At 69.2% G+C, this 56,939-nt stretch carries 48 protein-coding genes, 1 tRNA gene and 1 pseudogene (1 of these 50 running past the window's edge); 35 read left to right on the forward strand and 15 right to left on the reverse strand.

The genetic code is table 11. From position 1 onward, the window contains the following. Positions 1-87, forward strand: a pseudogene (locus MTDSW087_RS19985) (IS5-like element ISMex42 family transposase); the annotation flags it as partial. Between the two features lie 606 nt (positions 88-693). Then, the gene (locus tag MTDSW087_RS19990; protein WP_186383926.1) at positions 694-2,076 is read left to right on the forward strand and encodes an MFS transporter; all 1,383 of its coding nucleotides are present in this window, start codon (positions 694-696) and stop codon (positions 2,074-2,076) included. Between the two features lie 224 nt (positions 2,077-2,300). On the opposite strand, the gene MTDSW087_RS19995 is transcribed toward MTDSW087_RS19990, so the two are convergent. The 3 genes from MTDSW087_RS19995 to MTDSW087_RS20005 all read right to left on the reverse strand — a co-directional run bounded on the left by MTDSW087_RS19995 (position 2,301) and on the right by MTDSW087_RS20005 (position 5,945). Beyond that, positions 2,301-3,689, reverse strand: a complete 1,389-nt coding sequence (locus tag MTDSW087_RS19995; RefSeq protein ID WP_144766666.1) for an MFS transporter — start codon at positions 3,687-3,689, stop codon at positions 2,301-2,303. A gap of 83 nt (positions 3,690-3,772) precedes the next feature. Beyond that, positions 3,773-5,293, reverse strand: coding sequence for an aldehyde dehydrogenase (locus tag MTDSW087_RS20000; protein WP_373321917.1), 1,521 nt, complete (start codon positions 5,291-5,293; stop codon positions 3,773-3,775). Positions 5,294-5,312: 19 nt separating this feature from the next. Beyond that, the gene (locus MTDSW087_RS20005) at positions 5,313-5,945 is read right to left on the reverse strand and encodes a GntR family transcriptional regulator (protein WP_144766668.1); all 633 of its coding nucleotides are present in this window, start codon (positions 5,943-5,945) and stop codon (positions 5,313-5,315) included. 114 nt (positions 5,946-6,059) lie between these two features. Here MTDSW087_RS20005 and MTDSW087_RS20010 point away from each other — a divergent pair, with 114 nt between their 5' ends. Beyond that, entirely contained in the window at positions 6,060-6,878 is an 819-nt protein-coding gene (locus tag MTDSW087_RS20010) for an alpha/beta fold hydrolase (RefSeq protein WP_144766669.1), read from the forward strand. Between the two features lie 236 nt (positions 6,879-7,114). On the opposite strand, the gene MTDSW087_RS20015 is transcribed toward MTDSW087_RS20010, so the two are convergent. Beyond that, positions 7,115-7,546: a hypothetical protein gene (locus MTDSW087_RS20015; RefSeq protein ID WP_144766670.1), complete on the reverse strand. Its 432-nt coding sequence runs from the start codon at positions 7,544-7,546 to the stop codon at positions 7,115-7,117. Between the two features lie 201 nt (positions 7,547-7,747). Here MTDSW087_RS20015 and recD2 point away from each other — a divergent pair, with 201 nt between their 5' ends. Further along, positions 7,748-9,946, forward strand: a complete 2,199-nt coding sequence (gene recD2 / locus MTDSW087_RS20020; protein ID WP_373321918.1) for an SF1B family DNA helicase RecD2 — start codon at positions 7,748-7,750, stop codon at positions 9,944-9,946. Between the two features lie 62 nt (positions 9,947-10,008). Here recD2 and MTDSW087_RS20025 read toward each other — a convergent pair whose 3' ends face one another. After that, a complete protein-coding gene (locus tag MTDSW087_RS20025; protein ID WP_144766671.1) occupies positions 10,009-10,404 on the reverse strand; it encodes a hypothetical protein in 396 nt (131 codons plus the stop codon). A gap of 344 nt (positions 10,405-10,748) precedes the next feature. On the opposite strand from MTDSW087_RS20025, the gene MTDSW087_RS20030 reads away from it, so the two are divergent. The 3 genes from MTDSW087_RS20030 to MTDSW087_RS20040 all read left to right on the forward strand — a co-directional run bounded on the left by MTDSW087_RS20030 (position 10,749) and on the right by MTDSW087_RS20040 (position 14,791). After that, on the forward strand, positions 10,749-11,504 hold the full coding sequence (locus tag MTDSW087_RS20030; protein ID WP_144766672.1) for a DUF72 domain-containing protein: 756 nt from the start codon (positions 10,749-10,751) through the stop codon (positions 11,502-11,504). A 317-nt stretch (positions 11,505-11,821) separates the two neighbouring features. Continuing rightward, positions 11,822-13,306 carry an MDR family MFS transporter gene (locus MTDSW087_RS20035; protein WP_238178787.1) on the forward strand — a complete coding sequence of 495 codons (1,485 nt, stop codon included), beginning with the start codon at positions 11,822-11,824 and terminating at the stop codon, positions 13,304-13,306. 501 nt (positions 13,307-13,807) lie between these two features. After that, positions 13,808-14,791, forward strand: a complete 984-nt coding sequence (locus MTDSW087_RS20040; protein ID WP_186383928.1) for an integrase — start codon at positions 13,808-13,810, stop codon at positions 14,789-14,791. A 572-nt stretch (positions 14,792-15,363) separates the two neighbouring features. Here MTDSW087_RS20040 and MTDSW087_RS20045 read toward each other — a convergent pair. Then, positions 15,364-15,918 carry a hypothetical protein gene (locus tag MTDSW087_RS20045; protein ID WP_144766673.1) on the reverse strand — a complete coding sequence of 185 codons (555 nt, stop codon included), beginning with the start codon at positions 15,916-15,918 and terminating at the stop codon, positions 15,364-15,366. 385 nt (positions 15,919-16,303) lie between these two features. Then, positions 16,304-16,543, reverse strand: coding sequence for a hypothetical protein (locus MTDSW087_RS20050; protein ID WP_144766674.1), 240 nt, complete (start codon positions 16,541-16,543; stop codon positions 16,304-16,306). Between the two features lie 330 nt (positions 16,544-16,873). Between MTDSW087_RS20050 and MTDSW087_RS20055 the strand changes: the two genes are divergently transcribed. The 4 genes from MTDSW087_RS20055 (at position 16,874) to MTDSW087_RS20070 (ending at position 18,549) form a co-directional block, all read left to right on the forward strand. Continuing rightward, positions 16,874-17,506, forward strand: coding sequence for a DsbA family oxidoreductase (locus MTDSW087_RS20055; RefSeq protein ID WP_144766675.1), 633 nt, complete (start codon positions 16,874-16,876; stop codon positions 17,504-17,506). A 210-nt stretch (positions 17,507-17,716) separates the two neighbouring features. Further along, positions 17,717-17,793 (forward strand) — tRNA-Arg (locus MTDSW087_RS20060). A gap of 178 nt (positions 17,794-17,971) precedes the next feature. Then, the gene (locus tag MTDSW087_RS20065) at positions 17,972-18,214 is read left to right on the forward strand and encodes a hypothetical protein (protein WP_144766676.1); all 243 of its coding nucleotides are present in this window, start codon (positions 17,972-17,974) and stop codon (positions 18,212-18,214) included. A gap of 2 nt (positions 18,215-18,216) precedes the next feature. Continuing rightward, positions 18,217-18,549, forward strand: coding sequence for a hypothetical protein (locus MTDSW087_RS20070; protein WP_144766677.1), 333 nt, complete (start codon positions 18,217-18,219; stop codon positions 18,547-18,549). Positions 18,550-18,963: 414 nt separating this feature from the next. Here the strand turns inward: MTDSW087_RS20070 and MTDSW087_RS20075 are convergent, their stop codons facing one another. Next, a complete protein-coding gene (locus tag MTDSW087_RS20075; protein WP_144766678.1) occupies positions 18,964-19,566 on the reverse strand; it encodes a hypothetical protein in 603 nt (200 codons plus the stop codon). 457 nt (positions 19,567-20,023) lie between these two features. Between MTDSW087_RS20075 and MTDSW087_RS20080 the strand changes: the two genes are divergently transcribed. The 4 genes from MTDSW087_RS20080 (at position 20,024) to MTDSW087_RS20095 (ending at position 22,298) form a co-directional block, all read left to right on the forward strand. Continuing rightward, positions 20,024-20,317 (forward strand): hypothetical protein, encoded by a 294-nt coding sequence (locus tag MTDSW087_RS20080; RefSeq protein WP_144766679.1) that lies wholly within the window; start codon positions 20,024-20,026, stop codon positions 20,315-20,317. An 82-nt stretch (positions 20,318-20,399) separates the two neighbouring features. After that, positions 20,400-20,921, forward strand: a complete 522-nt coding sequence (locus MTDSW087_RS20085; protein WP_144766680.1) for a hypothetical protein — start codon at positions 20,400-20,402, stop codon at positions 20,919-20,921. Between the two features lie 153 nt (positions 20,922-21,074). Beyond that, entirely contained in the window at positions 21,075-21,641 is a 567-nt protein-coding gene (locus tag MTDSW087_RS20090) for a sigma-70 family RNA polymerase sigma factor (protein ID WP_144766681.1), read from the forward strand. A gap of 3 nt (positions 21,642-21,644) precedes the next feature. Beyond that, positions 21,645-22,298, forward strand: a complete 654-nt coding sequence (locus tag MTDSW087_RS20095) for an NrsF family protein (RefSeq protein ID WP_144766682.1) — start codon at positions 21,645-21,647, stop codon at positions 22,296-22,298. 4 nt (positions 22,299-22,302) lie between these two features. Here MTDSW087_RS20095 and MTDSW087_RS20100 read toward each other — a convergent pair whose 3' ends face one another. Then, complete coding sequence (locus tag MTDSW087_RS20100) at positions 22,303-22,818, reverse strand: YcgN family cysteine cluster protein (protein ID WP_144766683.1); 516 nt, start codon at positions 22,816-22,818, stop codon at positions 22,303-22,305. A gap of 287 nt (positions 22,819-23,105) precedes the next feature. Between MTDSW087_RS20100 and MTDSW087_RS20105 the strand changes: the two genes are divergently transcribed. The 6 genes from MTDSW087_RS20105 to MTDSW087_RS20130 all read left to right on the forward strand — a co-directional run bounded on the left by MTDSW087_RS20105 (position 23,106) and on the right by MTDSW087_RS20130 (position 28,587). Then, positions 23,106-25,343, forward strand: a complete 2,238-nt coding sequence (locus MTDSW087_RS20105; RefSeq protein WP_144766684.1) for a transglycosylase domain-containing protein — start codon at positions 23,106-23,108, stop codon at positions 25,341-25,343. Positions 25,344-25,401: 58 nt separating this feature from the next. Then, the gene (locus MTDSW087_RS20110; RefSeq protein WP_238178795.1) at positions 25,402-26,040 is read left to right on the forward strand and encodes a DUF1214 domain-containing protein; all 639 of its coding nucleotides are present in this window, start codon (positions 25,402-25,404) and stop codon (positions 26,038-26,040) included. Next, positions 26,037-26,636 carry a DUF1254 domain-containing protein gene (locus tag MTDSW087_RS20115; RefSeq protein ID WP_144766720.1) on the forward strand — a complete coding sequence of 200 codons (600 nt, stop codon included), beginning with the start codon at positions 26,037-26,039 and terminating at the stop codon, positions 26,634-26,636. Before MTDSW087_RS20110 ends, MTDSW087_RS20115 begins: the two co-directional genes overlap by 4 nt. A gap of 107 nt (positions 26,637-26,743) precedes the next feature. Continuing rightward, complete coding sequence (locus MTDSW087_RS20120) at positions 26,744-27,157, forward strand: cupin domain-containing protein (protein ID WP_144766685.1); 414 nt, start codon at positions 26,744-26,746, stop codon at positions 27,155-27,157. 104 nt (positions 27,158-27,261) lie between these two features. Further along, a complete protein-coding gene (locus MTDSW087_RS20125; RefSeq protein ID WP_144766686.1) occupies positions 27,262-28,317 on the forward strand; it encodes a cysteine synthase A in 1,056 nt (351 codons plus the stop codon). A 114-nt stretch (positions 28,318-28,431) separates the two neighbouring features. After that, complete coding sequence (locus tag MTDSW087_RS20130) at positions 28,432-28,587, forward strand: DUF3309 domain-containing protein (RefSeq protein WP_142582539.1); 156 nt, start codon at positions 28,432-28,434, stop codon at positions 28,585-28,587. Between the two features lie 72 nt (positions 28,588-28,659). Here MTDSW087_RS20130 and MTDSW087_RS20135 read toward each other — a convergent pair whose 3' ends face one another. Further along, complete coding sequence (locus MTDSW087_RS20135; protein ID WP_144766687.1) at positions 28,660-30,093, reverse strand: S1 family serine peptidase; 1,434 nt, start codon at positions 30,091-30,093, stop codon at positions 28,660-28,662. A gap of 198 nt (positions 30,094-30,291) precedes the next feature. On the opposite strand from MTDSW087_RS20135, the gene MTDSW087_RS20140 reads away from it, so the two are divergent. The 3 genes from MTDSW087_RS20140 (at position 30,292) to MTDSW087_RS20150 (ending at position 38,973) form a co-directional block, all read left to right on the forward strand. Beyond that, complete coding sequence (locus MTDSW087_RS20140) at positions 30,292-35,601, forward strand: alpha-2-macroglobulin family protein (RefSeq protein ID WP_144766688.1); 5,310 nt, start codon at positions 30,292-30,294, stop codon at positions 35,599-35,601. Between the two features lie 4 nt (positions 35,602-35,605). Next, entirely contained in the window at positions 35,606-37,711 is a 2,106-nt protein-coding gene (gene pbpC, locus MTDSW087_RS20145) for a penicillin-binding protein 1C (RefSeq protein WP_144766689.1), read from the forward strand. Positions 37,712-37,929: 218 nt separating this feature from the next. Continuing rightward, complete coding sequence (locus tag MTDSW087_RS20150; protein ID WP_144766690.1) at positions 37,930-38,973, forward strand: cytochrome-c peroxidase; 1,044 nt, start codon at positions 37,930-37,932, stop codon at positions 38,971-38,973. A 169-nt stretch (positions 38,974-39,142) separates the two neighbouring features. Here MTDSW087_RS20150 and MTDSW087_RS30315 read toward each other — a convergent pair whose 3' ends face one another. Beyond that, the gene (locus MTDSW087_RS30315; RefSeq protein WP_186383929.1) at positions 39,143-39,304 is read right to left on the reverse strand and encodes a hypothetical protein; all 162 of its coding nucleotides are present in this window, start codon (positions 39,302-39,304) and stop codon (positions 39,143-39,145) included. A gap of 239 nt (positions 39,305-39,543) precedes the next feature. Between MTDSW087_RS30315 and MTDSW087_RS20155 the strand changes: the two genes are divergently transcribed. After that, positions 39,544-40,602 carry a hypothetical protein gene (locus MTDSW087_RS20155; protein ID WP_238178792.1) on the forward strand — a complete coding sequence of 353 codons (1,059 nt, stop codon included), beginning with the start codon at positions 39,544-39,546 and terminating at the stop codon, positions 40,600-40,602. A 68-nt stretch (positions 40,603-40,670) separates the two neighbouring features. On the opposite strand, the gene MTDSW087_RS20160 is transcribed toward MTDSW087_RS20155, so the two are convergent. Then, entirely contained in the window at positions 40,671-41,381 is a 711-nt protein-coding gene (locus MTDSW087_RS20160) for a MarC family protein (protein WP_144766691.1), read from the reverse strand. Positions 41,382-41,546: 165 nt separating this feature from the next. After that, entirely contained in the window at positions 41,547-42,281 is a 735-nt protein-coding gene (locus MTDSW087_RS20165; protein WP_144766692.1) for a methyltransferase domain-containing protein, read from the reverse strand. A gap of 181 nt (positions 42,282-42,462) precedes the next feature. Between MTDSW087_RS20165 and gloB the strand changes: the two genes are divergently transcribed. The 10 genes from gloB to lpdA all read left to right on the forward strand — a co-directional run bounded on the left by gloB (position 42,463) and on the right by lpdA (position 54,851). Continuing rightward, complete coding sequence (gloB, locus tag MTDSW087_RS20170) at positions 42,463-43,233, forward strand: hydroxyacylglutathione hydrolase (protein WP_238178793.1); 771 nt, start codon at positions 42,463-42,465, stop codon at positions 43,231-43,233. Between the two features lie 321 nt (positions 43,234-43,554). Continuing rightward, positions 43,555-44,163: a TetR family transcriptional regulator gene (locus MTDSW087_RS20175; RefSeq protein WP_306421678.1), complete on the forward strand. Its 609-nt coding sequence runs from the start codon at positions 43,555-43,557 to the stop codon at positions 44,161-44,163. A gap of 439 nt (positions 44,164-44,602) precedes the next feature. Then, positions 44,603-45,565, forward strand: coding sequence for a malate dehydrogenase (gene mdh / locus MTDSW087_RS20180; protein WP_144766695.1), 963 nt, complete (start codon positions 44,603-44,605; stop codon positions 45,563-45,565). 98 nt (positions 45,566-45,663) lie between these two features. Next, a complete protein-coding gene (gene sucC, locus MTDSW087_RS20185) occupies positions 45,664-46,860 on the forward strand; it encodes an ADP-forming succinate--CoA ligase subunit beta (RefSeq protein ID WP_144766696.1) in 1,197 nt (398 codons plus the stop codon). 4 nt (positions 46,861-46,864) lie between these two features. Continuing rightward, positions 46,865-47,749, forward strand: a complete 885-nt coding sequence (gene sucD / locus MTDSW087_RS20190) for a succinate--CoA ligase subunit alpha (protein WP_144766697.1) — start codon at positions 46,865-46,867, stop codon at positions 47,747-47,749. 212 nt (positions 47,750-47,961) lie between these two features. Continuing rightward, complete coding sequence (locus MTDSW087_RS20195; RefSeq protein ID WP_144766698.1) at positions 47,962-50,946, forward strand: 2-oxoglutarate dehydrogenase E1 component; 2,985 nt, start codon at positions 47,962-47,964, stop codon at positions 50,944-50,946. 19 nt (positions 50,947-50,965) lie between these two features. Further along, complete coding sequence (locus tag MTDSW087_RS20200) at positions 50,966-51,265, forward strand: YciI family protein (RefSeq protein ID WP_144766699.1); 300 nt, start codon at positions 50,966-50,968, stop codon at positions 51,263-51,265. Between the two features lie 50 nt (positions 51,266-51,315). Then, positions 51,316-52,599, forward strand: a complete 1,284-nt coding sequence (gene odhB / locus MTDSW087_RS20205; protein ID WP_144766700.1) for a 2-oxoglutarate dehydrogenase complex dihydrolipoyllysine-residue succinyltransferase — start codon at positions 51,316-51,318, stop codon at positions 52,597-52,599. Positions 52,600-52,620: 21 nt separating this feature from the next. After that, positions 52,621-53,376, forward strand: a complete 756-nt coding sequence (locus MTDSW087_RS20210; protein ID WP_144766701.1) for an SDR family oxidoreductase — start codon at positions 52,621-52,623, stop codon at positions 53,374-53,376. Between the two features lie 71 nt (positions 53,377-53,447). After that, positions 53,448-54,851 carry a dihydrolipoyl dehydrogenase gene (lpdA, locus tag MTDSW087_RS20215; RefSeq protein WP_144766702.1) on the forward strand — a complete coding sequence of 468 codons (1,404 nt, stop codon included), beginning with the start codon at positions 53,448-53,450 and terminating at the stop codon, positions 54,849-54,851. A 108-nt stretch (positions 54,852-54,959) separates the two neighbouring features. Here the strand turns inward: lpdA and MTDSW087_RS20220 are convergent, their stop codons facing one another. After that, positions 54,960-55,808 carry a response regulator gene (locus MTDSW087_RS20220; RefSeq protein ID WP_144766703.1) on the reverse strand — a complete coding sequence of 283 codons (849 nt, stop codon included), beginning with the start codon at positions 55,806-55,808 and terminating at the stop codon, positions 54,960-54,962. A 136-nt stretch (positions 55,809-55,944) separates the two neighbouring features. Further along, positions 55,945-56,939, reverse strand: the 3' portion of a protein-coding gene (locus MTDSW087_RS20225) for a tyrosine recombinase XerC (RefSeq protein ID WP_144766704.1). 10 nt of this gene lie beyond the right edge of the window; the window shows 995 of its 1,005 coding nt (coding positions 11-1,005); its start codon lies off the right edge, out of view; it ends in the stop codon at positions 55,945-55,947.

Raw genomic sequence — 56,939 nt, forward strand, 5'->3', positions numbered from 1 at the left:
CGCGCCGTCGCCACCCGCTACGAGAAGACCGCCGTCAGCTTCACCAGCGTCCTCTGCCTCGCGGCCACGCTCGATTGGATCAAGTGACGACAGGCCCTAGCATCGCCTTCGGCAGCGTTATGTCGCCAACCGTGTATGAAGACGATGATGGTCAGGTTCTCATGGCGCTTTCTGTCGAGATACCGCGCCAAAGCTCCCTGTGCTTCCGGATCGTGATACCAGCCCTGATCGTCAAACTCGATGATGGCAAGGTCGTAGCCATCATATGTATCGATTGTTGGTCCCCTCCAGCGCGGTGCGTTGGGCTCCCAGCCAACGTCGATTAAATTCGAAAGGATGGACATGCTATGTCCTTTTCGGAATTAGATACCTTGTGCGCTTTGGCGCGAATCCCTGGCCACGCAGATTGCCGCCAGAAATTCTTAACATCAAGGATATCGATTCCTCATTCTCACCACCACTGTCACCAAGCTTAGCCGCAAACCAGATTGTAGATACTTCGTAAATTGCCCTAAGATGAGCATATGCAGTTTTATTTCGATGGCCGGTGATCAGCATGACTGAACCCGTCTACGCAATGAGTGCTGCTGAGGCGCGATTCTGCCCGTGCAGTGGGCTGGGAGCATCAGGGTTTATAACACGCCGAGCATGATCCGGCGCTATCCTTTAGCCACCAGGCTCTGGAGCACCCGCGTGAGCGCGACGACTGATTCTCCGTATCCCCGCATTCGTTTGGCCTGCTGCCTCGGCATGCTTGCTGTAGGCATCAACGGGACAGCTATCATGGCGGCCCTCCCAACCATGCGCGCGGATCTCACCCTCGACCCAGAAGAGGTGACCTGGGCGGTGAATAGCTACCTGCTCGCCTCTGCCGCCTGCATCATCTTGGGAGGCAAAGCTTCAGACCGAGTTGGGGCACGGCTCGTCGCGTTAGCCGGCTTGCTCCTCTTTGGCGTCGCCTCGGCCGCGATCGCCGCGGCGACGGGGCCTGATCTCCTGCTGGCTGGGCGCGCGGTCCAGGGACTTGGGGCGGCCCTCGCGGTGCCCGCAACTCTCGCCTGCATTGGGCAGGCGGCAGACCCCTCGCGTCATGCCGCAGCCCTGAGCGCCTGGGCGGGTGCACTCATGTTGGGATTCAGCCTCGGGCCTCTCGTCGGCGGCACGCTCACGCACGTGATCGGCTGGCGTAGCGTGTTCGGCTGCACCGCCGTCGCCCTCATCGCCGCTGCAGTCGGACTTCTGACCGCCCCTGCGGAGGAGGCAAGGGCGTTGCCGCGATCGTCGCAAATCGATGGAGGCGGCTTCGTTCTCCTCGCGACCCTGATGGTGTCGGCCGTTCTCACGCTAAACGGCCTCCCGCGCGCGGGACAGGCGCCGCTGCACGTCGCATTCCCACTCGCCGCAACGGTCACAGCCGCCGTCCTGTTCGTGCGCAGAGAGCGACGCACTGCAGAGCCCTTCGTGAACCTCCCTCAAATTCTTCGTTCTGCGCTCTTCCTTCGGGCAGCCGGGATTGGAGCGGTGGCAATGTTCTCCATCCTATCAATGCTTCTCTATTTCAACATCGACGCTCAGAGCGCCACAGGGCTCGGACTGACGCCGGTCGGTGCGGGGATAATGCTCTTGCCTTTGAGCCTTGGCCTGCTCGCCCTGGCGCGGCTTGCGCCCCGGCTGGTGAGCCGGATCGGTCCAGCCGGCGCGCTCTCGGGCGGCCTTGTCGTCGTCGCATTTGCCTGCGGGTTAATCGCCGCAGCGGCGCATCACCGCGCGGAGGAGCTTCTCAGCGTCGGTCTGTTCCTGTTCGGAGCCGGCCTCGCCGTTCCCTACGCCACCGCCCCGCGCCTTGCTCTCATGGCACTGCCGCCCGAGGCTGCGGGCCAGAGCTCAGGCTTGATAAATGCCTGCACATTCTTGGGTGGCAGTTTGGGCGTAACCGGAGGAGCGATAGTCTATCCGCTTGCAGGATTATTCGGCGTGATGGGTCTTGTAGCGGCCGTAGCACTCGTTGGCGCTGTCTTGGCCCGCGGCCTGACGCATGCTGCTACACCCGGATCACCATTCACGGCGCCCGCATGAAGTGGACCCAACCGACGCTCATCGCGCCGCGTATGCTGCTCCGATCGATGCTTGCTGCCTTTGTAGTCTGATCCATAAGGCAGAACTTGAAGATCCCCGCACTATGCCTGAATTGTCTCCTGAAGCCGGCACTGCCCGCCACGACCATACGTCTTGAATGATGCGAGGCGGTTACCGGTCCTGGACCAGTGCCCGCCTCGCTGTGGGATTGATCGAAGTGGCCGCTATGCCAGGCCGCGCTGAGTGGAAGCGGTCCGTTCGGCACGCAACTCGGGCTCCAGAGGCAGCTCGATCTCCTCGAGGCTCTGTTGGCGCGGCTCGACGCCAAGAGTCAGCACGGTAACGATCTGGAGGATGAGCAGGCCGATCATCAGCACCATTACGCCGCCGATCCCATATTCCTGGAAGAGGGACACGACGATGAAGGGCGTGATGATGGTTGCTCCGCGACCGAAGGTGTTGCACAGGCCCGAGGCCCGCAGACGAACCTCCGTGGGGAACAGCTCCGGGATATAGATGCCGAACAGGAGCGCCACGAGCACGTAGATCGGCACCGTGAGGCCGAAGCCGACGAGCGGCAGCAGCCAGGGATCGCTGGTTAGCGGATAGAGGATCCCAAATAGGATGGCCGCTGCCGATGCACCAACGATCGTCGGCTTGCGGCCCCAGCGATCTGCGGTCAGCGCGCCGATAGCGCTACCAATCGGAGCGCCCAACCCCATCAGCAGCGAGTAGCCGAAGGATGTCGCGACGCTCAAGCCCTGCTTGATGAAGAAGGTCGGCAGCCAAGTCACAAAGCCGTAGAGCAGCGTGTTGATGACGATCAGGCAGATACAGCCGACAATCATGCGTCCGAGCAGCGGTGGCCGAAACAGCGTGGTGAAGGCGATCTTCGGAACCGGAGACGTGATCGGGGTCGGAGGCGGTAGGACACCGCCGCGCGCCGCCTCGTCTTCGATCTTGCGCAGCAACGTCTCGGCCTCTTCGGTCCGCCCAACCGCCTCGAGCCAGCGCGGCGATTCCGGCAGGTTCTTGCGCAGATACCAGACACCCAACGCCCCGAGGCCGCCGAGCACGAACATCGCGCGCCAACCGAAGATCGGGATCACGAGGTAGCCGACGAGCGAGGCGACGGGCAGGCCGGTCACCACGAACACCGCCATAAGGCCAAGCCAGCGTCCGCGCGAGCGGGCCGGCACGAACTCGGTCATGGTCGAGTAACCGACAACGTTCTCCGCCCCGAGCCCGAGCCCCATGATGAAGCGCAGGACAATGAGCGTCGCCATGTTGGGTGCGAAGGCCGCGGCGATGGATGCGAGACCGAAGACGAGAAGGTTGGCCTGATAGGTGAAGCGCCGGCCGAAGCGGTCCCCGAGAAAGCCCGTCAGGAACGAGCCGCCCATCATCCCGACGAAGGTCGCCGAGACGAAAATCGCGTTCTCCGGCAAGGTCGAGAAGCCGCTCTTCAGCGTTGAGCCGAGGACCGTGGCCGCGATGTAGATGTCGAAGCCGTCGAAGAACATCCCGATGCCGATCAGCCACATGATCCTGTAGTGGAACGGGCCGATCGGAAGCCGGTCGAGCCGGCCTCCCGCATTGACGGTCGGCGTCATGGCGTTTCCTCCGCGAAATGAGAATCCGAAGCGGAGAGCGCCCGTCTGACGCGGGCTTTCAGCCCTCCCTCAAGGTCATATCATCAGTTGAGCCGGCGCTGGCCCGCGGTGTCGCGATACCAGTCGAAGGGAGAGTCGTGCGTCGCGACCATGATGCTCTTGACGTTGAAGTGGTCGTCGAAGCTCTCGAGACCGCATTCGCGCCCGAGACCGCTGTCGTCCACGCCGCCCCAGGGGGAGGCAGGGTCGAGCCGGTGGTGATCGTTGACCCAGACGATCCCCGCTTTCACCGAGGCCGCGACCCGGTGCGCGCGGGCGACGTCGCGGGTGCGCACGGCCGCCGCGAGACCGAAGGGCGAGTCGTTGGCAAGCCGCAGCGCCTCGGCCTCGTCCTGGAACGGCGTGACGCTGGTGAAGGGCCCGAAGACTTCCTCTTGGAAAATGCGCATGTCGGAGCGGACGTCGGCGAAGACAGTCGGCTCGACGAAGTAGCCCTCCTCGCCGCCCGCGATCCGCACCGCCTGGCCGCCCGCCACTGCCCGCGCGCCCTCGTCGCGGCCGTAGCCGGCATAGGCGAGCACGCGATCGCGCTGCTTTGCCGAGATCACCGGGCCGAGTTGGGTCGCCGGATCGAAGGGGTCGCCGATGCGGATGCTCTTGGCCTTAGCGGCGAGCTTTTCCACGAAGGCGTCGTAGATCGAGGCCTGGACGAGGTGGCGGCTTGCGCAGACGCAAGTCTGGCCCGCGCCAATGAAGGCGCCGAAGGCGGCGTAGTTCACCGCCTGATCGAGATCAAAGTCGTCGAAGACCATGACCGGAGTCTTGCCGCCGAGCTCCATCGTCTGGTGGGCGAAGACCTTGGCCGCCGCGCTGCCCGCGATCCGCCCCGCCTCGGTGCCGCCGGTGAGGACGAGCTTGTTGATGTCGCGGTGCTCGGCGAGATGCCGCCCCGTGGTCGGGCCGAGACCCAGCACGATGTTGAACACGCCGGCTGGCAGCCCGGCCTCGGTGAAGATCTGCGCGAGCTTGAGGGTAGTCAGCGGCGTGTATTCGGATGGCTTGACGACCGTGGTGCAGCCGGTGGCGAGCACCACCGCCAGCGACTTGCAGAGGATCATCAGTGGATGATTGAAGGGCGTGCAGTTCGCCACCACGCCGATCGGCGTGCGCCGCGTATAGTTGAGATAGGCTCCCTCGACCGGGATCACGGCGTCGCGGCGCGCGAGGGCAAGACCGGCAGCGTAGCGGAAGAAATCGGGCAGGCGCGAGAGTTGCGCGCGCGTCTCGTTGATCGGGCGGCCGTTGTTGAGCGTCTCGAGCCGGTAGAGCGTGTCGAGGTTGGCCTCGAAGGCGTCGGCGAGGCGGTTGACCAGCCGCGCGCGGGACCGGTTGTCCATCCCGCCCCACTCTCTCGCCTCGAAGGCCGCGCGGGCGCTGCGCATGGCGCGATCGACGTCGGCTTCAGTCGAGTTCGGGATGCGCGCGATGACGGCGCCGGTGGCCGGGTTGCGCACGTCGATCAGGGTGCCGTCGCCAGCCTCGATCTCGCGGCCATCGACGAAGTTGCCGCGCGTCTCGACGGCAAGATCCGGTCTCGTGACCATGTTCATGGCGTCCTCTCCCTCACCGGATGATGGCGCTGCGTTCCAGCGCCGGGATGATGCGGCGCTGCGCCTGCGCGACGTGCTCGCGCACGAGGCGCCGGGCCGTGCGGGCATCGCGTCGCTGCATGGCGTCGATGATCTCGGCATGCTCGGCGATGAGTTGGGCTGGCTCTCGGCCCTTGATGGCAGCGAGGCTGACCCGCACAAGGCGGTCGGCCTGCTCGATCAGATCCCGCGCCGTCGCGGCCATGCGGCGATTGCCAGAGGCCTGCGCCAGGGCAGTGTGGAAGGCCCGGTTGTAGTCGATGAAGTCGGTGCCCGCGTCTAAGGTGCGAAAGGCGTCGAGCGCTGCGAGCGCCTCGGCCGACCCCGCCTCGGCGGCGTCGCCTGCGCAAGCCGGCTCGATCACGAGGCGAAACTGCAGCAGATCGCGCGCATCAGCGATCGAAATTGGGTTCACCTGATATCCCTGACGGGCGTGAACCGTGACTAGGCGCTCTCGCTCTAAGCGAAGGAGCGCCTCACGCACTGGCTGCCTGCTGACCGCGTAGCGCTCGGCGAGTTCTTGCTCTCGCACCTCCGCACCTGGCGGCATGCGACAGGCAAGGATCTCGGAGCGAATGGCGTGGTAGATATTGTCGCGAAGGAGCACGGCTCTGACCCGATCAGGTTGCCTCAACATCGCAGTCGTGAAATATCACGTCAACGGGTTTTTGCAGGCAACACGCGCAAGCGGGCGGCCTGCCTCACGCGAGGGGAGGAGAAGATGCGAATCACGTTCGCTGGTGGACGGATCGCGGCGGAAGCTCTGGGATCGGGCCAACCGCTGCTGCTGTTCCACTCGCTACTTGCTGACAGGACGAGCTTCGACCGGATCACGGCGCCGCTCGCCGAGCGCTTTCAGGTGATCGTTCCGGACCTGCCGGGCTTCGGCGCATCGGAGGTGGTCGCCGGCGGCCTCGAGGCCGTCGCGGATCGCATGGCGGAAGCCGTGTGCGACCTGCAGGGCTCACATCGGCCCATGGTGTTGGGGAATGGCTTCGGCGGCTTCGTGGCGCTTCAGATGGTCATCCGGCATCCCGGGCTCGTGCGCCGTCTGATCCTCGCCGATTGCGGCGCCTGTTTCTCGGAGCCGGGCCGCCAAGCCTTCCGGACCATGGCCGCCGTATCGGCCGCGAAGGGCCTCGACGCCCTCTCCGAAACGGCGATGCGCCGGCTGTTCGCCCCGGACTTCCAGGCGGCGAACCCTGCGTTGATGCGGGAGCGGCTCGCAGCCTTCCTCCGCACCGACCCCGCAGTCTTTCGTGCGGCATGCGAGGCGCTGGGCGGTCTCGATTTGAGACCCGATCTCGCGAAAGTTGATGTCCCGGTCCTGGTGCTTGTCGGTGAGCAGGACGAGGCAACGCCGCCCGCGATGTCACAGGAGCTCGCAGCTGGTCTCCCAGATGCCCAGCTCACGGTCCTGCCCGGCTGTGCACATGTTCCACAGTTGCAGTCGCCACAGGAATTTCTCAGCGCTGTGTTTCCATTCTTGGTTGGCGAGCCTGGAACGCGAGCCTCGCCCCGAATTCATGCAGTAGCCTGAAGCTTTTAGCGCTAAGTCTCCACTACAAAGCAGGACCGCTTCAATCCGTGCAATCCGTTTCTGCCGAATGACGCAGCTGCGCGAGCCGCGAATTAAAGCTCGTCCGCGCTAGCTCAACTGATCTCGCAAGCTCATCAAGCCACTTTACCCTCGGTGACACTAGAGAAAGTTTGGGCTGACGCATTCGGGCGCGTGACCCTCGACAATGCCGAAACCAACCTCTGCGCGCGCTGATGTCAAAGCTGCCGGTTCGCGAAGAAATTTCGATCGGTCAGGGACGCCACCAGAACCGCGAGCAGACCTCCATGCAGGGTTACGGCTGCGACGCCGAAACTATGAAGGGCCAGCAGCAGCATCGATCCGCCGACAGCGAGCGGCGGTCCGCTAATGTAGGCCATGGTGCGCCACCCGTCGCACGGTCGGCCCAGGCGCCACCAGGAAGCTGTCAGTGCGATTGCAGCCAAGGCGAGCTTGATCGCAGCCATGAAGCGCAGCACTCGGGCCAGGTCCGCGTCGAGGCCCATCTGTGGCGTGCCGAAGCCCCACGTTGCCGCCGCTACGACCGCGAGCGCGGTTGCGGACGCAAGGGCCGATCTCGGCCCCAGTCCAGCAAGCCGCCGAGCGGGGCTCGAGCGGACGAGACCGGTGGATATCGCTTCAGCCTGCATGCCTGATCCTCAGCACATATCAAGAAGCACTGTGGCCGGTTAGAAGCAAACCCGTAAGCCTGAACGAGCGTGACTTTGAAGCGACGAGCGCGACACCTCGGAGAGACGTAGCGCGTGACAGACCTCCTAAATCGAGTCAGCTAAGACACCGGCGACATGGGTCGTCTGCAACGTGCGTCTCATCTGGATCCTATGCCCGTCGTGGCTACCCTGCAAACAGTCTCCTCATCGGGCCCGCAGAAAGAGACGCTTGCCGGCACGATCGAGCGCGTGACCTTTCACAACACCGAGACCGGCTTCTGTGTGCTGAAGGTGCAGGCCCGCGGGAAGCGCGACCTTGTGCCTGTCATAGGTCATGCACCAGCCATCGGCGCAGGTGAGTGGATCACCGCAACAGGCATCTGGATCACCGATCGGCAGCACGGCCTTCAGTTCAAGGCTGATACACTGAAGGTCACGCCACCGACGGGTGTCGAGGGCATCGAGAAGTATCTCGCCTCCGGCCATATGCGCGGCATCGGGCCAGCCATGGCCAAACGCATCGTCGCAGCCTTCGGCGAGGCCACCTTCGAGATCATCGAGACTGAGCCGGACCGCTTGAAGGAGGTCGCGGGTATCGGGCCCATGCGCGCTGCTCGTATCGTCGCTGGCTGGGCCGAGCAGAAGGCCGTGCGCGAGATCATGCTGTTCCTGCACGCCCACGGTGTCGGCACAGCCCGCGCAGTGCGCATCTTTAAGACCTACGGCCATGAGGCGATCGCCGTCATGACCGAGGATCCCTACCGGCTCGCCCGTGACATCCGCGGCATCGGCTTCAAGACAGCCGACGCCATCGCGATGAAGCTCGGGCTGACCAAGGAGGCGCCGCAACGGCTGCGGGCGGGCATCTCGTTCGCGTTGCAGACCGCCACAGACGAGGGGCACTGCGCCCTGCCGGTAGCCGCTCTCGTCAAGCTCGCGACCGAACTTCTCGGCGTCGAGTCTCCGCTGATCCGGTCCGCGCTCCTCGACGTGCTTGAGACGGGCGAGGTCGTGCAGGACATCGTCGGCGACAAAGCCTGCATCTTCCTCGCCGGCCTGCATGCGGCCGAGCGCGTTATCGCCGAGCGCCTGCGCCGCCGCAGTCAGGGCAAGCCCCCCTGGCCCGAGATCGACCTCGGCAAGGCGATGCCCTGGATCGAGGGGAAGACCGGCAAGACGCTCTCACCATCACAAGCCGATGCTGTGCGTCTGGTGCTCGGCGCGAAGCTCGCGGTGATCACGGGTGGCCCTGGTGTGGGCAAGACGAGCACGCTCGACACGATCCTACGCATCCTTCGCGCCAAGGGCACGCGCGTGCTGCTGGCTGCACCGACCGGCCGCGCGGCCAAACGCATGAGCGAGCAGACTGGTCTTGAGGCCAAGACCATTCACCGCCTACTCGAGATCGACCCGAAGCACGGCGGCTTCTCGCGCAACGAGGAGAACCCGCTCGCCTGTGATCTGCTCGTCGTGGACGAGACCTCGATGGTCGACGTGCCGCTGATGAACGCGCTGACAAAGGCGGTGCCAGAACATGCTGGCCTCTTGCTTGTTGGCGACGTCGACCAGTTGCCCTCTGTCGGCCCTGGCCAAGTGCTGGCCGACATCATCGCTTCAGACTGCGTGCAGGTAGCACGTCTCACCGAGGTATTTCGGCAGGCAGCCGAGAGCCGCATCGTCGTCAACGCTCACCGCATCAACGCGGGCAAGATGCCCGAGGGCGCGCAACGGGGCCGTGAAAGCGATTTTCACCTGATCGAGATAGACGAGCCGGAAGCGGGCGTCGCCAAGCTGATCGAGGTGGTGACCAAGCGCATCCCAGCTCGGTTCGGGCTTGATCCGGTTCGCGATGTGCAGGTTCTGACACCAATGCAGCGCGGAGTGCTCGGCGCGCGCAACCTCAACCACGAGCTTCAGGCCGTTCTGAACCCGAACCCGCCAACCTCGATCGAGCGGTTCGGCTGGCGCTTCTCGCCGGGCGACCGGGTAATGGAGAGCCAGAACGACTACGACCGCGAGGTCTTCAACGGCGACCTCGGCACGGTGGCGCGCATCGACGAGGACGAGGGCACGGTGATCGTCACATTCGAGGGTCGCGAGGTCGTCTACCCGTTCGGCGAGCTCGACACGCTGGTGCCTGCCTATGCCACGACGATCCACAAGTCGCAGGGCTCCGAGTATCCGGCAGTGGTTATCCCGCTGACCACGGGCCACTGGACGATGTTGGCGCGCAATCTGCTCTACACGGCGGTCACGCGGGGCAAGCGGCTCGTCGTGCTGATCGGGCAGCGCAAGGCCATCGGCATCGCGGTGCGGGGTGGAAACATGAAGTCACGATGGACAAGGTTACGAGAATGGCTTGAATCCGGTAAATATTGACGAGGTGCTCAATAATCCTGCCGAGTATAAAAATACTCGGCAGGATTTGGAAGGCAAAATATTCAATTATCCATTCTATTTAGCTCCTCAAATATTAAATCCAGATCGCGATAAATCATATCTCTCCACTGATCAGCGGTTGGGGCCATTGCGTAGGCGAGGCAGTCCGGGTAACGCTTCAACCTGCGAAGGCGCTTGTCTGGCCGAACCCGGAAAACTGCGAAGTATCCATCTATCACAAGCCTAACGTAGTGCCTGTCCTTTCCGCATCGATCTGCATTTTCGACCACATAGATGTTCGAGTTTTTTAAATCCGGACAGCATAGTTCTGGGACATATTCCGCATCGCGGCGGTCCATTTGCTTCAAATATGATATAGAGGCCTTTATCTTGAGATCTGTTATTTCTTCTCTTTCAAGATAGATAAAACTGGGAGATTTTCTTGACATATTGGACATAACAACTCCAGCGCTGGCTACAAGTTGATTTATAGGCAGGCGATGGGCGGCATGCGCGTTAGATGTGCCAGAATGTCGCAATCGGAGGAGAAGCTCGTTACCTGTGTCGCCAGGCCGCCGTCCGAGGTTCTCGCAAAGTGTGCGCTAATCGGCTCGCACTGGCGCCTTGCGCCGCGCAACGCCTCGATCGTGATCAGTGATCGTGATGCGGGCTACATGATTGGCCCGGCAAGCGCGGAAGTGCGCGCCCGGCTCGTGACTGCCACCATAACCTGCCGCGCATCCGTCGATGTCGACCGGGACCAGGTGGGGAACAGCGAGGCGGCAAGGCTGACTGATAAGGCATGGGTTTGCTAAGCCTCACTGCTGTCGGGACGGCAGGCTGGAACGTGCCGAAGGCTCACGCCGATCGGTTTCAGGAATCCGGCAGTCATCTCGAACGCTACGCACAGCGCTTCAACGCGGTGGAGATCAACACCTCGTTCTACCGGCCGCATCGTGTCACGACCTATGAGCGCTGGGCCGCGACAGTGCCGGAGCCATTCCGCTTTGCCGTGAAGATCCCGCGCTCAATTACCCATGAGCGGCGCCTCGATAGCGTGGACGAGCCGCTCACGAGATTCCTTGGTGAAGTTGCTGGGCTCGGGCCGAAGCTGGGACCACTTCTGCTGCAACTGCCGCCAAGCCTTCCTTTTCACACCGCGACGGCTGGCGCGTTCCTGCAGCGTCTCAGAGAGGCCTTTTCGGGAAGCATCGTCTGCGAGCCGCGGCATCCGACGTGGTTTGCACCTGGCGTCGACACGCTTCTGGCCGACCTGCAGATTGCCCGGGTCGCGGCGGATCCGGCGCCGGTGCCTCAGGCGAGCAACCCGGGCGGCTGGCGGGGCCTGGCATATTATCGGCTGCACGGATCTCCACGGATCTACTACTCCGCCTACACGGCGCCTGTGCTCGATGTGTTGGCGGCGCGTCTCGCAGCCGAAGCGCGGGACGGGCTGCAGATCTGGTGCATCTTTGACAACACGGCAGCGTTCGCGGCCACAGGCGACGCGCTCTCAACGCTAGAACGCCTGAGGCAAGATGCCGGGACGCGAATGTGAAGCGGGTGCTGCTGGCAGGCCCGCGCATCGGTAATGCTAGTGCCTCCTCGATCCTGGCGCGCGGCGTGCCGCCGAGCCCGTGCCGCAGGATGCAGGGGCTTCAGTTGCACGAGCAGCGAGACGGCTGGCCCAATCGGTGAACCCATGAGTGTCGGACGGCGCCGCCTCAAGACGGCGCGAGCGCGAACGCCTTCGTCTCGCCCCAATGAGAACCTGTGTGGCGTGACTGGAACTGCTGCGGCGCACCGTCATCCGTTTTCGATAGAGAGCGACACGGGCTTTACCAAAGCATTCCTCCTCGCCAATGCAAACCGGACGTGAACGCACCCCAACGTGGCGCCGCGCAGGTGCGCCTCAGCAGCGCCGAGATCCGCTCGATCATCATCGGCCTCGTCGCCGCGATGCTGCTCGCTGCTCTCGACCAGACCATCGTCGCGACAGCCATGCCGACGATCGGACTCGAACTCGGCGATGCCGCAAACCTGCCTTGGATCGTCACAGCCTACCTGCTCGCCTCGACAGCCGTCACGCCTCTCTACGGGAAGCTCTCCGACATCCACGGCCGGCGCATCATGCTGCTGGTCGCCATCGCGATCTTCAGTCTCGGATCCCTGCTCTGCGCGCTGGCGCCGACGATGGTGGAGCTCGCGCTGGCACGCGGACTTCAGGGCATCGGTGGAGGTGGCCTGATAGCGCTCGCCCAGACGATCCTCGCCGACATCCTCTCGCCCAAGGAGCGGGCCCGCTACAAGGTCTACATCGCGGGGGTGTTCGCCCTGGCCTCGGTGGCCGGCCCCCTGCTCGGCGGAGTGTTCGCCCAGCACCTGCACTGGTCGGCGATCTTCTGGATCAACCTGCCGATCGGCCTCCTCGCCTTCGCCCTCACGAACGACAAGCTCAGGCTCCTACCTCGCAATGAGCGGCGGCACAGCGTCGATTATCCGGGAGCGGGTCTGCTGATCCTCAGCTCGACGAGCCTGATGCTGGCTCTGAGCTGGGGCGGCGTGCGCTATCCCTGGGGGGCGGCCCCGGTTCTCGGGCTCGCCGCCTTCGGCCTCCTCGTCGGCGTCGGCTTTGTGGCTCGGCTGCTGACTGCCCCCGAACCGCTGATCCCGACGAGTGTGCTGCGCGACCAAGTCGTCTACTCCGCAACCCTGGCCGCCTGCTTCGCGATGGGCACGCTGATCGGGTTGAGCATCTACGTTCCGATCTTTCTCGAAGGGGTCGTTGGCTTGAGCGCCAGCCAGTCGGGCGCGGCCATGGTGCCGCTGATGGTTGGGACGGTCGCGGGCGCCACGCTGTCGAGCCGGTCGATGCTGCACTTTCAGCACTACAAGCGCATTCCGCTCGCGGCTCTGGCGCTGAGCGTTGTGGTTTGCGCTCTGCTAGCCTTCGGCAGCCGGGAAATGCCGCTCTGGCTGCTCGAGATCCTGTTCGTGCTGCTCTCAATGGGGATCGGCACAGTGCTGCCGCTGTCAACGATCGTGGTCCAGAACGCCGTCGCGCCGCACCAGCTCGGCATCGCGACTGCATCGATGAATTTCTTCCGCTCGCTCGGTGGCGCGATCATCGTGGCGATCTTCGGCACTCTCGTCCTGGGTGGCGTGGGCAGCAACGACGGCGCGGGCACCGCTCACGATATGGCGGTGCTGCTTCAGGGGGCCGATGCCGGCCAGCTCGGGCTCACCTTCCGTCTCGTGTTCATCGCCGCGTGCCTCGGCCTCGTCCTGGCCGCGGGCTGCCTCAGCCTCATGGAGGAGCGTCCCCTGCATGGTCCTGGCGCGGACAAACGCAGCGCCTAGGGGCAAGCTGCGCAGCACACAGGGCGAAGTCCCAGAACGACCAGCAGGTCTCGAAGGGCATGCTTTCTGGGCCCAGGACCATTCGCATCACGTCCTTGGATAACCGCGAATAGGGGCGCAGCTACGGAAAGGCTGTTTCGCCGAAGATCCGCTCTGCTCTCGCCGCATCCGCGGTTTTCGCCTTGGGTGTCGGCAATGAACGGCAAGTTTGCATATTCCGTCATCGCGGTATGCCTGCCGGAAGGTATTGAATTTCCTCCCGTATGTCTCTGAGGAGAGCCCGCCAGGACCCTCAGCTAGATGCTCCGCGCAGGTAGAGGTAGCTCAACTTCCGCCGGATGCGGCAATCGACTAAGGAAACAAAAGCTCAAAGGAAGCACAAAGAAACCAGGTCAGATTTTTAGTTCTTGCCTCCTCAGCACCCTCAGGAAAAAGCCCTTCACCGCCCACGACCGATGTCCTTTCATTGGGGGACCGGGGCAACAGGGCGCAAGAACGACGATGGCATCGATCCGGAAGCTACGGGGCCGCTGGCAGGCAGCCGTGCGCCGCAAAGGCATGGCACCGCGCTCGAAGAGCTTCGACACCAAGGGCGAGGCCGAGCGGTGGGCACGCAACCTCGAGGCCGAGCTCGATCGCTGCGGGACACTGCCCGACACGCGCTTGGCCGAGAACACTACGCTGGCGCAGATCCTGACGCGCTATCGAAGCGAGGTCTCGCCGACAAAGCGCAGCCATGTCTCTGAGGTCTCGCGCCTCAGCGCCATCCTGCGCCGGCCGATCTGCTACCGCACTCTCGCTCTCCTCTCGACTGCTGATCTGGCAGCGTATCGCGATGAACGCCTAAAGAAAGTCGCCCCAGCCACGGTGATCCGAGAACTGAACACGATCTCGCACGCCATCGACACCGCACGCCGGGAGTGGGGCATCTACATGGCTCAGAATCCGTGCAAGCTCGTTCGCCGCCCCTCTCCGCCGAAGGGGCGCACACGCCGACTAGAGGGCAACGAGGAGCAGCTCCTACTCGCTGCTGCTGATGCCGGTCGCGTGCGCTATTTGAGGCCCTTGATCGAACTCGCCATCGAGACCGGCATGCGCAGGGGCGAGTTGCTGGCGCTACGCTGGGAGCACGTGGACCTGACCCAACGCGTCGCGCACCTGTCCATGACCAAAAACGGCACCAGTCGCGACGTGCCCTTGTCGGGCCGTGCCGTGGAGACGCTCAGGCGCTTACAGGCAGCCGAGACCAAGACGGTGTTCACGGCAGCGCCGAACGCAGTGCGGCTCGCCTGGGAGCGACTGGTGCGCCGTGTAGGCCTTCAGGATCTGCACCTACACGACCTGCGCCATGAGGCTGTCTCGCGTTTGTTCGAGAAGGGTTTCAACACGGTCGAGGTCGCCTCGATCTCGGGCCACCGAGAGCTGCGCATGTTGCAGCGTTACACGCACCTCCGCGCCGCTGACTTAGCAGAGCGCCTTCGTTGATCACGAACAACCTGTCGCGCCTGCTCCTTGGCCTGCCGGTTTCCGCGAGTCGCAGAAAATCGCATTAGCGAGCCGCTGGCGGCTTTCGGAGGTCTAGCCTAGTTGGCAAGCTTCGCAGGTATCCGTGACCTCTGGCGGCCCATCTGAGTCGATTTCCGGGCGCCTTCCGCACTGGGGCTGCCGGGCTTCCTGGTGACGCGGCGGAATTCATCGACGCAGCCCGCTCTTCCCGGTAAATGTGACGCCTACCACGACCGGCACCCGGAGGCTCCCTTATGTATGAGGGTGCCCTCCCTCTTCGTGATAAGCTCTACCCACCCGGAGCAGGCAGCCGGAACAGAGATATAGAGGGTCCGTCAAAGTCGCGTGATCATTCCGGCAGATATATGGGATCTACTTATATAAAAGGATATAAATATATATAGGGAAAAGTGATCACGCGTAGGCGACGGGCCCTCGTCGGTGATCAGCTTCCGGCCTGGGAGCGAAGCCATTTTCAGTCAATGACTTAGCTTGATGAGCGAGCGCCGGTTGCCGTCATGGGCCCGAGAGGGTCCGTCGCCTCGGCGTGATCACCCGACCTGACCGGCGGCGAGCGGCATTTCGGCTTGATCGTCGAGAGTGGACTGCCGGCTCCAAGGTCCGCCTTCATCCTCAAGCCCAAGAAGGAGCTTGAGCCGATCCCGAGCCTTCCGGCGGTCCCAAGTCTCGGTTGATTCCCGGGTCATGCGCCTCGCGAACTCGGTAGGCCGGGGATCAGCTCCGTCGAGCTCTGTGCGCATCTTCACGAGGAAGAGCCGGCTTACGAGGTAGTCGGCAGCGCGCGCCCGATACTGCCGCTGCCGGGATCCCTCGGTCTCGAGCCACCGCTTGAACGCTTCCACCTCAGCTGCCTCGAGCTCCGCGCTGATGCACGGCATATCAAGATCGGCGAGTATGATCTGCAGTTCCGCCCTCTCGGCCTCCTTCTTGTTCCGCTCGCGATCGCGATAGTTCTTCTGGTCGACGCGGCGCTTCACCTTGCGCCTCACCTTCGATGCCGCGCGCTTGTTCTCGGCACGTGCGTCCCGGCTCGCTCTCTCAGCAGCCTCGTAGCGCTCACTATCCGCCTTCTTCTTCTGTGCCAATTTCTCCTTGTAGCTGCGAATAACTTCCAGCAGCTGCTTGGGTTTTGATTTTGCTTCCCTTTCTACTGCCGGATCCATAGGCGGGAAAGGTGGACTAGCTTCACCCGTCAGGCTCCCGCCTACACAAGTATTGTCCATTTTGGGCAGAGACATTGCTTAACCTTAGTGTCAATCCAGCACAACAACCGCTCGCGAGGAGTAATTTCCGTCGGAGAGAACCCACCACAGCCGGGGTGGGCTCACCGATGCAGCTCTCGTATACGCTGTTATAGCGACCAGGTGACGGGCATGCGCGTAGAAGGTCATGCACCGCGGGCCGGCTTGACCACTGTTGTGGGACTCGTCTCAGATCGTCCTACAACGGCACCAGCTGAGACGCCTCTTGTCAGGTCCCCTCTGGCTTGGGCGCCCCGTCCAGAACCTTATCAACGATCAGCGGAACGTGGTGAGCGTTGCGGACCAGGAAGCAGCGCGCACGCTCGAGAACACCTTCTGCATCAGGATCTTTGAACTCGCCTGGCTCGAACTGCGCCATCTCGGCATGCAGGTTCGTGGCGAGGATGGCTGCAAGCTCGGTGATGAGGTCGCACGGATCGCTGTGCTCGTCGGATGATCCACCGGCCATGGGCTGCTCTCCCCTCTGCACGCCCTACGAGAATGGTCTCGGTGCGATCCTGCACCATGAGCCGACCGCTTGCCATGGTTCGCCGCACCATTGGATCGCCGCGGGCTGGCAACATGCGGGTGCGACCGCCGCGCGAGCTGGCCGTCTCGGCCAAGCTGCTACGATGGCCACTGGCTGGCGCCAAGTTCTCTGGCTGCTCTGGGCAGCCGAGGGCTGCCAAGCCTGTCTGTGGCGCTCTGTGCGCGTTCTACGGGCCTTCCATGCCATGGCGGGGGAGGCGTAGCGCCTCAGGCTGCCGACAGCCATGTGGTGCACGAGAAGGAGCACTCCATGCCGCTGACCATCTCCGTGTTCTCTGACGTGATCTGCCCCTGGTGCTACCTCGGCAAACGCCGCCTTGAGCACGCCCTTGATCAGCTCGGACTGCACGAGATCACCAAGGTCGAGTGGCTCCCCTTCGAGCTCAACCCCGACATGCCGGCCGAGGGCATCAAGCGCTCCGTCTACCGCGCACGAAAGTTCGGGGCGGAGCGCAGCGCTGAACTCGACGCGCAGATGACTGAGCTGGGGCGTGAGGTCGGGATCAGCTTCGCCTTCGACCGCATGCGGCGCACGCCCAACACGCGAAAGGCTCACGTGCTGATCGCGGCCGCCCGCCAGCAGGGCGGGGGAGGAGCACTCATGGAGGCGCTGTTCCGGGCCTACTTCGAGGAAGGCCGCGACATTGGCGATGAGGCGGTCCTCTTGGACGTTGCCGATGGAGCGGGTCTCGACCGGCAGGCGGCATTGGCAGCCCTGAATAGCGATGAGTTGCGCGCACTCATCATGAGCGTCGAGGCCCAGGCAGCCGAGATGCAGATCAGCGGCGTGCCCTTCTTCATCGTCGACCAGCAGTGGGCTGTCTCGGGAGCTCAGTCAGCTGAGCAGTGGGTCAAAGCTCTACGGCCGGCGGCCCTCGCGTAAAAGCACACTTCAACCACGCCGCGCGCCGTCCGCATCCGGGGCGCAGCAGCGGTGCACCCGCAACCTCCCGCCGGCACCGCGCGCAACCCGGCACGATTCGACCGTGTGACCTTTGCCTGCGGAGGGCTGCGCGAGGATCCCTTCGAGCCCAATCTCTTCCGCATGCCCGTTGCGCGGTCGATGCCGTTCGGCTAATCACAGGGCGGCTCAGCACCCGTAGCTCAGCTGGATAGAGCGTTGCCCTCCGAAGGCAAAGGTCACACGTTCGAATCGTGTCGGGTGCGCCAATTTTCTCAATGATTTAGCTCTATCCTGGCCTCGTTCGGAATGGGTCTGCGGAAGCAGCAGGCAGGCCCGCGACGAATCGTGCGGTCTGATGACGCATGCCGGCTGACCGCCAAGGATGGACACCTCGGCAGGACCGGCTGAGCGCCGAACGCACCCTTTCAGAGGAAAAGCCGCACGATGCCGATCAAGGCGCTCAACGACCGCAAGAAGCTTTCCAGCGAGTTCAACGAGGCCAACGACGCCTTCATCGACGCGGTGCTCGGCGCGCTGCAGGCCGGCGAGATCCCGCTCGATCTGGCCCGCGCCTATCTCGCGCACCCGGTCGCCATGATGCATGCGGACGGGGCTCAGGCGGTGGCCAACTATTTCGAGCGAATCCTGTCGCAGCAGCCCAGGATCGACTGGACGCCGGGCGCCTGATCGTGACGCCGGCCCTGGCCTCCGAGATGCTGGCGGATCGCCTCAACGGGATCGAGGCGGCGCTCGTGCAGGCCCGGCTCGGTCAGCCATCGGCGGTGCAGGCGCTGCGGGATCACCTGCTCGACATCCTGACGCTGGTCGAGCGCGATCCCGGCCTGGATGCCGCGGCCGACGACCTGCATCGGGCAGCGCTCGCGATAGCCGAGACCGGACAGGCGGATTCAGGCACGCGCGCGCGGCATGAACGTCTTCTCGGCGATGCCCGCGGCCGGCTGCTGCAGCGGCTCGAGGCGGCGGGCTTCGAGCTTGTACATTCCAGCGAGCCGAAGCGCTGATCCCGGCCGCGAGACCGACCCACGATCTCTGACGTGAGCGGGGGTTGAGGTCTCATCGTCAGGGTGAGAGTGCCATGCCTGATACCGCGTCCGGTTGATCGGACCGGACGCGGTCTCGGTCAAGCCCGCGCGGCGCCTGAGCGAGGGCGACATCCGCCATCCCGGGGGGATCACCCGGATGTCGTATGAGACATGCAAGGTCAGCCTCGTCTCTTCCAGAGGCACTGGCCTGGAAGAAAATTCACCTCTCACATTCATCATTACTGTTCTTAATAGTCTTATTTCTTGCGCCAAACGTCTGACGATTCAGATCCGCACAGAACGATCAAGATATCTCTGATAGATCGAATTTTCCGAAATTTATTTATTCCTTCCATGCGTTACATTTCAAAACAACGACGGCGCGAAGACCGTTCACGGCCACGCCTTCTGCAGATTGGAAACGGTTTTCGCGATGATCGTGCACGGCGGCATGGGCTTGCCGAGACCGCCCCAAGGCTGGATCTTGTCGGCACCTGCGCTGTTTCCTTGCACGAATTCACCGGGATAGCAGAACACATCCTCCAGCGTGTGCTCATCGTTGCTCAGTCCGGCGGCGTGAATGAACTCATGCACCAGGATGAAGCGGCGCGCGTCGGGGCCAACCTCACGTGACTTCTTGTTCGCATCGTCGATCCGCGGCGTGGCCGGAACGAATATGAAGGAACGATCGATCAAGCCCGTATCCTGCTCCGTCACGGGAACCGTAAGCCCGTGCAGCCCGTCCCCGGAAAAGGCCTTGGAATATGAGGCGCCGCGATAGCTGAAAGATGCCTGTTTTGCCACGGCGTCGACGATGATCTGAGCGCTGCCTTCTTCCTTGGCTTCGGTCAGCGACACCTTCACACCATTGTTCGACATCAGATCGTTGAAGATCTTGATGGCGTCGCGGAGCACGGTGGTCCAGGCTCCGCCGGCGAAGCCGCCCTTTGCAAACACAGAGAGTGGGCTGGGATGGTTCCAAGATTTGACGGTCATGATGCCCTCCACTCGGAACATGGAAGCAAGGCAATCATCCTTGCCCGCTATTCCGCTCAGGGCAAGCACAAGATCATGCGACCGCCGACATAAGCTTGGCAGCCTGCGGCAAACTCAGCATCCTGGCTGATCTCGGACGCCTTGCCAAGGCCTCGGGTCGCGGCGGTCGCCACGCCATCAAGCACAGCCGCACGCGAATCCAGGCTGAAGGGTCTCGGAATGCGGCGACGCGCTCGGGCCAGGCCGCGGTCCCCATCCGGCTGAGATGACGACCAGTCGGCCGACCGGCATCCTCCGCCGCCGATTCCGGTCCGACCGGACGCGGTCTCAGACGGGCAGCGCTTCGTCAGGCTGCCGACGAGGAGACCGGGCCCAGGCCGCGCAGAGGCCCTGCACTTTACGACAGGGTCAGCGTAGCCGTACCATCACGCGCTCGTGAACCACGAAAGGAGGGACCATGAAGACGCTCGCCCTTACGGCTCTCGCAGCCGCTGTCGCAGGCACCGTCCTCATCGCACCGGCGGCCGAGGCACGTCCCGGCTACCGCGGCGGCCATGGCTATCACGGCGGCTATGGATACCGCGGCGGCTATCGTCACTACGGCTACCGGCGCGGTCCGGGAGTGGGTGGCGCCCTGGCCGCGGGCGCCGCGCTCGGCATCATCGGGGGCGCCATCGCGGCGTCACAGGCGCCGCGCTACTACGCCCCGGCCCCGGCCTACGGCTATTACGATCCCTATTACGGCTACTGAGATCGGCGATCTCACGATGCCACCCATCGGGGCACCCAACGGTGCCCCGTTTTTCTTGGTTTTCGGCTCTCCACGGAAGCACATGACCGTCCGCGCGACTTCGACCTGCCGCTGGGCGGCTGCCCTCTCGGCCCTGATGACCGTCCTCGCGGTCCCGGCCGGCGCGCAGACGGATGCCGGCCCCTACGGCTTCTCGGTCCAGGTGTCCCTCTCGCCCAAGGCGCTCAAGAAGCTGACGGACATCTCCGAGAGCGTGACCGTGCGATCCTTCTACTACGGCACGATGGAACGGAAGCCGACGCGCGCCGACATCAAGCGCGCGCGGGCCGAAGGGCGCGAGCCCGATCAGATCGAGATCACGGGAGACACCGCGACCCTTCCTGCCGCCGGCGGCACCGCCGCGATGGCCGGGCGCGGCGTCCCCGGTGCGGATGTGGCCGCGATCGGGAAGAATCCGGTCAAGGTGAACATCAACGTCTTCTCCGCCCGGAAGGCCGCGCCGGACAACCTGCTCGATTGCGACCTCTTCGACGATGCGGTCGCCGTCGCGCGGGCCAAGCCGATCGCCATCACGTGCCGGTTGATCGGCGAGGCGCCGGAGTAACCGCCGCGCCGCGCCGGCGAATGGCGGATGGTGCGGCGCGTGCCGTGCCGGCAACCGCGATCCGCCATGCTTCTCACCCTCGCCCCCGGTCCGCACTTCCCCCTTCGCGTGAGGGCGTTAGAATCCGGTGCCCAGGGACGCGGCGGAGCGGCGATGGCGCTTGAGGAGAAGCTCGCCGGCGCGATGCGGGCGGCGCAGGGCGGCGATGCCGCGGCCTACCGCGCGCTGCTGCGCGACTGCCTGCCGGTGATCGCCGCGAGCCTGCGCGCGCAGGGCCTGCGCGGCGAGGCGGTGGACGATGCGGTCCAAGACACCCTGATCACCCTGCACCGGGCCCGGGCGAGCTACGATCCGGCCCGGCCGTTCCTGCCCTGGCTGCGCGCCATCGCGCAGCGCCGGGCGATCGACGCGCTCCGCCGGACCGGCCGGCGGCCGCGCGAGGTGCACGACCCCGTCGCCTACGAGGCCGAGATCGACGACCTTCCGCCGCCCGGGCAGGCCATCGAGGCGCGGGAGCGCGCGGCGGAGCTCGCTCGCGCCGTCGCCGCCCTGCCCGCCGGCCAGCGCCAGGCGGTGGAGGAGCTCGCCCTGCGCGAGCGCTCCCTCGACGAGGTCTCGGCCGCGACCGGGCGCAGCAAGGTCGCCCTGAAGGTGAACCTGCACCGGGCCATCAAGGCCCTGCGGGCGAGCCTCGCGGGCGGCTCCGACAGGGGGGCGTGAGCGATGGCCGTCCACCGCACCCGCCCCGTCGACGACCTCGTCGGCGACCTCGTCCGGGACCTGCGCCCGGTCCGCCCCCTGCCGCCGCCCGGCCTGCGGGCGCTCGCCTGGCTCGGCGCCGCTTGCCTGATCGGCTTCGCCCTCGCGGCGCTCGCCGAGATTCCGGACCTGCGCGAGCGCCTCGCCACGCCGGACCTGCGGATGGCGGCGGCCGGCGCCCTGCTCACCGCGGTCACGGCGGCCTATGCCGCCTTCGCCACCAGCGTGCCGGGGCGGCCCGCCGCCTGGGCGCTGCTGCCCCTGCCCGCCGCCGCCCTCTGGATCGGCGCGAGCGGCCTCGGCTGCCTGAAGGCCTATCTCGCGCCGGTCGCCGAGGCCCACGCGCAGACGGGCCTCGGCTGCTTCGGCTTCCTGACCGCCGTGTCGCTGCCGCTCTCCGCGCTGCTGGTGCTGATGCTGCGCCGGGCCTGCCCGCTGCGGCCGAACCTCACCGCGGCGCTCGGCGGCCTCGCGACGGCGGCCGCGGCCGCGACGCTGCTCGTGCCCTTCCATCCGGAGGAGGCGACGGCCACCGACATCGCGATCCACGGGGCGACGGTGATCGCGGTGATCGCCCTCAACGGGCTCGCGGGCGGGCGGCTGCTCGCCCGGGGCTGATCCCTCAGCACTCCTCGTCCTCGGGCATCAGCCCCGGCCAGTCGACGATGCGCTCGGGATACTCCTCGTCCGCGAACTCCTCCTCGTTCCCGGAGAGGCGGCCCCGCACCGAGATGCCGGCCTCGTGCACGCTGGCGGCGCGGCCCGAGACCAGGGGGTGCCAGGCGAAGAGCGGCTCGCCGTCGCGGACCAGGCGGTAGGCGCAGGTCGGGGGCAGCCAGGGAATGGTCCGCACCGCCTCCGGGGTCAGCCGCACGCAATCGGGCACCCGCTTCTGGCGCCGGGCGTAGTCGCGGCAGCGGCAGCCGATCCCGTCGAGCAGCGTGCAGCCGATATCGGTGTGGTGGACCTCGCCGGTATCCTCGTCCTCCAGCTTGATCAGGCAGCAGCGCCCGCAGCCGTCGCACAGGCTCTCCCATTCCTCCGGCGTCATCGCGTCGAGGGACTTGGTGCGCCAGAACGGCTCGGACGGAACGGCGGCGACCGCGCCGGGGCGGCGCGGGGCCTTCGGGCTTCCCATCGGGAATGCCTCTCGGATCGGGGAGCGGGATGCCCTCCTCTGCCGCAAGGCGGGGGCGGGAGCAAGCGGAGCGGGCCCCGCCACCGCTGCGCCCCATTCGCGCGGCAAGGTTAACGCTGCGTTCTGCGGCGGCCCCGCACCCGGAACCCCGCCTCGCGCGTTCCGTCTCCGGGACCCGTCCGCACGATCCGGTCGACGCCCGGCCTCGCGGACGGGCGCGGGGCTTGGTAAGAAGGGTCGGCTCCCGTCGCTGCCGCGTGGTGCCCGAGAAGCCGGATCCCAGAATCGTGCGTCTGCCGAACCTCAAAGCGATCCGGACCCGCATCCAGCACGCCGCGCTCGGCTTCGATGCCTGGGTGAACGCCGCCCTCTACGACAGCGGCCGCTCGACCGGCGAGGGCTACGGGCGCTTCCAGGCCGTGATGCACCGCTTCTCGGTGCGGGGCTGGAAGCGCGCGGCGATCGACCTCACCAGCGAGGGCGTCACCATCGGCACGGGCGGCCTCCTGCTGATGCTGGCGCTCGCCCAGCCCGCCTTCAACCTGACCAGCGAGAACTGGCTGAAGCAGCAGGACCTCGCCGTCACCTTCCTCGACCGCTACGGCGTCGAGGTCGGCCGCCGCGGCATCAAGCACGACGACTCGCTGAAGCTCGACGAGTTTCCCGACATCATGATCAAGGCGCTGGTCTCCACCGAGGACCGGCGCTTCTACGAGCACTGGGGCATCGACCCGATCGGGACGATGCGCGCCCTGGTGAACAACTCGCGCGGCGGCGGCAACGTCCAGGGCGGCTCCTCGATCACGCAGCAGCTCGCCAAGAACCTGTTCCTGACGAACGAGCGCTCCCTCGAGAGAAAGGTCAACGAGGCCTTCCTCGCCCTCTGGCTCGAGTTCCACCTCAGCAAGAACGAGATCCTGAAGCTCTATCTCGACCGCGCCTATATGGGCGGCGGCACCTTCGGTGCGGTGGCGGCGGCGGATTACTATTTCGGCAAGCCGCTCAAGGACATCAGCCTCGCCGAGGCCGCCATGCTGGCCGGCCTGTTCAAGGCGCCGACGAAATACGCGCCCCACGTCAACCTGCCCGCCGCCCGCTCCCGCGCCGTGGACGTGCTGCACAACATGGTGGAGGCGGGCTTCGTCACCGAGGGCCAGATCCAGACGGCCCTGCGCAACCCGGCGACGCCGGTGACGCGCACCCGCGACATCACGGCCGACTACTACCTCGACTGGGCCTTCGGCGAGATCAAGACGATGGCCGATGCGGGCAAGTTCCGCAGCGACCGCGTGCTCACCGTGAAGACGCCGCTCGACGTGGCGATCCAGAAGCGGGCGGACGAGGTGGTGGCCAACGTGCTGCGCAAGTCCGGCGACGCCTACGACGTGGACGAGGCGGCGATGGTCATCCTCGATCCCGACGGGGCGCTGCGCGCCATGGTCGGCGGCTCCGATTACGGCGAGAGCCAGTTCAACCGCGCCACCGACGCGCTGCGCCAGCCCGGCTCGTCGTTCAAGCCCTACGTCTACGCCGCCGCCCTGTCCTCGGGCCTGTTCCGGCCGGACACCACGGTGGTCGATTCCCCCGTCTGCATCGGCAACTGGTGCCCGCAGAACTACGGCCGCTCCTATTCGGGCCGCCAGCCCATGTGGCTCGCGGTGGCGAAGTCGATCAACACCATCCCGATCAAGGTCTCGATCGCGCTCGGCAAGGGGATGGGCATCAGCCACGAGGCCCGGGCCGCCAAGGCGGGCCGCCAGAAGATCATCGAGACGGCGCATGCCATGGGCATCACCACGCCGCTGACCGACTCGGTCTCGCTGCCGATCGGCTCGGCCGAGGTCACGGTGATCGACCAGGCGGCGGCCTACGCGGTCTTCGCCAACGGCGGCAAGCGCGCCAAGCCCTACGCCGCCATGGAGGTGAAGAACTCCTCCGGCGAGGTGATCTACCGGCACGCCGACGAGAAGCCCGAGCAGGTGCTCTCGACCCAGGTCGTGGCCGACATGAACTACATGCTCAACAAGGTGGTCGAGGAGGGCACGGCCCGCCGCGTCCAGATCGAGGGCGTGAAGATCGCCGGCAAGACCGGCACCACGAACGGCTACAAGGACGCATGGTTCGTGGGCTATACGGGCAACTACGTCGCCGCCGTCTGGTACGGCAACGACGACAGCACCTCCACCAACAAGATGACCGGCGGCTCCCTGCCCGCCCAGACCTGGCACGACGTGATGGAGCCTGCCCACCAGGGCATCGAGCTGAAGCCCCTGCCCGGCCTGAAGACGCCGCAGGCCGGCGCGCAGGCGGCGGCGCCGAGCGCCCCGACCAACCCGGCGGCGAGCACCTACGGCAAGCTCTCGCGGCGCTCCTTCGAGGTGATCAGCGGGGTCAACGGCCTGTTCCGCGCGATCGAGCCGGCCGCGAAGCCGGGCTCGCGCGTCGAGGCCGAGAGCCTGCGTGACCTCGCCGGCGGCGTGGCCGAGCGCGGACGCCCGGCCGGCGCCCGCGTCGAGACCCGGTGAGGTGTCCGTGACCCTGCGGACGGCGGAGACCGAGGTGGAGGCGGCGCGCCCTCCGACCTTGCGAATCCTGCGATCGGCGCTGCGATCGGCGCTGCGATCGACTTGGCGGCGCGGCTCCGGCGTCGGCCTCGCCCTCTACGCGCTCGCGCTCGGCGGCGTGCTCGGGCTCGCCAGCGCGGATTGGGCGACGCGGGGCGGCTACCCGTTCGGCGGCGTGACGGTCGGCGCCTGGACGCTGTGGCCGCGGGCCGGCTCGACCGCGGCCGACCCCTATACCCGCGCCGTCAACGCCCGGCGCGGCGAGATCCCGCTCGCCGTCGGCGAGGGCCTGCTGATGACGGCTGCGGCCGACGATGCCGGCCGGACGCTCGACGCCGCCTGCACCTACAGCATCACCGGGGCGACCCCGCCGGCCCGGGCCTGGACCCTGACGGTGACCGGCCGCGGCGCGGTCGATCCCGCCCGGCCCGTGATCCGCGAGAGCTTCACCTCCACGGAGGTCCTGCGCGAGCGGGACGGCCGCTTCGCGATCACGCTGGGTCCCGAGGCCGAGCCCGGCAACTGGCTGCCGAGCCCCCGCGCCGAGGGCCCCTTGCGCCTCGCGCTGCGCCTCTACGACACCCCGGTCGCGGCGAGCGCCGGCTCCCTGGACCGGGATTCCGTCCCGGCGATCACGCGGGTGGCGTGCCGCTCATGACGTTCCGCTTCGCCTACGCCACCGCCTGCGGCCTCGTCCTGGCCGGGCTCGTGCACATCGCCACGGTGCTGGCGATCCCGCGCCTCTCGGAATCGGACGCGCTCTCCCGCGCCGGCAGCAGCGAGAGCCTCGACCATCCGCTGCCGATCTACACCCTCGCCACCGGCGAGAACCCGGCCCCGGCCGAGGCGTGGCTGCCGGCGCCCGACCCCTCGGTCGCGGTCGGCGTCTGCGCCTACGACCTCGACGACGGCCCGACCCGCGTCTCGGCCCGCACCGGGCCGCTGGCGCTCTCGCTCGCCGTGCACGGCCGCCGCGGCGCCTTCTACGCCGTGACCGACCAGGCGGCGGTGCGCGGCGCCCTCGACCTCGTGGTGCTCACCCGCGCCCAGTACGACGCGGCGCTCGCCAACGACGACGAGAACGAGCCGAGCCGCGACGTGCGCATCGTCGCCCCCGAGCGCCAGGGCTTCGTGGTGGTGCGGGTGATCGCCGGCCTGCCGAGCCAGCGCCCGGCCGCCAACGCGGCGGTGCAGGCGGTCTCCTGCACCATCGACAGCACGGACGAGGACGCGCCGGCCAAGCCGAACGGCTGAGCGCCTGCCTCTCACCCGGGAACGAGTCACGGGAAGCTGACTTCCGCCGCATCCTGGCGCATCCTAACCTGTATCCGATCCGGGAAACGGAGCACGGGGAGGTCGGCATGCTGACGCGACGCTGGTTCGGAGCCTGCCTGATCTGCGCGGGCGTCGACGGCTTCGCCGCCACGGAGGCGGCGGCGCAGGGCGCGCCCGCGGGCCAGGTCAAGCGCAAGCTCCTGAAGCGGACCGAGGCCGGAACGGGCAACCTCGTCACCCTGCTGATGGAGGTCGAGGTCCCGGCGGGCGTCGAGGTTCCGCGCCACACCCATCCGGGGATCGAATCGGCCTTCGTGCTGGAGGGCGAGGCCGAGCTCTACGTGCAGGGGCAGGAGGCGGTGCCGGTGCGGCCGGGCGAGGGCTTCCAGATCCCGCCGGAGGTGCCGCACGGGGTGCGCAAGGTGGAGAAGCCCCTGCGCCTCGCCATCACCTACGTGGTCGACAAGGACAAGCCGCTCGTCGCCCTCGCGCCGGCCTGAGGAGATCCGGCTTCTCCGCGAGGCCGCCCTCCGGAGCGGTCCGGTCATGCTTGGCCCGAAATCCCGGCACCCCTTTCTCCGGGCGATGCGCTATGAGGGATGCCATGAGCCGCGCCGCCCCCGATCTCTCCCCCCGCCCCGACGTCCTCGCCGCCATCGGCAACACGCCGCTGATCCGGCTCCGCCGCGCCTCCGAGGAGACGGGCTGCACCATCCTCGGCAAGGCGGAGTTCCTCAATCCCGGCCTCTCGGTGAAGGACCGCGCCGCGCTCTCCATCGTGCAGGATGCCGAGGCGCGCGGGCTGATCCGGCCGGGCGGCACCATCGTCGAGGGCACGGCGGGGAATACCGGCATCGGCCTCGCCCTGGTCGCCTCGGTGCGCGGCTACCGCACCGTGATCGTCATCCCCGAGACCCAGTCCGAGGAGAAGAAGCAGACGCTGCGGCTCGCGGGCGCCCGCCTCGTCGAGGTGCCGGCCGTGCCCTTCGCCAACCCGAACAACTACGTGCACGTGGCCCGCCGCCTCGCCGAGCGGCTCGCGGCGACGGAGGCCGCCGGCGCCTTCTTCGCCGACCAGTTCGACAACGTCGCCAACCGCCAGGCCCATGTGGAGGGGACGGGCCCCGAGATCTACGAGGCGACGGGCGGCGCGGTCGACGGCTTCGTCTGCGCGGCCGGCACCGGGGGCACGCTCGCCGGCGTCGCCGAGGCGCTGCGGACGCGCAAGGCCGGGGTGCGGATCGCCCTCTCCGACCCCGAGGGCTCGGCCCTCTACGCCCACTACACGACCGGGACGCTCAAGGCGGAAGGCTCCTCGATCACCGAGGGGATCGGCCAGGGCCGCATCACCGCCAACCTCGCCGGCTTCACCCCCGACCATGCCTACCGCATCCCCGATACCGAGGCGCTCGAGATCGTCTTCCGGCTGATGCGCGAGGAGGGGCTCTCCCTCGGCGGCTCGTCGGGCATCAACGTGGCGGGGGCGATCCGCCTCGCCCGGGAGCTCGGGCCCGGCCACACCATCGCGACCATCCTCTGCGACGGCGCCGCTCGCTACGCCTCGAAGCTGTTCAACCCGGCCTTCCTGGCCGAGCGCGGCCTGCCCCAGCCCGACTGGCTCGGCGCCAGCCCGGACCCGCTGCCCGACTGGCGGGCCTGAGCCTGAAAACACAGGTGGTATAGCGGATTAAAATCGATCTTCGGTTGAACGGTCCGGCCGATTTCGGCGTTGCACGGTCAAGCTCGCGCCCCGCGCGACGACCGGAGAACCCCGATGTCCCTCGTCACCATCCTGCTCATCATCCTGATCATCCTCGCCTTCGGTGGCGGCGGGTTCTACGGCGGCGGCGCCTATCGCGGCCCCGGCTTCGGCCTGGGCGGCATCCTGCTCATCATCCTGATCGTGCTGCTGGTGAGGGGTGGGATCTGACGCTCGCCTGACATTGCCGGTTCGACGCGATCACACGCGCCGAACCGGCATCCATTTCGGCTCGAGAGCGCTCTAGCGGGCGCAGCTCACCGCCACCACGGCCGGCCGGACCGCGCCGGCCACCGCCCCGAGGCTCATCGCGCCGCCCTTGCCCGCATCGCGCGGCGCGATCCCGGCCGCGCCGAGGACATCCGCGACAGCCGCGCCCGCGGCGAGCGGCACCGCCAGCGGCGGCACCACGCCCGCGACCAGCCGCGGGGCGGTGGGATAGCGCGCGACGAGGCCGGCGAGGCGTCCGGCCCGGTCGAAGACGGGCGCGCCCGCGGCACCCGGCTGCAGGGGCGCGACGAGCCCGCCCGGTCCGGCCGTGCCGGGCGCGACCGCGACACCCTCCGCACCCGCCGCGAGGACGACGAGGCTCTCCTCGGCGGCGAGCGGCTCCGTGCGCGCGGCGAGCGGGACCGGCACCGGCAGGCCCGACGCCTCCAGGATGGCGAGGCCGCTCGCGGGATCGCTGCGCAGGACTTTGGCCGCGGCGCCGCCGATCCGCGGGGCGCAGCCCTCCCCGATCGCGGCCGCCGTCAGAACCCGGTTCGGCGCCACCACGAGACCGGTCCCGGCGATCCGGGCGGCAGCCGGTGCGGGCCGCGCCGCCGCGGCCGGCGGCGGCACGGGCGTGGATGCCGCGGATGGCGCGGGAGCCGGCGCCGCATCGGGGAAGGGCACGAAGCTGTTGGCGATGGCGATGACGAGGCGGTCGACCTCGCCCGCGAGCGCCCGGTCGTAGCCGAGCGCGAAGCCGCGCACCCCCGCCGCGCCCGCGGCGTAGCGGACATAGGAGCGCCCGCCCGGCGTCTCAGCGGTGACCACGATGAAGTCCGGCCGCTTCAGCTTGTAGGTGACCTTGCGCTCCGGCATCGGCGCGGTGGCGCGCTCGAACAGGCCGTCGAGATCGGCGGCCCCCGGCGGGAAGGCGCGGCTCTCCAGCGTCACCCGGCCGTCCGCGCTCTGCCATCGGGTCCCGGCGGGCAGCGGGCCCGGCAGCGGGCTGCGCTTCGCGAGGAGCCGCTCCGGCACGCCGAGCACGGCGCCCGTCGCCGGATCCGCCTTCGCCGTGAAGCGCGCCGCCTTCCGTGCCGCCTCGCCGGCCGCCAGGATCTTCGCCCGCACGGGCGGGGCGAGCGGGTCGCCGCCCCCGTTGCGCCCTTGAAAGGCGTTCAGCGCCTCGAAGGTGCGCCGGCCGAAGGTCCCCGCGAGGACGCTGTTGTAGTCGCCGGTCCAGACCAGAGCGTCCTGCAGCGCCTTGCGCTCGGCCTCGGGAAGCACCTCGAACGCGGCCCTCGCCGCCTCGAAGGCCGGGTCGGCGGGCGCGGATGCGGCGGCCGGGGCCTTCGGGGCCGGCTTCGGCAAAGGAGCCTGCAAGGGCGCCTGCAAGGGCGCCTGTGCGGAAGCCGGCGCGCCGAGGCCGGCGGCGAGCAGGAGGGCGAGCCCGAGACGGCGCGGCATGGGCGCTGATTCCCATCGACAAATCCGCGGCGAAGGTGGCAGGCCCGCCGGGCGAAAGCCAGAGCGGAGGCCGACGGTCCCACCGCCGCGTGCGGGCTGGCACGAGGGTAGCGATTGCGGCGCCCGCGGCAGATGCTACCGTCCCGCCCCGTCGCGCCGGATTCGTCGATCCGGCCGGGTCCAGCCGCGGAGCGGGTGATGGCGGTTTCGTCGGGTGTCGTGCGCCGTCTGGCGCTGCTCGCAGGCGCCCTCGCGCTGGCCGGGCCCGTCGGCGCGCAGCAGGCGCCGCCACCCGCCGCGCAGATGCCGGCGAGGCCGGCCGCCAAGCCCCCGGCCAAGAAGTCCTTCCAGCGCGAGGCCCTCGCCTCCGCCGGCGTCCGCCTCGAGGCGGCGCTCGCGGCGGAGGCGAACGCGCCTGGCCGTAACCCCGCGCAGGCCCGTCGCGAGGGCGAGGCGCAGCTCCAGTCCGGCCGCGCCACAACAGCCCTCCCCCTCCTCGCGGCGGCGGTGACGGCGGACCCGGCCGACCCCCAGAACTGGCTCGCCTATGCGCGCGCCGCGGACGCCTTCGGCAACGACGAGAAGGCCGGCAGCTACAACGACCGCTACCGGCGCCGACAGGCCGCGCTCGCCGCCGCCTACCAGGCCTATCTGCGCGCGGCGACGCCCCAGGCCGAGGCCCGGGCGCTCGCCTTCCTCGGCGAGGCGCAGGCGCACCAGTCCGAGTGGCGCCCGGCGCTGGAGGCCTACCGCGCGAGCCTCGCCCTCGACGACCGCGAGACCGTGCGCGAGACCTACGAGGCGCTGCGCGAGGAGCACGGCTTCCGCATCCTCGACTACAAGGTCGATGCGGATGCCGCCGCGCCGCGGGCCTGCTTCACCTTCTCGGAGACGCTGGCGCCCAAGATCGACTTCACGCCCTTCGTCGCGGTCTCGGGCGCGTCGAACGCCGCCGTGACGGCGGAGGGCTCGCAGGTCTGCGTGGACGGGCTGAAGCATGGCGGCCAATACGCCGTGGTGCTGCGCCAGGGCCTGCCCTCCTCGGTGGGCGAGACCCTGCTGAAAGCGGCCGATTACGAGATCTACGTCCGCGACCGCTCGCCCCAGGTGCGCTTCACGGGCCGCAACTACGTCCTGCCCCGCACCGGCCAGGCCGGCGTGCCGCTGCTCTCCGTCAACGCGCCGAAGCTCGACGTGGAGGTGCTGCGCATCGGCGACCGCGGCCTGCTCCCCGCCCTGCGCTCGGAGGAGTTCCTGAGCCAGCTCACGGGCGCCACCGCGCAGACCATCGCCGAGCAGAAGGGCGTGCGCGTCTGGAAGGGCACGCTGGAGACGGCCAAGGCCGAGCAGAACCAGGAGGCGGTGACCGCCTTCCCCGTGCTGCAGGCGGTCGGGCGGCTGGAGCCCGGCATCTACATCATGCAGGCCGCACCCACCGGCGTCGCACCCGCCACCGGCGAGGAGGGTGGCTACGAGCAGAAGGCGACGCAGTGGTTCGTGGTCTCCGACCTCGGCCTCACCGCCTTCAAGGGCCGCGACGGCGTGCATGTCGTGCTGCGCTCGCTGGCCTCCGCCGAGGCCGTGGCGAATGCCGAGATCCGCCTGATCGCCCGCAACAACGAGGTGCTGGCGACCCGCAAGACCGATGCGCGCGGCTACGCCGCCTTCGATCCGGGCCTCGCCCGCGGCGAGGGCGGCATCGCGCCGGGCCTCGTAGTGGCGCAGAGCGGCGAGGATTACGGCTTCCTCGACCTCAACCTCTCGGCCTTCGACCTCACCGACCGCGGCGTGAAGGGCCGGCCCGATGCGGGCGCGGTGGAGGCCTACCTCTTCCCCGAGCGCGGGGTCTACCGCTCCGGCGAGACGGTGCAGGTCACCGCACTCCTGCGCGACGCGAAGGGCGCGGCGGTGCCGAACCTGCCGCTCATCCTCGTGGTCAAGCGCCCGGACGGCGTCGAGTTTCGCCGCGTCCAGGTCGCCGACCAGGGGCTCGGGGGGCGCAGCCTGTCGCTGCCGCTGCTTTCGAACGCCATGCACGGCACTTGGCGGATCGCCGCCTATACCGATCCGAAGGCGCCCGCCCTCGGCGAGGCGAGCTTCCTCCTGGAGGACTACGTCCCCGAGCGGATGGAGATCGATCTGAAGCCGGCCAAGCCCGCGCTCCGCAAGGGCGAGCCGGCCGAGATCGCGGTCGCGGCGCGCTACCTCTACGGCGCGCCGGGCTCCGGCCTCGACGTCTCGGGCAGCGTCGCGGTGCAGGCCGCAGCCAGCAGCGGCATCCCGGGACTGGAGGGCTTCACGGTCGGGCTCGACGACGAATCCTTCGAGGCGACCACGCAGGAGATCGAGGGGCACGGCACCACCGACGCCAAGGGCTCCGCCGCGATGACCGTGCCGGTGCCGAGCCCGGCGAGCCCGCGCCCGCTGGAGGCCAAGATCACGCTGGCGGTCGGCGAGCCGGGCGGCCGCGCGGTCTCGCGCAGCCTCACCCTGCCGATCCTGCCGGACGGGCCGGTGCTCGCCATCCGCAAGACTTTCGCGTCCGACCTCGCCGAGGGCGCGACCGCGACCTTCGACGTGGCGATGGCGACGCCCGACGGCCGCCGCCTCGCGCAAGGCGGCGTGACCTGGACCCTGTCGCGGATCGAGCAGACCTACCAATGGTACCGCGCGGACGGGCGCTGGTCCTTCGAGCCGGTGAAGTCGGTGCGCCGCGTCGCCGATGGCAGCCTCGCCCTCAACCCCGACGCGCCGGGGCGGATCGCAACGCCGCTGAGCTTCGGCAAGTACCGCCTGGAGGTGGCCGCGCCCGGCCAGGCGGCGCAGGCCGCCAGCGTGACCTTCGAGGTCGGCTGGGGCGGCTCCGAGACCGCCGACGTGCCCGACCGCCTCGACCTCACCCTCGACAAGGCGGCCTACAATTCGGGCGAGACCCTGCGGGCCCGGCTCGCGCCGAAATTCCGCGGCCGTGCCACTCTTGCCGTGGTCAGCGACCGGGTGCACGAGGTCATGGACGTGGCGGTGCCGGAGGGCGGCGCCACCGTCACCCTCCCCGTGAAGGCCGAATGGGGCGCGGGCGCCTATCTGGTCGCCACCGCCTACCGCCCCCTCGACCAGGCGGCCAAGCGCCTGCCGGGCCGGGCGCTCGGGCTCGCCTGGTTCTCCGTCGATCGCGGGGCGCGCGGCCTGGAGGTGGCGGTGGACGCACCCCAGAAGGTGCGCCCGCGCCAGGACCTCACCCTGCCGGTGCGCCTGACCGGGCTGAAGCCCGGCGAGGAGGCGCGCATCACCGTGGCGATGGTCGATGTCGGCATCCTCAACCTGACCCGCTACGAGGCGCCGGACCCGACGAAGTTCTTCTTCGGCCAGAAGGCCCTCTCGGCCGAGATCCGCGACCTCTACGGATACCTGATCGACGGCATGCAGGGCACGCTCGGCGCGATCCGCTCGGGCGGCGACGCGAGCGCGGGCGAGCTCGCCGACTCGCCCCCGAGCCAAGCGCCCCTCGCCCTCTATTCGGGCGTGGTCACGGTCGGGCCGGACGGGCGCGCCGCGGTGACCTTCCCCGTGCCCGCCTTCAACGGCACCGGCCGCGTGATGGTGACCGCCTGGAGCGGCAACCGCACCGGCCAGGCCCAGGCCGACGTGGTGATCCGCGACCCCGTGGTCCTCACCGGCACCCTGCCGCGCTTCCTCAATGCGGGCGACCGCTCGCGCTTCTTCGTCGCCCTCGACAATGTCGAGGGACAGGCCGGCGAGTACACGGTCGATCTGGATCTCGCGGGGCCGGTGCTCGTCGGCGCCGAGGCGGCGCAGCGCAGGCTGACCCTCGCCGCCGGCGCCAAGGGGCAGCTCGTGGTGCCGTTGACCGCGGCCGGCCCGGGCACGGCGCGGCTCGACCTCAACCTCTCCGGCCCCGGCCTGCCCGCGGGCGTCGGCCAGAGCTTCAGCCTCCCCGTCTCGCCGGGCACCGGCGCTCTGGTGCGGCGCAGCCTGCGCACCCTGGAGCCCGGCGCCAGCCTGCAGATCACGCCGGATCTGCTCGCCGACATCCTGCCCGGCACCGGCACGGTCTCCGTCTCGGCCTCGGCCCTGCCGGGGCTCGACGTCGCCGCGCTGCTGCAGGCGCTCGACCGCTACCCCTATGGCTGCTCCGAGCAGGTGGTGAGCCGGGCGATGCCGCTCCTCTACGTCAACAGCCTGGCGAGCCTCGACAAGCTCGCCATCGACGACGGGCTGGACGAGCGGGTGCGCGGGGCGATCGACCGGGTGCTCGCGCGCCAGGATTCGAGCGGCGATTTCGGCCTGTGGTCGGCGCAGGGGTCGAACGACCTCTGGCTCGACGCCTACGTCACCGACTTCCTGACGCGGGCCCGCGAGCGCAACTTCGCGGTGCCGCAGACCGCCTTCAACCTCGCCCTCGACCGCCTGCGCAACGCCGTGGCCAACACCACCGAGGTGCGCGACGGCGGCCTCGACCTCGCCTATGCGGCCTATGTGCTCGCCCGCAACGGCCGCCCGGTGAGCGGGGACCTGCGCTACCTCGCCGACACCAAGCTCGGCGAGTTCACCACGCCGCTGGCCCGGGCGCAGATCGCCGCGGCGCTGGCGCTGCTCGGTGACCGCACCCGCGCCGCCAAGGCGCTCGACTCGGCCCTCGGGGTCCTGAAGAGCGAGCGCGACGGGCAGGGCTACCGGGCCGATTACGGCTCGCGCCTGCGCGACGGGGCGGGCCTGCTCGCGCTCGCCGCCGAGTCGGGCCTCGCCCGCGAGGCCCTCACCCCCGTGGCCGCGGTGCTGACCGAGGAGCGCGCCTCGGGCCGGACCACCAGCACACAGGAGAATGCCTGGATGGTGCTGGCCGCCGCCGGCCTGACCAAGGAGGCGCAGAACCTGTCCTTCAGCCTCGACGGCGCGCCGCTGACGGGCTCGCTCGCCCGCACCTACCGGGGCGCCGCCCTGGAGGCGAAGCCGGTGACGCTGGTCAATACCGGCCGCGCGCCGGTTCAGGTGGCGGTGGGCATCAACGGGAACCCGATCGCGCCCGAGCCCGCGGAATCGCGCGGCTACGCGATCGAGCGGAGCTATCACCGCCTCGACGGCAGCGCCGTCGATCCGGCCCAGGGCATCCGCCAGAACGACCGCCTCGTGGTGGTTCTGAAGGTGACCGAGAAGCAGGCGAGCGCCGCCCGTCTCCTCCTCGTCGACCGCCTGCCCGCGGGCCTCGAGATCGACAATCCGAAGCTCCTCGACGCGGACGCGGTCCAGGGCCTCAGCTTCGTCAAGACCGACGTCGCCCCGGCCCATACCGAGTTCCGCGACGACCGCTTCGTGGCCGCCTACGACCGCACGCCGGAGCAATCGGCCTTCTTCACCGTGGCCTACACGGTGCGCGCCGTCTCGCCCGGCAGCTACGTGCATCCCGGCGCCACGGTGGAGGACATGTACCGCCCCGAGCGCTTCGGCCGGACCGCCTTCGGCTCGGTCGAGATCGCGGCGGCGCGGTAGGGCGATGGGCAGGCGGCCGGATCCGGCTCCCGCCCCCGCAAAGGGGGGCGGGAAAGCGTTGCGGCGCCTCGCCCTCGCGGCCCTCGCCGTCCCGGCCCTGGCGGCCGGCGCCCTCGCGCTCCGGCCCCTCGCGGCCCTGCCGCCCCTCGACCTGGCGCAGGCCGAGCTGCGCTCGACCATCGTCACCGACCGGGCCGGGACCCTGCTGCGCCCCTTCGCCACCGCGGACGGGCGCTGGCGCCTGCCGGTGAGCGCGGATTCCGTCGACCCGCGCTTCATCGCCATGCTGACCGCCTACGAGGACCGGCGCTTCGCCGAGCATGGCGGCGTTGATCCGGCCGCTCTGCTGCGCGCGGCCGGCCAGTGGCTGCGGCACGGACGGATCGTGTCGGGGGCCTCGACCCTGTCGATGCAGGTGGCCCGCCTCGTGGAGCCGCGGCCGGAGCGCTCGCTGGCAGCCAAGCTCCGCCAGATGCTGCGCGCCCGCGAACTGGAGACGCGGCTCGGCAAGCGCGGCGTGCTCGACCTCTACCTCGCGCTCGCCCCCTATGGCGGGCCCGTCGAGGGCGTGCGGGCGGCCTCGCTCGCCTATCTCGGCCGCGAGCCGGCCCGGCTCTCCTTCGCCGAGGCCGCGCTGCTCGTCGCCCTGCCGCAGGCGCCCGAGGCGCGCCGGCCGGACCGATTCCCCGAGCGGGCGCGGCGGGCCCGCGACCGGGTGCTCGACATCGTCGCCGCCCGCGGCCTGATCACGCCGGCGGAGGCCGCCGCGGCCAAGGCCGAGCCGGTGCCGGCCCGGCGCCGGCCCTTCCCGATGCTGGCGGCCCATGCCGCGGAGGCGGCGGTGGCGGCCGATCCGGAGGCCCGCATCATCCGCCTCGGCCTCGAAGCGCGCCTGCAGGCGAGCCTCGAAGCGCTTGCAGGCGAACGCGCGACCGCCTCGGGGCCCGGCCTGTCGGCGGCGATCCTCGTCCTCGACAACGCGACCGGCACGGTCCTGGCCCAGGTCGGCAGTCCCGGCTATCTCGACGCGGACCGGCGCGGCGCCATCGACATGACCCAGGCGGTGCGCTCGCCGGGCTCGGCGCTGAAGCCCTTCATCTACGCGCTCGCCTTCGAGACCGGGCTCGCCCATCCCGAGACCCTGCTGGAGGACCGGCCCGCCCGCTTCGCCGCGACCTACGCGCCGGAGAATTTCGACCTCACCTACCAGGGCACGGTGACGGCCCGGCGCGCCCTGCAGCTCTCGCTGAACGTGCCGGCGGTGGAGCTTCTGGAGGCGGTGGGGCCGGCCCGCTTCATCGCCCGCCTGCGCGCGGGCGGGGCGAACATCCTGCTGCCGCGCGACGCCGCCCCCGGCCTGCCGGTGGCGCTGGGGGGCCTCGGCATCACCCTCACCGACCTCGCGCGGCTCTATGCCGGCCTCGCCCGGGGCGGGGCGGTGCCGGCGCTGACCCGTCGGGCCGACCGGCCGCCGGCAGAGGGCGAGCGGCGCATCGCCGAACCGGTGGCTGCCTGGTACGTCGCCGACACCCTGCGCGGGGCCCCGCCCCCGGAGAACGCCCTGCCGAACCGCATCGCCTACAAGACCGGCACCTCCTTCGGCTACCGCGACGCCTGGGCGGTCGGCTTCGACCGGCGCATCACCGTCGCGGTCTGGGTCGGCCGGGCGGACGGGGCCGCGGTGCCGGGCCTCGTCGGCCGGCTCGTCGCCGCGCCGATCCTGTTCGACGCCTTCAGCCGCTACGGCGGCGAGCCGGTGCCGGTGCCCCGCCCCGAGGGCGTGCTCGCGGCGACGAATGCCGCCCTGCCCCCGCCGCTGCGCCACATCCGGCCCGACCAGAAGCTGCCGGGCACGGCCCAGGCCCTGAAGATCGCCTACCCGCCGGACGGCGCCCGGATCGATCTCGGCCTCGCCGAGGCGAATCCCGCCGGCCTCGCGCTCAAGGCGCTCGGCGGGGTGCCGCCGCTGACCTGGATGGTCAACAGCCTGCCCGTGGAGGTGAGTGCCCGGCGCCAGTCGGAATGGAAGCCGGACGGGGCCGGCTTCGCGCGCATCTCGGTCCTCGACGCGGCCGGCGGCAGCGACAGCGTCGTGGTCCGCATCGAGTGAGCGGATCCCGGGTGTCGAGAGGGGTCACCCCTCTCGCGGGTCCAGGGCAGCGCCCTGGGGCTTCAAGCCAGGGCTCCGCCCCGGCACCCCGCCAAAGGGATGATCCCTTTGGAATCCCGGTCTCCTGAAGCGTGGCCGTAGGACCAAAGTCTACAGGACCGCCCGGATTCACGTTTCATCAACGGGTTGCGCCTAGTCCTCCTCCCCAGAGAGGTCGGATGGCGTGGAAGATCGGCACCGCCGCCGCGGTGACCCTCGTGATCGCAGGCGTCGCGGGCTCGGCTCTGCCGGGGCCGGCAGCGCAGCGTGCCGAATGGCGCGAGGGATACCGCACGCCCGCCGCGATCCCCTTCCCCGAGGACAATCCCTACAGCTCGGCCAAGGCCGAGCTCGGCCGCCGGCTGTTCTTCGATCCTGTCCTTTCGGTCGACCGCGACCGCTCCTGCGCCACCTGCCACGTCCCCGACCTCGCCTGGGCGGACGGGCGGCCGCGCGCGCAGAGCAAGCAGGGCGGCGATCTCGACCTGCACACCCCGAGCCTGCTCAACGTGGCGTGGCAGGACGGGCCGCTCGGCTGGGACGGCAAGTTCCGCACCCTGGAGGCCGTGCCCTTCGGCCCGATCATCGCCCCCGGCAATATGGGCCTGAGCGAGGCCGAGGCCGTGCGCCGCCTCGCCGCCGAGCCGGACTACAGGGCCGCCTTCGCCGCGGCCTTCCCCGATCCGACCGTGACGCGACCGCGCATCGAGGCGGCGCTCGCCACCTTCCAGCGCCTGATCGTCTCCACGCCCGCGCCCTTCGACCGCTGGATCGCCGGCAACGAGGGCGCGATCCCGGAGGCGGCCAAGCGCGGCTTCGACCTGTTCAACGGCCGGGCGAACTGCGCCGCCTGCCACAGCGGCTGGTCGTTCAGCGACGGCTCGTTCCACGATATCGGGGTGGGCCGGGACGGCGATATCGGGCGCGGGCGGCTGAAGCCGAACTCGCTCGCCCTGCGCTACGCCTTCAAGACGCCGACGCTGCGCGACGTCGCCCAGCGCGGCAGCTACATGCATGACGGCTCGCTCACGAGCCTGGAGGCGGTGATCGACCTCTACGACCGCGGCGGCATCGACCGCCCGAGCCGCTCCCGCGAGATCCGGCCCCTCACCCTCAGCGCCGGAGAGAAGGCGGACCTGCTCGCCTTCCTGCGCACGCTGACCGCCGGCCCCTCCACGGCGCCGGCGGTGGCCGAACTGACCGAGACGCCGCCGACGCCTTAGGGCGCTCTCCGCCGAAGTGGATGCCGGTTCGGCGAAAGAAAGCGCGCCTAAACAAAGGCTTAGAGCCGTGCCCCGTCGCAACGCGATCGGGAACGGCTCTAGGGCGCCCGCGCGGACCACGCCTCGGCCGGCAAGGGCCTGCGGGTCAGAAGCCTGCAATCAGGGGTAATCAGCGGAACAGCGGCAGGCAGCAGCCGAGCAGCGCGAGCCCCGAGACGAGGAACAGGCCGCCATAGGTCTCGCAGGCTTGTGCACGAAGGCCCGCGCGCGGCGCGGCAACCGCCAGCGCGACGCCAAGACCGAGGCTCGCAACGCTTGCGAAACCGACCATTCAGGATCCTCCAAGCTCGACTGCGGACGAGTCATTGCAAGAAATCCTGAGCAGAGGCTTAAGTTCACGTGGCTAATTCGATCGTTGTGGATCGGCGCGCCGCCGGCACTCCGTTCTGCACGCAACCCACAGCGTTAACTGTCCCGGTAAAGAACTCTTAACACAACCTTGTCGATCAAAGTGAACCGTCCGTAAATGCCGATGTCGGCCAGACAGAGCCGCAGTTCGGCGAGGCTTCCATGCGGACGGTCCGGGGTTTCAGGGGTCGTTTGGGCACCGCGGCGGCTCTCGCCGTCCCCTTCGCCGCGTTCGCCACGGAGGCGAGCGCCCACGTCAAATGGTTCTGCGCCTTCGACGTCGCCGGCCAGCCCCGCGGGTTGGAAGAGGTGCTCTGCGCCGATTTCGAGTGGCTCGTCGGCATCGCGCTGGCCTGCCTGATGCTCGGCTGCCTCGCCGAGGGCACGCCGGTCGGCACGGCGCTCCTCAACGCCCTCGACCGGGTCACCACCCGCATCCGCACCGACACGCACTTCCTGGTGCGGGTGACGCTCGGCTTCTTCTTCGTCTCGCTCTGGTCGCTCGGCGGCATCATCCTGACGCCGGAACTGAAGACCGACGCGGCCTGGATCCCCTGGCTCCAGCTCGGGCTCGCGGGCCTGCTGATCTCGCCGCGCACGACGCCCTTCGTCGGCTTCGGCATCGTCTTCCTGTTCGCCTACGCCACCGCGCAGTACGGCACCTTCCACCTCGCCGACTATCCCGTCTTCCTCGGCGTGGCGGCCTACCTGATCCTCACCGGCCTCGGCGTCACCGTGCTCGGCCTGCGCCCGATCGACGTGGTGCGCTGGGCCGCCGCGATCACCCTGATGTGGGCCTCGGTCGAGAAATGGGCCTACCCGCACTGGACCGACCCGCTGATCGCGGCCAAGCCCGCCATGACCATGGGCGCCTCGCCCGAGCTGTTCATGAAGGCCGCCGGCGTCATCGAGTTCACCCTCGCCTTCGCCCTGATCTGGACGCCGCTGGTGCGCCGGATGAGCGCGATCATCCTGGCCGGCATCTTCATCTCGGCGGTGTTCGAGTTCGGCAAGATCGACGCGATCGGCCATTCCGGCATCATCGTTGTCCTGCTCGGCATCGCCGCCGACGACGCCCGCGCCGTGGCCAGCCGTCGGCAGGTGGTGCTCGCCCCGGCCTATTACGGCGCGGCGCTCGCCGGCTTCCTGGCCCTCTACTATGTCGGCCACGCCCTGCTCTTCGGCGGCCCGGCCGAGCTGACGGGCGTGCCGGTGATCTGACGAGCGCACGCGGTCTGGAATGGCGGCCGGTCCGATCTTCGGGCCGGCCGCTGCCGTTTGGGCGGGGCTCAGCGGCCCGCGAACATCGGGCCGAACACGTCGATGATCCCGCTGATGGTGATCTGGGTGCCGACGCAGAGGAGCAGGAAGGCGAAGAGGCGCCCGAGCACGCGGGCGCCCACCGGCCCGATCAGGCTGACCACCCGGTCGGCGGAGGCGTAGAGCAGCACCACCGTGACCGCGACGCAGAGCGCGGCGGCCGAGACGCCGACATAGAAGGCGATCCGGTCGGCCGGCAGCGCCGGGCGGTTCGAGCCGAGCGTGATCGCGACCGCGATGGTGCCGGGCCCGGTGGTGAAGGGCAGGGTCAGCGGGAAGAAGGCGATCTCGGCCAGGGCCTCGCGCCCCCGACGCGCGGTCTCGGGGCTGGCCGGCGGCCCTGCTCCGGCCTCCCCCACCTCCGCCTGCTTGCGGGCCTCCCGCGCCTCCGGCCGGTTGAGCAGGCCCCAGGCGGAGGTCGCGACCACGAGGCCGCCCGCGATGCGCAGGGCCCCCAGCGAGACGCCGAAGAAGCTGAGGATCGGCGCCCCCGCCCAGAGCGCGGCGACCATCACCAGGGCCGCGTAGACCCCGATCCGGCGGGCCAGCTCGATGCGCTCGGCATGGCTGTTGGCCGCCGTCACCTGCGCGAAGATCAGCGACCCGCCGATCGGGTTGACGATGGAGAACAGGCTCGACAGCGCGAGCAGGAAGCTCTGGAGGGCCGACTCGATGGGCATGATTCGCTCCACGTCGGAGACGCCTGGAGCGCTCCCCGCCGATAACGGGCACCGGTCCGGCGCGAGAGCGCGCGTCGGAACAAGAGCTTAGGCTCGTTCCTGCTCGCGACGCGACCGGGCACGGGCCTAACGCAGTTGGAGCGCGGCGGCAAAGTCGGGAGGCCGTCAGCCCGGCGCGGGGGCGGGCACCAGCACCCGCGCCGGGGCGAGCCGCCGGGCCCGGCGCACCTGCTGCACGGCGACCGGCCGGTAGAGCTGCTTCGTGGCGTCGACCACGTGCAGGCCGGCAAACGGCATGGCGAGCGAGGTGCCGAAGCGCTCCCAGGCGGGGGCCGTGCGCAGCATCAGGCGCGAGCGGACCGGGGGCATGTACAGGGTCTCGGCCCAGCCCTCCGGCGAGAACAGGGTGTCGCGCATCAGCCGGCCGAGCTGCGAGCGGCTGTAGGGCTGGCCGTGGCCGAAGGGCGTGGCCTCGCGGCGGGCCCAGACGCCGCGGCGATTCGGCACCACCAGGATCATCCGCCCGCCGGGGGTGAGGGTGCGCCAGACCTCCTGCAGCAGCTCGGTGGGGCTCTCCACCGATTCGAGGGCGTGAACCAGGATCACCCGGTCCACCGCGGCCTCGGGCAGCGGCATCATGGTCGGATCGGCGAGCGCCGCGCAGGAGCGGCCGGCGCCGGGCCAGTTCACCACCCCCTGCGTCGCCGGCATGAAGGCGAGCGTGCGCTCGGCGATGCAGTGCACGGGGCCGAGATAGGGCGTGGCGTAGCCGAGCCCGAGCACGCGCAGGCCCGAGACCGAGCCGAGGAATCCGTGGATCGCCCGGCCGACAAGGCGGTGGGTCACCGCGCCGAGGGGGCTGGCGTAGAAGGCCCGCAGGTCGGTAACGTCGAGGCGCATGAGGGTTCGCGGGATTCGGTTCGGAGCGGGCAAGCCCTCGCGCCGGCGCCCGCCCTGCTTCAATGGGGAGCCGGAGGCGTCCCGGCAAGTTCCATGGCGGCACCTGCGGCCGGAACCCACGGGTTCCGGTCACGGTTGTCTGCCCAAGCCCGCGACGACGGGCCCGACAGGGAGAGACGGCTTGAGCGCGGAGTTCCGCACCTTCCTCTGCCGCAGCGACAATGTCGGCGTGCTGCTGCGCGATTCCCGGACGGGCGCCTGCGCGGCCATCGACGTGCCGGAGGCCGGCGCCGTGCTGCGGGCCCTCGACGAGACCGGCTGGCGGCTCACCGACATCCTCGTCACCCATCGCCACATCGACCATATCGAGGGCATCCCCGAGGTCCGGCGCGCCACCGGCGCCCGCCTCACCGCCCCGGTCAAGGCGCGCGAGGACGTGCCGGATGCCGACGTCTACGTCTCCGAGGGCGACCGGGTGCGCGTCGGCGACCTCGAGGGCGAGGTCTGGGAGACGCCCGGGCATTGCCTCGACCACGTCACCTATCATTTCGCCGCGGCCGGCCTCGCCTTCGCGGGCGACACCCTGTTCACCCTCGGCTGCGGCCGGGTGATGGAGAGCCCGCCCGAGACCCTGTGGCGCTCGCTCCGCCGATTCGAGGGGCTGCCCGGCGCCACGCAGATCTTCAGCGGGCACGACTACGTGCTCTCGAACGCCCGCTTCGCCCTCGCCGCCGAGCCCGGCAACGCCGCCCTGCGCGCCCGCGCCGCAGAGGCCGACCGGGCGCAGGCCGAAGGCCGCTTCCTCGTGCCCTCGACCCTGGAGCAGGAGCGGGCTACCAATCCTTTCCTGCGCAGTGCGGAGCCTTCCCTGGCCGAATCGGTCGATCTGCCGCCCGGAACCGAGCCCGAGGCGGTGTTCGTGGCCCTTCGGGCGTGGAAGAACCGCTTCTGAACGGGTGACGACAAGAAAAATTTGTTGCGTTCTCAAACAGAAATGAACATACGGACCCTGAGGGGTCTGAATGGCCCGTCCAAAGAGACTCCCGGGGGGAGATCTTGATATTCACCGAAGCGTGGGCTCGCTTCGCCGGTCAGATGGGGGTTCGTCTCGCCCTACCACCTTTCCACATCCCGCCTGCCACTTCCTTTCGTTCATCCGGAATCTGAACGATCGCGCGACGCGCCAGAGGAAGCGGCCGGTCAGGCTGAACAGGCCGGCACCGAGGTCACAGCCCTCCATGCCGGTGCCAAACCCGCCCCGCGGCCGGGCTCCCTGCGGCCCCGGCCGGCACCCGTCTCCGCGGACGTGCGCCTTCTCGGCATCGCCACAGAGCATCTCGCGCGGCTCGGCCCGAAGCGCGTGACGGTGGTCGCCGTCGCCGCGGAAGCCGGCATGACGCATGCCAACGTCTACCGCTACTTCCCGTCGAAGGACGCGCTCCTCGACGCGGTGGCCGGGCGCTGGCTGCGCGACATCGAGGCGTATCTCGCCGGCATCGCCGACGCGCCAGACCCTGCCGACGACAAGATCGAGCGGCTGCTGACGGCGCTCGCCACCCTGCAGCGGGATGCGCTCGGCAACGAGCCCAACCTGTTCGCCGTCCATCTCGACGCCACTGTGGCGGCCCGGCCCATCGCCCGGCGCCACCGGGTGCGCCTGCGCAGCCTGGTCGAGCGGGTGGTCGAGGAAGGCATCGTCGCCGGGACCTTCTCGGCCCGGGACCGCGAGCGGGCGATCGCCTACATCTTCGACGCGAGCTACCGCTTCACGCATCCGCTGGCGATCCAGCACGATGCCGACGTGCCGCGCGACCTGATCGAGGCCCGCTTCGGCGCGGTGATCCACGCGATCCAGCGCGTGCTGCGCACCGGCGTGCTCTGACGCCGCGACGAGCCCGGCCGCCGCGGCCGGGCTCCCGTCACGGGGCCTTGCGAATCCCCGATCCGCCCTGTTCCGAGCGCCCGGTCCGGGCCTCCGGCCGCACCGCTTCGCGAGGCCGGCAAAGGGCGAAATGACAACTTTCAGAATCTGTCATCGAAGCTTTGCCACCGAATCCGGCGTGGCCCGGCCGCGCCTAAGCGCTTCCACCGGCTGAGCTTTCCACGGCGCCTCCCGGCCAGCCCGCCCCCGCGGCGCTGGCCCGATGCATGCTTGCTGGACCTTCGTCGGGTTGAAGCAGAGGTGCTTTTCGGCCACACAGCCGCTCGAACGAACCGGCCGCTCGGGACGCCCGCCGCGAGCCCGCTCCGGACGCATCCGCGTACCCCGCGTACCCGCATCAACTGAACGTCGATCCAGGCACAGCAGAGGTTCTGACCACATGGCACGCAGCAAGATCGCGCTCATCGGGGCCGGCCAGATCGGAGGGACGCTGGCGCATCTGGCGGGCCTGAAGGAGCTCGGCGACGTCGTGCTGTTCGACATCGCTGACGGCATCCCGCAGGGCAAGGGCCTCGACATCGCCGAGTCCGCCCCCGTCGACGGCTTCGACGCCAAGTTCTCCGGCGCCAGCGACTACGCGGCGATCGAGGGCGCCGACGTGATCATCGTCACCGCCGGCGTGCCGCGCAAGCCCGGCATGAGCCGCGACGACCTCATCGGCATCAACCTCAAGGTGATGGAGTCGGTCGGCCAGGGCATCAAGCAATACGCCCCGAACGCCTTCGTCATCTGCATCACCAACCCGCTCGACGCGATGGTCTGGGCGCTGCAGAAGTTCTCGGGGCTCCCCACCAACAAGATCGTCGGCATGGCCGGCGTGCTCGATTCCGCCCGCTTCCGCCACTTCCTGGCCGACGAGTTCAAGGTCTCGGTCGAGGACGTGACCGCCTTCGTGCTCGGCGGCCACGGCGACGACATGGTGCCGCTGGTGCGCTACTCGACGGTGGCCGGCGTGCCGCTGCCGGACCTCGTCAAGCTCGGCTGGACCACCCAGGAGAAGCTCGACGCCATGGTCGAGCGGACGCGCAAGGGCGGCGGCGAGATCGTCAACCTGCTCAAGACCGGCTCGGCCTTCTACGCGCCGGCGGCCTCCGCGATCGCGATGGCCGAGAGCTACCTGCGCGACAAGAAGCGCGTCCTGCCCTGCGCCGCGCACCTGTCGGGCCAGTACGGCATCGACGGCCTGTTCATCGGCGTGCCGATCGTGATCGGCGCCGAGGGCGTCGAGCGCGTCCTCGAGGTCGAGTTCAACCCCGACGAGAAGGCGATGTTCGACAAGTCGATCGCCTCGGTGAAGGGCCTGATCGAGGCCTGCAAGGGCATCAACGGCGCCCTCGCCTGAGCCATTCGCGTGGCACGCGCGGCTCTGGTATGCCAGCACCGCGCGTGCCGTGACTCAGGGTATCGAAGCCCTTCGTTGGGGACGCGAGGAGGACGCCAATGAACATCCACGAATATCAAGCCAAGGGGGTACTGCGCGAGTTCGGCCTGCCGGTCTCGCGCGGCGTCGCGATCTTCAAGCCCGAGGAGGCCGCCGCTGCGGCCGACGCGCTCGGCGGCCCGGTCTGGGTGGTGAAGAGCCAGATCCACGCGGGCGGCCGCGGCAAGGGCACCTTCAAGGGGGCTCCCGCCGGCGCCAAGGGCGGCGTGCGCGTCACCAAGTCCAAGGACGAGGTGGTGCAGTTCGCCTCCGAGATGCTCGGCGCGACGCTGGTGACCGTGCAGACCGGCGAGGCCGGCAAGCAGGTCAACCGTCTCTACATCGAGGAAGGCGCCTCGATCGCCGCCGAGTTCTACCTGTCGATGCTCGTCGACCGCGCCACCGGCCAAGTGGCCTTCGTCGTCTCGACGGAAGGCGGCATGGACATCGAGCAGGTCGCCCACGACACCCCTGAGAAGATCATCACCTTCTCGGTCGATCCGGCCACCGGCATCATGCCCCATCACGGCCGCGCGGTCGCCAAGGCGCTCGGCCTGTCCGGCGCCCAAGCCAAGGAAGCGGGCGAGCTGACGGAGAAGCTCTACCGGGCCTTCACGGCCAAGGACATGAGCATGCTCGAGATCAACCCGCTGGTGCTCACCGGCGACGGCCATCTCAAGTGCCTCGACGCCAAGATCTCCTTCGACTCGAACGCGCTCTACCGCCACCCCGACATCGTGGCGCTCCGCGACGAGACCGAGGAGGACGCCAAGGAGATCGAGGCCTCCAAGTACGACCTCGCCTATATCGCGCTCGACGGCACGATCGGCTGCATGGTCAACGGCGCCGGCCTCGCCATGGCCACCCTCGACATCATCAAGCTCTACGGCGAGGAGCCGGCGAACTTCCTCGATGTCGGCGGCGGCGCGAGCGAGGAGAAGGTCACGGCGGCCTTCAAGATCATCACCGCCGACCCGCAGGTGAAGGGCATCCTCGTCAACATCTTCGGCGGGATCATGAAGTGCGACGTCATCGCCCGCGGCGTGATCGCGGCGGTGAAGGCGGTGGGCCTCGAGGTCCCGCTGGTGGTGCGCCTGGAGGGCACCAACGTCGAAGAGGGCAAGGAGATCATCCGCTCGTCCGGCCTCAACGTCATCCCGGCCGACGACCTCGACGACGCCGCCCAGAAGATCGTCGCCGCGGTGAAGGGAGCCTGATCCGATGTCCGTCATGATCGACGCCAACACCAAGGTCATCTGCCAGGGCTTCACCGGCAAGAACGGCACCTTCCACTCCGAGCAGGCGCTCAGTTACGGCACCAAGATGGTCGGCGGCACGAGCCCCGGCAAAGGCGGCTCGACCCATCTCGGCCTGCCCGTGTTCGACACGGTGGCCGAGGCCCGCGAGGCCACGGGCGCCGACGCCTCCGTCGTCTATGTGCCGCCGCCGGGCGCCGCGGACGCGATCTGCGAGGCCATCGCCGCCGAGATCCCGCTCATCGTCTGCATCACGGAGGGCATCCCGGTGCTCGACATGGTGCGGGTGAAGCGGGCGCTCGCCGGCTCGAAGTCGCGCCTCGTCGGCCCGAACTGCCCCGGCATCGTCACCGCCGGCGAATCGAAGATCGGCATCATGCCGGCCAACATCTTCCGCCCGGGCTCGGTGGGCATCGTGTCGCGCTCCGGCACGCTGACCTACGAGGCGGTGTTCCAGACCTCGAATGCGGGCCTCGGCCAGACCACGGCGGTCGGCATCGGCGGCGATCCGGTCAAGGGCACCGAGTTCATCGACGTGCTGGAGCTGTTCCTCGCCGATCCGAAGACCGAGTCGATCGTGATGATCGGCGAGATCGGCGGCTCGGCCGAGGAGGAGGCCGCGCAGTTCCTGAAGGACGAGGCCAAGCGCGGCCGCAAGAAGCCGATGGTCGGCTTCATCGCGGGCCGCACCGCGCCTCCGGGCCGCCGCATGGGCCATGCCGGCGCGATCATCTCGGGCGGCAAGGGCGGCGCCGAGGACAAGATCGCGGCGATGGAGGCGGCGGGCATCCGCGTCTCTCCCTCGCCGGCCCGGCTCGGCTCGACGCTGGTCGATGTCCTGAAGGGCTGAACCCTACCCCCCGCGTGCCCATCGGGGCGTGCGGGGGATCCCGAGGCGCCTGGAGGCGCGACGACCGGGGCGTGCCGACCGGCATGCCCCGCGACGGACTTTCCGATGGATGCGCCCGCGCGCCCCGCGCGAGGGCTGGGGATGCATCCGGGACGGTTGAGGGCGGTCCGCCCCGGATTGCGGGCCGCACACCCGAGCAGGATGGACGGACCATGGCACGCCAGGACCTGAACGAAGCGCTCCTCGAAACCTCGTTCCTCTACGGCGGCAACGCCGCCTATATCGAGGAGCTGCAGGCGGCCTACGCGCGCAACCCGGCCTCCGTCGATCCCGAATGGCAGAACTTCTTCAAGGCGCTCGGCGAGGACGAGACGCTGGTGGAGAAGAACGCCGCCGGCGCCTCCTGGACCAAGCCCAACTGGCCGGTGCCGCTGAACGGCGAGATCGTCTCGGCGCTCGACGGCAACTGGGCGGCCCTGGAGAAGGGCCTCGGCGACAAGATCCTGGCGCGCGATGCCAAGCCCGGCAAGCCCGTGGACGGCGCCGCGGTGGTGGCCAGGACCGGCGTCTCGGTGGAGCAGGCCACCAAGGATTCCGTCCGCGCGATCATGCTGATCCGCTCCTACCGCATGCGCGGCCACCTGCATGCCAAGCTCGACCCGCTGGGGCTGGCGCCGCGCGGCGACCACGAGGAGCTGCACCCGCAGCATTACGGCTTCACCGAAGCCGACTGGGACCGGCCGATCTTCCTCGACAACGTGCTCGGGCTCGAATTCGGCACGATCCGCGAGATCGTCGACATCCTGGAGCGGACCTACTGCCAGACGCTCGGCGTCGAGTTCATGCACATCTCGGATCCGGCCGAGAAGGCGTGGCTGCAGGAGCGCATCGAGGGCAAGGACAAGGAGATCTCCTTCACCCCCGAGGGGCGTCGCGCGATCCTGAACAAGCTGATCGAGGCGGAGGGCTTCGAGAAGTTCCTCGACCTCAAGTACACCGGCACCAAGCGCTTCGGCCTCGATGGCGGCGAGGCGATGATCCCGGCGCTGGAACAGATCATCAAGCGCGGCGGCGCCCTCGGCGTCCGCGAGATCGTGCTCGGCATGGCCCATCGCGGCCGGCTCAACGTGCTCACCACCGTGATGGCCAAGCCCTTCCGGGCGGTCTTCCACGAGTTCAAGGGCGGCTCGGCCTCGCCGGCCGAGGTCGAGGGCTCGGGCGACGTGAAGTACCATCTCGGCGCGTCGTCCGACCGCGCCTTCGACGGCAACAACGTCCACCTCTCGCTCACCGCCAACCCCTCGCACCTGGAGATCGTGGATCCCGTCGTGCTCGGTAAGGTCCGCGCCAAGCAGGACCAGTGGGCCAAGCCCAATGTCGAGCGCCGCACGGTCCTGCCGCTCCTCATCCACGGCGACGCGGCCTTCGCCGGCCAGGGCGTGGTGGCCGAGTGCCTCGGCCTGTCGGGCCTCAAGGGCCACCGCACCGGCGGCTCGGTGCACTTCATCATCAACAACCAGATCGGCTTCACCACCGATCCGCGCTTCTCGCGCTCCTCGCCCTACCCGTCCGACGTGGCGAAGATGGTCGAGGCGCCGATCTTCCACTGCAACGGCGACGATCCGGAGGCGGTGACCTTCGCCGCCAAGGTCGCGGTCGAGTACCGGCAGAAGTTCGGCAAGCCGGTCGTGATCGACATGCTCTGCTACCGCCGCTTCGGCCACAACGAGGGCGACGAGCCGGCCTTCACCCAGCCGAAGATGTACCAGCGCATCCGCAAGCACCCGACCGCGCTGGAGAGCTACGGCCGCAAGCTCGTCGAGAACGGCACCCTGAGCCAGGAGGCGCTCGACGCCCGAAAGGCCGAGTTCCGGGAGATGCTCGACAGCGAGCTCGACACCGCGACGAACTACAAGGCCAACAAGGCCGACTGGCTCGACGGGCGCTGGTCCGGCTTCAAGGCCGTGCACGAGGACGTGGACGATCCCCGCCGCGGCCGCACCGCCGTGCCGGCCGAGACGCTGCGCCAGATCGGGCAGCGGATCACGCAGTCGCCCCCCGGCTTCCACCTGCACCGCACCATCCAGCGCTTCCTCGACAACCGCGCCAAGGCGGTGGAGACCGGCGTCGGCATCGACTGGGCGACCGCCGAGGCGCTGGCCTTCGGCTCGATCCTGCTCGACGGCAACCGGGTCCGTCTCTCGGGCCAGGATGTCGAGCGCGGCACCTTCTCGCAGCGCCACGCCGTGGTGATCGACCAGGAGAACGAGCAGCGCTACACGCCGCTCAACTCGATCCGCGAGGGGCAGGCCAACATCGAGATCATCAACTCGATGCTCTCCGAGGAGGCGGTGCTCGGCTTCGAGTACGGCTACTCGCTGGCCGAACCGAACTCCCTGGTGCTGTGGGAGGCGCAGTTCGGCGACTTCGCCAACGGCGCGCAGGTCGTCATCGACCAGTTCATCGCCTCGGGCGAGCGCAAGTGGCTGCGCATGTCGGGCCTCGTGATGCTGCTGCCGCACGGCTACGAGGGCCAGGGGCCGGAGCACTCCTCCGCCCGCCTCGAGCGCTACCTGCAGGGCTGCGCCGAGGACAACATGCAGGTGGCCAACTGCACCACGCCGGCCAACTACTTCCACATCCTGCGCCGGCAGCTGAAGCGCGACTTCCGCAAGCCCCTCGTCCTGATGACGCCGAAATCGCTGCTGCGCCACAAGCGGGCGGTCTCGCCCCTCGACATGCTCAGCGACGGCTCGACCTTCCACCGCATCCTCTGGGACGATGCGGAGCACGAGGGCAGCGAGATCAAGCTCGTGCGCGACGACAAGATCCGCCGCGTCGTGCTCTGCTCGGGCAAGGTCTATTACGACCTGCTTGAGGAGCGCGAGAAGCGGGGCCTCAACGACATCTACCTCCTGCGCGTCGAGCAGCTCTACCCGTTCCCGCTCAAGGCGCTCGCCACCGAGATGGCCCGGTTCCGCAACGCCGAGGTGATCTGGTGCCAGGAGGAGCCCAAGAACATGGGCGCCTGGAGCTTCGTGGAGCCCTATCTCGAATGGGTGCTCGGCCAAGCGAACGCCTCCGTGCGGCGTCCGCGCTATGTCGGCCGCCCGGCCTCGGCCTCCACGGCGGTCGGCCTGATGTCGAAGCACCAGGCGCAGCTCCAGGCCTTCCTCAACGAGGCGCTGGCGGTCTGACCACCGAGAGCCCGAGGCAATGGCCTATTTCCTCCTGCGCCTGAACCCGCCGCGTCCGAGCTTCCCCTTCGACGCGACGGAGGCCGAGAAGGCCCTGTTCTCGGAGCATTCGGCCTACTGGCTGGAGCGGGCGGCCTCGGGGGAGGCCGTCGCGGTCGGGCCGGTCTTCGAGGCCGGCGGCGCCTGGGGCCTCGCCCTCGTCGAGGCGGCGGACGAGGCCCAGGCCCAGGAACTCGGCGCCGCCGATCCCGTCATCAAGGCGCAGACAGGCTTCGCCTACACCGTCTCGCCCGTTCCATCCCTGATCCTGCGGCGCTAGAGGCCGCGGCCCGTTAGCCAGAGGAGGCCCCCGCGCGGGGCAGTGAGAGCATGGCAACCGACATCCTCGTCCCGACGCTCGGCGAATCCGTGAGCGAGGCCACGATCGGCCGCTGGTTCAAGAAGCCCGGCGACACGGTCACCGCCGACGAGCCCCTGGTGGAGCTCGAGACCGACAAGGTCACCCTGGAGGTCAACGCGCCCGCGGCCGGCCAGCTCGGCGAGATCCTGGTGAAGGACGGCGAGACGGTGGAGCCCGGCGCCATCCTCGGCTCGATCGTCGAGGCGGGCGCGGGCGGCGCCAAGAGTGAGGCCAAGAGCGAGGCGAAGAGCGAGGCGAAGCCCGCCCCGAAGCAGGCCGCCGAGACCAAGGCCGAGAGCCGCAGCGAGGCGCCCGCCAAGCAGGCGTCCCAAGGCGACCGCCCGGTCGGCGACCACGGCCCGGCGGTGGCCAAGCTCGCCCGCGAATCCGGCCTCGACCCGTCGGGCGTGAACGGCAGCGGCAAGGACGGCCGCGTCACCAAGGGCGACATGCTCGGCGCCATCGCCAAGGGGGGAGCGGCCGGCGCGTCGCAGCCCGCCCAGAAGGAGGCCCGCCCGACCCTGCCGCGCGCGCCTTCCGCGCCGGACGACGCCGCGCGCGAGGAGCGCGTGCGCATGACGAAGCTGCGCCAGACCATCGCGCGCCGCCTCAAGGACGCGCAGGACACCGCGGCGATGCTGACGACGTTCAACGACGTCGACATGTCGGCCGTGATGGCGATGCGGAGCCAGTACAAGGACGTGTTCGAGAAGAAGCACGGCACGAAGCTCGGCTTCATGGGCTTCTTCACCAAGGCGGTGATCGGCGCGCTCAAGGACGTGCCGGCGGTCAACGCCGAGATCGACGGGCAGGACCTCGTCTACAAGAACTACTACCACATCGGCATCGCGGTCGGCACCGACAAGGGCCTCGTCGTGCCGGTGGTGCGCGACGCCGACGACCTCTCCATCGCCGGCATCGAGAAGACGATCGCCGGCTTCGGCAAGAAGGCCCGCGACGGCAAGCTCTCCATCGAGGAGATGCAGGGCGGCACCTTCACCATCACCAACGGCGGCATCTACGGCTCGCTGATGTCGACGCCGATCCTCAACGCGCCGCAATCGGGCATCCTCGGCATGCACCGCATCGAGGAGCGGCCGGTGGTGCGCGCCGGCAAGATCGAGGCGCGGCCGATGATGTACCTCGCCCTCTCCTACGACCACCGCATCGTGGACGGGAAGGAGGCGGTGACCTTCCTCGTTCGCGTGAAGGAGGCCCTGGAGGACCCGGCGCGCCTCGTTCTGGACCTCTGAGCGACGCCGAAGGCCCGCGCCATGCCCGAGATCGCCGACAAGGTCGCCGTCGTCACCGGCGGCAGCCGCGGCATCGGCCGCGCCGTCGCGATGCTGGCGGCCCGGCGCGGCTGGCGGGTCTGCCTGAGCTACGTCTCGGACGCGGCCGCCGCAGAGGCCGTGGTCGCCGCGATCGCGGATGCGGGCGGGCAGGCCTGTGCGGTGCGGGCCGATGTCGGCGCGGAGGCGGACGTCGAAGCGCTGTTCGCGGCGGCCGACCGGCTCGGCACGGTGGCGGGCCTCGTCAACAACGCGGGCGTGGTCGACGTCGCCGCCCGGGTCGAGGCGATGGGAGCCGAGCGCCTCCACCGCATGATGCGCGTGAACGTGGTCGGCAGCCTGCTCTGCGCCCGCGAGGCGGTGCGGCGGATGTCGACCCGCAACGGCGGCCGGGGCGGGGCGATCGTCAACCTCTCCTCCGTGGCCGCACGGCTCGGCGGGGCGGGGCAATATGTCGACTACGCCGCCGCGAAGGGGGCGATCGACACCTTCACCCTCGGCCTCGCCCGCGAGGTCGCCGAGGAGGGCATCCGCGTCAACGCGGTGGCGCCCGGCATCATCGACACCGAGATCCACGCGAGCGGCGGCCAGCCCGACCGGGCCTGGGCGCTGGCGTCGCAGATCCCGATGAAGCGGCCCGGGACGGCCGACGAGATCGCCGCGCCCGTCGTCTGGCTGCTCTCCGACGAGGCCGCCTACACCACGGGCGCCGTCCTGCAAGTCACCGGGGGCCGCTGAGGCGCAGCGGACGCTCCAGGATCGCCCCGCGGCCGGGGCATCGCTGAACAACGGTTAGGAACGAACGGACCATGAGCGCTTACGATCTCGTCGTCATCGGCACCGGCCCCGGGGGCTATGTCTGCGCCATCCGCGCGGCGCAGCTCGGCCTGCGGACCGCGGTGGTCGAGAAGCGGGCGACCCATGGCGGCACCTGCCTCAATGTCGGCTGCATCCCGTCCAAGGCCCTTCTCCACGCCTCGGAGGCCTTCGAGGAGGCCAACCACCACTTCGCCGATCTCGGCATCGAGGTGAGCGGAGTGACGCTCGACCTGAAGAAGATGATGGGCTTCAAGGACGAGGGCGTCGCCGGCAACACCAAGGGCGTCGAGTTCCTGCTGAAGAAGAACAAGGTCGACAGCTACCAGGGCACCGGCCGCATCGCCGGCGCGGGTCGCGTCGAGGTGGTCTCCGAGGACGGCGGCAACCGGATGCTGGAGACGAAGAACATCGTCATCGCCACCGGCTCGGACGTGGCGAAGCTCCCCGGCGTCGAGATCGACGAGACGGTGGTGGTCTCCTCCACCGGCGCCCTCGCGCTCGGCGCGGTGCCGAAGAAGCTCCTCGTCATCGGCGCGGGCGTGATCGGGCTCGAGCTCGGCTCGGTCTGGCGGCGGCTCGGAGCCGAGGTCACCGTGGTCGAGTATCTCGACCGGGTGCTGCCGGGCATGGACGGCGAAACGGCCAAGCAGTTCCAGCGGATCCTGACCAAGCAGGGCATCGCCTTCAGGCTGTCCACCAAGGTCACCGGCGTCGAGGTGGCCAAGAAGGGCGCCAAGGTCACGGTGGAGCCGGCGGCCGGCGGGCAGGCCGAGGTGCTGGAGGCCGACGTGGTGCTCGTCGCCATCGGCCGCGTGCCCTACACGGCCGGGCTCGGCCTGGAGACCGTCGGCGTGCAGGTGGACAACAAGGGCCGCATCCAGACGGACGAGCACTTCGCCACCAACGTCACCGGAATCTACGCGATCGGCGACGTGATCGCCGGCCCGATGCTCGCCCACAAGGCCGAGGACGAGGGCGTCGCCGTGGCCGAGATCCTGGCCGGCCAGTCGGGCCACGTGAATTACGGCGTGATCCCGAACGTGGTCTACACCTTCCCCGAAGTCGCCTCGGTCGGCCGGACCGAGGAGGAGCTGAAGAAGGACGGCGTCGCCTACAATGCCGGCAAGTTCCCCTTCACGGCCAACGGCCGCGCCAAGGCCAACGGCACCACGGACGGCTTCGTGAAGATCCTGGCGGATGCGCAGACCGACCGGGTGCTCGGCGTGCACATCGTGGGCGCGGATGCCGGCAACCTGATCGCCGAGGTGGCGGTGGCGATGGAGTTCGGCGCCAGCTCCGAGGACATCGGCCGCACCTGCCACGCGCATCCGACGCTCACCGAAGCCGTCAAGGAGGCCGCCCTCGCGGTCGCCAAGCGCGCCATCCACGTCTGACAGGCGGCCTTTCGGGTGGGGGAGCCCGATCCCCCATCGCAGCCCTCTCCCCTCTGCGGGAGAGGGAGAAGGCGCTCGGCGCGTCGGGGCTCCCGCGGTGCGGAACCGTCAGGCCGAGCGGCGCGTCGGGGCGAGGTCGGCGATGCGCAGGAGCGCGGTGGGGGCCGGGGGCGCGGTGACCGCGTTGAGGAGATAGGGGCGGCGCAGGCCCAGCGCGTGGTGGAGCGCGAGGTCGATGTCGCGGGCGAAGAAGGGCATCCGCAGGATCGAGTCGACGCCGAAGAAGCGGGCGGCCTGGGCGATGGGCTCGGGATCGCCCGCCGTCAGCAGGGTGATGCGGGTGGAGAGACCCAGCGGCTGCGCCTGGCAGGCGAGCTCCAGCCCGTCGAGGCCGCCGAGCTTGGCGTCGATGAAGGCGAGGTCGTACTGCGCGAGGCCGAGCTGCTTCAGGGCGTGGCGCCCGTCATCGGTCTCGTCGACCACGAGGTTGAAGCCGCTGCGGGCGAGCACGCGGCCGATGGCGTTGCGCGCGCCCTCGGAGGAGGAGGCGAGCAGGACGTGGGTCGGCTGCCGGCGGCGGGCATCGGCATGCATCAGGCTCTCGATATGGGCCGGGTCGAGGGGCGTCTTCAGCACCTCGTAGGCGCCGAGGCTGGTGGCGAGATCCTGCCATTGCGGCATGACCCGGGCGGTGATCAGGACGAGGCTCCCCAGGACGCCGCCGGTCTTGCGCGATACGGCGACCGCCTCGGGCCCGCTCAGCCCGGCGAGCTGGAATCCGACGAAGGCCGTCGTCGGCTTCTCGACCCGGATGATCTCGATCAGCTCGGGCCCCGCATCGGTCTCGCGGATCCGGGCGCTCGCATCGAACCGGCGCACGATCCCGGACAGCGTCGCGCGCCGGCCCGGATCGCTGTCCGCGATGACGACGCGTGCGCCGAGGGTGCTGTACGGCATGGGGTCCTGTCCATGGTGCTGACAGCCCCGATATGAGCCATAAAGGTGAGCGGTGCCTTAATCCGAAACCGGATGCCGAAATCGCGCCCGTACAACTTTAACTATCGCGCCTCGACTTGAAGGACGATTGCAGAGTTTACAGTTGGACCGGGTCGAGCCCGGCGGCGATCCGGCCGGCGCGCGGATGCGCGGCCTCGAAGGCGGAGAGCAGCCGGGCCGCGTCCACCTTCGTGTAGAGCTGCGTCGTCGAGAGCGAGGCGTGGCCGAGCAGCTCCTGGATGGCGCGCAGCTCGCCCTGGCGGGCGAGGAGATGGGTGGCGAAGGAATGGCGCAGCGCGTGTGGCGTCGCGCTGTCCGGCAGGCCGAGCGCGCCGCGGGCGCGCGCCACCGCGTATTGGATGATGCGGGGCGAGAGGGGACCGCCCTTGGCGCCGACGAAGAGAGGGCCCTCCGGCGGCAGGGCATGCGGGCAGGCGGCGAGATAGGCCGCGACCGCCTCGGCGACGACGGGCAGCACCGGCACCATGCGCTGCTTGCTGCCCTTGCCGAGCACGGTGACCGCGTCGATGCCGGGCAGGGGCGCGTCGCGCCGGAGGAGGCCGAGCGCCTCCGAGATGCGCAGCCCCGAGCCGTAGAGCAGCGCCAGCACCGCCGCATCGCGGGCGAGGATCCAGGGCTCGCGCTCCGTGTCGGCGTGGAGGTCCGCATCGGTCAGGGCCTTGGCCGCGGCGACGGGGAGCGGGCGCGGCAGGCGCCGCTCCACCTTCGGCGAGCGCACGGCGCCGAGCGCCGCCACCGTGCCGTGGCCCTCGCGCTCGAGGTGCTTGGCGAAGGAGCGCAGCCCGGCGAGCGCGCGCATCAGCGAGCGCCCGCCGATCTCGTCGGCCCGGCGCGCGGCCATGAAGGCGCGGATGTCGCGGGGCTTCAGGGCGATCAGGCGCGCGATGGTCGGCGGGCCGGAGCGGACCGCGAGATGCGCGAGGAACTGGCGTAGGTCGCGCTCGTAGGCGACCACGGTGTTGGCGGCCATGCGCCGCTCCTGCGCGAGGGCGGCGAGCCAGCCGCGCATCGCGGCGTGCAGGGCCTCGTCCCCGGGAATGAGCGGGCTCGGTGCGCGGAGGGCTTGAGCGG

Source organism: Methylobacterium dankookense (assembly GCF_902141855.1).
GTDB classification, from domain to species: domain Bacteria; phylum Pseudomonadota; class Alphaproteobacteria; order Rhizobiales; family Beijerinckiaceae; genus Methylobacterium; species Methylobacterium dankookense.

Coding starts and splice junctions, on each gene's coding strand:
- sucD (WP_144766697.1), top strand. CDS start 46,865: ATGTCCGTCATGATCGACGCCAACACCAAGGTCATCTGCCAGGGCTTC.
- odhB (WP_144766700.1), top strand. CDS start 51,316: ATGGCAACCGACATCCTCGTCCCGACGCTCGGCGAATCCGTGAGCGAG.
- MTDSW087_RS20150 (WP_144766690.1), top strand. CDS start 37,930: ATGGCGTGGAAGATCGGCACCGCCGCCGCGGTGACCCTCGTGATCGCA.
- MTDSW087_RS20080 (WP_144766679.1), top strand. CDS start 20,024: ATGAAGACGCTCGCCCTTACGGCTCTCGCAGCCGCTGTCGCAGGCACC.
- sucC (WP_144766696.1), top strand. CDS start 45,664: ATGAACATCCACGAATATCAAGCCAAGGGGGTACTGCGCGAGTTCGGC.
- mdh (WP_144766695.1), top strand. CDS start 44,603: ATGGCACGCAGCAAGATCGCGCTCATCGGGGCCGGCCAGATCGGAGGG.
- MTDSW087_RS20160 (WP_144766691.1), bottom strand. CDS start 41,381: ATGCCCATCGAGTCGGCCCTCCAGAGCTTCCTGCTCGCGCTGTCGAGC.
- MTDSW087_RS20010 (WP_144766669.1), top strand. CDS start 6,060: ATGCGAATCACGTTCGCTGGTGGACGGATCGCGGCGGAAGCTCTGGGA.
- MTDSW087_RS20135 (WP_144766687.1), bottom strand. CDS start 30,093: ATGCCGCGCCGTCTCGGGCTCGCCCTCCTGCTCGCCGCCGGCCTCGGC.
- MTDSW087_RS20210 (WP_144766701.1), top strand. CDS start 52,621: ATGCCCGAGATCGCCGACAAGGTCGCCGTCGTCACCGGCGGCAGCCGC.
- MTDSW087_RS19995 (WP_144766666.1), bottom strand. CDS start 3,689: ATGACGCCGACCGTCAATGCGGGAGGCCGGCTCGACCGGCTTCCGATC.
- MTDSW087_RS20075 (WP_144766678.1), bottom strand. CDS start 19,566: ATGACCGTCAAATCTTGGAACCATCCCAGCCCACTCTCTGTGTTTGCA.
- MTDSW087_RS20140 (WP_144766688.1), top strand. CDS start 30,292: ATGGCGGTTTCGTCGGGTGTCGTGCGCCGTCTGGCGCTGCTCGCAGGC.
- MTDSW087_RS20025 (WP_144766671.1), bottom strand. CDS start 10,404: ATGTCCAATATGTCAAGAAAATCTCCCAGTTTTATCTATCTTGAAAGA.
- MTDSW087_RS20085 (WP_144766680.1), top strand. CDS start 20,400: ATGACCGTCCGCGCGACTTCGACCTGCCGCTGGGCGGCTGCCCTCTCG.
- MTDSW087_RS20155 (WP_238178792.1), top strand. CDS start 39,544: ATGCGGACGGTCCGGGGTTTCAGGGGTCGTTTGGGCACCGCGGCGGCT.
- MTDSW087_RS20065 (WP_144766676.1), top strand. CDS start 17,972: ATGCCGATCAAGGCGCTCAACGACCGCAAGAAGCTTTCCAGCGAGTTC.
- MTDSW087_RS20120 (WP_144766685.1), top strand. CDS start 26,744: ATGCTGACGCGACGCTGGTTCGGAGCCTGCCTGATCTGCGCGGGCGTC.
- MTDSW087_RS20130 (WP_142582539.1), top strand. CDS start 28,432: ATGTCCCTCGTCACCATCCTGCTCATCATCCTGATCATCCTCGCCTTC.
- MTDSW087_RS20100 (WP_144766683.1), bottom strand. CDS start 22,818: ATGGGAAGCCCGAAGGCCCCGCGCCGCCCCGGCGCGGTCGCCGCCGTT.
- MTDSW087_RS20040 (WP_186383928.1), top strand. CDS start 13,808: ATGGCATCGATCCGGAAGCTACGGGGCCGCTGGCAGGCAGCCGTGCGC.
- MTDSW087_RS20220 (WP_144766703.1), bottom strand. CDS start 55,808: ATGCCGTACAGCACCCTCGGCGCACGCGTCGTCATCGCGGACAGCGAT.
- MTDSW087_RS20015 (WP_144766670.1), bottom strand. CDS start 7,546: ATGCAGGCTGAAGCGATATCCACCGGTCTCGTCCGCTCGAGCCCCGCT.
- MTDSW087_RS20000 (WP_373321917.1), bottom strand. CDS start 5,293: ATGGTCACGAGACCGGATCTTGCCGTCGAGACGCGCGGCAACTTCGTC.
- MTDSW087_RS30315 (WP_186383929.1), bottom strand. CDS start 39,304: ATGGTCGGTTTCGCAAGCGTTGCGAGCCTCGGTCTTGGCGTCGCGCTG.
- MTDSW087_RS20055 (WP_144766675.1), top strand. CDS start 16,874: ATGCCGCTGACCATCTCCGTGTTCTCTGACGTGATCTGCCCCTGGTGC.
- MTDSW087_RS20090 (WP_144766681.1), top strand. CDS start 21,075: ATGGCGCTTGAGGAGAAGCTCGCCGGCGCGATGCGGGCGGCGCAGGGC.
- MTDSW087_RS20165 (WP_144766692.1), bottom strand. CDS start 42,281: ATGCGCCTCGACGTTACCGACCTGCGGGCCTTCTACGCCAGCCCCCTC.
- lpdA (WP_144766702.1), top strand. CDS start 53,448: ATGAGCGCTTACGATCTCGTCGTCATCGGCACCGGCCCCGGGGGCTAT.
- MTDSW087_RS20030 (WP_144766672.1), top strand. CDS start 10,749: ATGGGTTTGCTAAGCCTCACTGCTGTCGGGACGGCAGGCTGGAACGTG.
- MTDSW087_RS20115 (WP_144766720.1), top strand. CDS start 26,037: ATGACGTTCCGCTTCGCCTACGCCACCGCCTGCGGCCTCGTCCTGGCC.
- MTDSW087_RS20125 (WP_144766686.1), top strand. CDS start 27,262: ATGAGCCGCGCCGCCCCCGATCTCTCCCCCCGCCCCGACGTCCTCGCC.
- MTDSW087_RS20200 (WP_144766699.1), top strand. CDS start 50,966: ATGGCCTATTTCCTCCTGCGCCTGAACCCGCCGCGTCCGAGCTTCCCC.
- pbpC (WP_144766689.1), top strand. CDS start 35,606: ATGGGCAGGCGGCCGGATCCGGCTCCCGCCCCCGCAAAGGGGGGCGGG.
- MTDSW087_RS20095 (WP_144766682.1), top strand. CDS start 21,645: ATGGCCGTCCACCGCACCCGCCCCGTCGACGACCTCGTCGGCGACCTC.
- MTDSW087_RS20050 (WP_144766674.1), bottom strand. CDS start 16,543: ATGGCCGGTGGATCATCCGACGAGCACAGCGATCCGTGCGACCTCATC.
- MTDSW087_RS20195 (WP_144766698.1), top strand. CDS start 47,962: ATGGCACGCCAGGACCTGAACGAAGCGCTCCTCGAAACCTCGTTCCTC.